We start from the raw sequence: 56,064 nt of genomic DNA, 5'->3' as shown, positions 1-56,064 counted from the left end.
CTGCTGGAACTGCCCGCCGCACACACTCCCCGTACGGACCCGGAGGCGGTCCGGGCGGTGGCCCAGGTGGTCCGGCGCCTGCTGGACCGCGAGGGCGTCACGCGCTCCGAGTCCGGCGAGGGCTCGCTGACGGCCGAGCGGATCTGCGTCGGCACCGCACACCGCGACCAGGCGGCGGCGGTACGGGCGGCGTTGGCGGACCTCGACGTCCACGACGTCACGGTCGACACGGCGAACCGGCTGCAGGGCCGGGAGTTCGACGTCACGGTCGTCCTGCACCCGCTGTCCGGACGGCCGGACGCGACGGCGTTCCACTTGGAGACGGGCCGCCTGTGCGTCCTGGCCTCGCGGCACCGGCACGCGTGCGTGGTGGTGTGCCGTGCGGGCGTCACGGACCTCCTGGACGAACACCCGTCGGCGGACCCGGTGCAGCTCGGGGTGACGGTGAAGTTCCCGGACGGCTGGGAGGCGAACCATTCGGTACTGGCCCGCCTGTCGGAGCACCGAGTCCAACATCCCAGCCCCTCCGGCGATTGAGGAGCGGGACCCGGGGCAGAGCCCCGATCTTTTGAACCCGGCCCCGGGCGGAGCCCCCCGCCCTCTTGCGGCCCGACGGACAATAGAAGGTGGTCCCGGCACCGGCCGCCGGGCCCACGCCGGACCACGCCGAACAAAGGAGCCCGCACCATGGCGGAGCCCGACCGTACCCACCAGCCCCGGCTGCGACCCGCCCCGCTGATCTTCGAACCCGCGGAGGCGGCCGCGGACCCGGAGCACTTCTTCGACCTGGAGTCCATCGAGGACCCCCGCGACCTGCTCACCCGTGCCACGGAGCTGACGCACGCGTTCCGCTCGGCGGCGGACCGGTCGATGGAGTTCCAGGCCGTCGCCGCGGCCCAGCTCGCCGACCCGCGCCGCTTCGACCGGCTCACCACGGCGGACATCGCGGAGCGCGCGGACTGGACCGAGGACTACGCGAAGAAGATGGTCGAGTTCGGCCGCGATCTGCTGCGCGGGACCAAGGAACGGACGACCTGACGGGCGGGGCCGTAATGATCGTTTGGCATATGCCAGGGGGGCAAGATACTCCACCCCGCCCCCTCCTGTCCCGATTTTCCGCAACCCTTGGGAATCGACCCCTCACCCCCTGTAGATGTATGAGACATGAGCACCGCGACGCCTCCGTACTCCCCCCACGCCCCCTCGGCCACGGCCCCCGGCGCGCGTGACCACTTCGACATCTGCGACGTCACCCCCGATGGCACGGCCTGGCTCGCCTCGGCCGGGGCGTACCCGCGTTCCACGCTCGCCCACTGGGAGTCCCGCCCCACGGCCCCCGTCGTCCTCCCCTGCGGTTCCGTCTTCGACGTGGTGAACGTCCCCGCGATCTTCGGCCGGCGGATGTTAGACCGGCTCTGGTCCGAGGGCCCCGGCTCCGGACCCGTCGCCACGCACCGGGGCCGCATGCTCCTGTTCACCGCCCCGGGCACGGCCCAGCGCCTGCCGTCCCTCCTGCGCTGGGAGGAGTGGGGCCCCTCGGTGCCGCCGCTGCTCTTCCACGGCGCCGGCGACGCGGTCACCGGTCCCGCCCCCACGACGCGCGCCGCCCTCCGCCCCGACCAGCGCCAGGAGTCCCGGTGGGTGGTCGCCCCCGACACCCGGCACCCCTGGCTGCCGGGACCCGAGGTCATGCGCTGGGCCTGCGTCCGGGCGGCCCGCGCGAGTGCGCAGGCCGCGGTGCGGATTTCGATTTTTCCTGCCACGGATCCTGGTGCTAATGTCTACGACGTCAACCGGCGCCATTAGCTCAGTTGGTTAGAGCAGCGGACTCTTAATCCGCGTGTCCGGGGTTCGAGTCCCTGATGGCGCACAGAAACGAAGGCCCCCGCTACGGCGGGGGCCTTCGTCGTGCATCGAACCCGGGTGGGCAGATTAAGCCCCTGCAGGGGGCACCTCCCAGCGGTAGCTGGGGGAGATTGAGCAGCGGGGGCCGGGGCAGAGCCCCGCGGCCGCAACACCGTCGCCGGTGTGGGATCAACCGGCCGTCGTAATCTTCACCGTCCACGCCCCCGACCCGGTCCGCCCCTCCGTCTCCACGCGGATGTCGTCCCCCGGCACCGTGAAGGTCTCGCCCACTCCCACCGGCGCGTCGGCCAGCGGCGGGTAGACGGATTCGCCGTAGCAGGCCTCCGTACGGGGGTGGGCGTCGAGGACCTCCATGGGGCCGCCGCCGGACGAGAAGTCGCTGCGCACGCGGTACACCAGGACACCCCGGCTGCACGTCGCCGCGTCGTTGCCGGAGCCTCCCCGGGCCTCCAGTGCGATGGCGCTGTCCACACCGGTGCGGATGACAGCGAGCTTGGTGCCGTCCCCGGTGCCGAACGGCGCGCCCGCTCCCCGCGGCGCCGTGCTCAGCGGCTCAAGGGTCAGCCGGGTCTCGCCGCTCCGCTTCACGCACGCCACCTGCCGCCGGTCCAGCCACCCCAGCTTCCACTTGTGCCAGCCGAACAGATCCGGCGAGAGCCCGAACTGGCTGCCCATGACGTCCCAGTCACCGACGTACGTGTCCCAGTCGCCCTTGCCGTCCGTGGGCCGGTGGTAGAGGTCCGGCAGGTCGAAGACGTGACCGGTCTCGTGCGCGAGCACATTGCGGTCCGGCGGGTGGCGCTCGAAAACCGTGACGATGCGGCGGATGTCCGTGCCGTCCGCATGCATCGGCCGGTCGAAGTTCACGACCTTCGTCGCGTCGGAGTCGACGCCGGGCGCGTCCGGGTCGGCGACGAAGTAGACGACGTCGTACTTGCTGAAGTCCGTGTGCGGGTCCGCCGCCGCCAGGGCGTCCTGCAGATACGCGCTGCGGTGCGCGGAGTCCCAGTCGCGCTCTATGGCGTACGCGGTCGAGGGGTGCGGCATCCGGGTCCACCGCCGTTGCGGATGCGGGACCAGGGAGAACTTCCCGTACGAGGCCCGGTCGAAGAAGCGGCTGGTGGACGGGAAGTAGTCGGAGGCCAGCTCGTCGGGCGTGGCCAGGGGCCGCGAGTCGGGGAACGAGAGGAAGACCATCACGGCGTTGAGGGTCTTCCTGGGCTTCGGGTACGCCGAGTTCCAGGTGTCCAGGCCCTCGGAGTGGTGCGCCGAGGTGCGCTCCAGGGCGCAGGGCCCCGCGAACGGAGCGGCCGCGGCCGGCCCCGCGACGAGCCCCATGGCGGCCACGGCGGCGAAGGCGGTGAGCGCCGCCGCGAGTGCGCGGGGGCGCGGCTTGGCCACTCCCCCGAGTGGCTGCGGACGCGGCAAGTCGACCTCCGGGACGGGAATGCGGGGCACCCAACCCAGAGTGTTGGTGTTTATATAGATTTGCCCTGTTTATCTGGCCCGGATGAGTGACTGGACGACACTCCGGCCGATCACGGAACGTCACAGCCGATCGGCGGCGATCGGGCCACGACAGAACCTGTGGCAGCGGCGAGCAGAAACGATCTACTGGGACGGGGTCCCGAGGTCCGGAACCCGTGTAGACCGCATTCCAGGCTGGATAGGCCGTCCGACCTGCCTCTATGATCGGCACACTTTCCAGCCGGGACCCGGCCGTAGCAGACCACGCAACCATCCGACGCACCACGGGAGCGAGCGGTGAGCGCACAGCCCGAAGGGCCAACGACCGCGCGCTGGGTGGCCCCGCCCGGCCGACGCCACGATCCCCTCGCGGGGATCCCTGGACTCACGGAGACCTCGGACGTCACGGAGAGTGAGGGCGTGCGGTCGGCTTCGCGGCACCCGTCCACCCAGGCCCTCTACCGCCCGGCGTTCGCGACGTCGCCGCTGGCCATGGCGGTCGTCGACCGCGAAGGCGTGATCGTCGGCGCCAACGACGCGGCGCGCACGCTGCTGTGCGGCGAGGACACCGGTGAGGGAGCCGGCACGGAGGCCGGCGAAGGGGCTGGAGAGGGCCCGGGTCACCTGCTCGGACGCACCGTCGACGAATTGCTCGACCTGCACTCGGACCCGCGCACCGCGGACGCCTACCGGGAGATCCTGCGCGGGCGCCAGGCCCGGCTCAGCCGCACCCGCCGCCTCAAGCACCCCTCGGGCCACTCGGTCTGGCTGCGCGTCACGGTGTCACCGCTCCCGGACGCCGAGGCCGTGCTGCTCTCGCTCGGCGACATCACCGCGCACCGCGGCCTCCAGGACCGGCTGCACCATCTGGAGCTGCACGATCCGCTGACCCGGCTGCCCAATCGCGCGCTGTTCTTCGAGCGCGTCTCCGCGGCCCTGGAGGCGGGGGCGTACGAGAGCGCGGACGCGACCGGGCGCGTGGGGCTCTGTCTGCTCGACCTCGACGGATTCAAGGCGGTCAACGACGCGCTCGGGCACCCCGTCGGCGACCGGCTGCTCGTCGCCGTCGCCGAGCGGCTCACGCACTGCGCGGACCGCGCGCAGAGCGCCGCGGGCGCCCCGCTGGTGGCCCGGCTCGGCGGCGACGAGTTCGCGCTGCTCGTCGAGGACTCCACCGGTACGGAGCAGCTGGCCGAGCTCGCCCGGTCGGTACTCGACGCGCTGCGGGAGCCCTTCGACCTGGCCGGTCAGGAGGTGTCGGTCTCCGCCTCGATCGGCGTGGTCGAGCGGCAGGTCACGGGCACCAGCACGACGGCCCTGATGCAGGCGGCCGACACCACGCTGTACTGGGCGAAGGCGGACGGGAAGGCCCGCTGGACCTTCTTCGACCCGGAGCGCAACGCCCACCGGATGACCCGCCAGGCGCTGTCGTCGAGCCTGCGACCCGCGGTCGACCGGGGTGAATTCGCCCTGGAGTACCAGCCGTTGGTGGAGATGGCGGGCGGCGGGCTGAGCGGGGTCGAGGCGCTGGTGCGCTGGCGGCACCCGCAGTTCGGCCTGTTGACGCCGAATCGGTTCATCGGACTGGCCGAGGAGGACGGCTCCATCGTGGAGCTGGGGCGGTGGGTGCTGCGGACGGCGTGCGCGCAGGCGCGGCGCTGGCAGATGGAGCACCGCGAGGCGCCGCCGGTGTTCGTGAGCGTGAATGTGGCGGTGCGCCAGATGTGGGACTCGGACCTGGTGGCGGACGTCGCGCAGATCCTCGCCGAGACCGGACTGCCGCCGGAACTCCTCCAGTTGGAGCTGATCGAGTCGGCGGTGATGGGGCCGACGGGGCGGCCGATGCAGGCCCTGCGGGCGCTGAGCGACATGGGTGTGCGCATCGCCATCGACGATTTCGGCACCGGGTACTCCAACCTCGCGTACCTCAGCCGGCTTCCGGTGTCGGTGCTCAAGCTCGACGGGGCGTTCGTGCGGGGGTTCCGGGAGGACGGGGCCGCGCCCACGGAGCCGGCCGACACGATGATCGTCGAGGCGCTCGTGCAGTTGGCACACCGGCTCGGGCTCACCGTGACCGCCGAGTGCGTGGAGACGGCGGAGCAGGCAGAGCGGCTGCGCCGACTCGGCTGCGACACCGGGCAGGGGTGGCTCTACTCGCGGCCGGTGGCGGCGGATCGTATCTCTGGGCTCCTCGCGGAGCGCCGGTGATCCGCCGCCGACACGCGGCCATGAACCGTCAGGGGCGCGGCAACCCGTAGGCGTCGGCGATGAGTTCGTAGGAACGAAGTCGTACGTCGCCGCCGTGCGCGTTGGCCGTGAGCATCAACTCGTCGGCGCCCGTGCGCTTTTGCAGTTCGTCGAGGCCGGAGCGGACCTCGTCGGGGGTGCCGTGGATGACGTTGGAGTTCCAGGACTGGACGAAGTCCCGCTCCATCTCGTTGAACTGGTACGCCTCCGCCTCCTCGGGCGTCGGCACGAGGCCGGGGCGGCCGGTGCGCAGCCGGACCATGTTGAGGGCGGCGGCGAGGACCTGGCGACGGGCCTCCGTGCCGTCGTCGTCCGTCGCGAGGGCGGAGACGCCGATGAGGGCGTACGGCTCGGACAGCAGCTCGGACGGGCGGAAGTTCTCGCGGTACAGGTCGAGCGCCGGGAGGGTGTTCTGCGCCGAGAAGTGGTGCGCAAAGGCGAACGGGAGGCCGAGGGTCGCGGCCAGCCGGGCGCTGAAGCCGGAGGACCCGAGGAGCCAGATCGGCGGGCGGTTCGGGTCCTGTACGCCGTCGGGGGAGGTGGCCTGGACCGGGCCCGGGACGGCGTGGATGCGGGAGTACGGGTGGCCGTCGGGGAAGTCGTCGTCGAGGAAGCGGGTGAGCTCGACGAGCTGCTGCGGGAAGTCGTCGGCGCCCTCGTTGAGGCGGTCCGTGCGGCGCAGCGCGGCGGCGGTCGCGCCGTCGGTGCCGGGGGCGCGGCCGAGGCCGAGGTCGACGCGGCCCGGGGCCATCGCCTCCAGCGTGCCGAACTGCTCCGCGATGACCAGTGGGGCGTGGTTGGGGAGCATGACGCCGCCGGAGCCGAGGCGGATGCGGTCGGTGTGGGCCGCGAGGTGGGCGAGGATCACGGCGGGGCTGCTGGAGGCGACGCCGGGCATCGAGTGGTGCTCGGCGACCCAGTACCGGTGGTAGCCCCGGTTTTCCGCAAGGCGGGCGATGTCGACGCTGGTGCGGAGCGCCTGGGTGGCCGTACGGCCGGCGCCCACGGTGACCAGGTCCAGGACGGAGAGCGGGGTGGGTGCGGTCCCGAGGGCTGCGCCGCGGATCACGGGTCCTCCTGCGAATACGTACGTACGGTTGCTGACTGGACCCCGACGTAACGGAGGCCCACTCCGCTTTATTCCCGCACCGTGGCGGGGGCCGTATCGACGCTTGCGCGGCACCGGGGGCCGCCCTGCCCACCCTGCCGCCCAAGGCGGCAGATTGCCCAAGGCGGGACGGCACCTTCAAGCCCCGCCGGCGATTGAGGCGCGGGGTCCGGGGCGGAGCCCCGAGGCTGGAGGACGGGTGGGCGCGGCCCGTCAGACCTGGACCACCGGCTCCTTCGTGAAGAGGGCGCCGAGGGCCGGCGCGTTGACCCGACGGTCGACCAGGCGCAATGCCTCCCAGACCGTGACCTGGTTCGCCGTGAGGACGGGTTTGCCGAGCTCGGCCTCCAGGTCACGGACGTACGCCGCCGTGTGCAGCGCCGTGTCCGGCAGGAGCACCGCGTCCGCGTCGGGGTGGTCACCCGCGCGGGCCATGGCGCGCACCTCGTCCCAGCCCCACGTACCCACCTCGGCCGCCGTGATGATCCCGCTGCCTCGGACCGACAGCACCTCCGCCCCGGCCGCCTTGAGGAACGCGGCGAAATGGTCCGCCACGTCCTCCGGATAGGTCGCGGCGACCGCCACCCGCCGCGCCCGCACCTCCCGCAGCGCGTGCGCGAAGGCGAAGGACGTACTCGACGCGGGCAGCCCCGCCGCCATCGCGAGCCCGCGGACCTGTTCGTGCGCACCGTCCCAGCCGAAGACGAAGCTCCCGGACGTGCACGCCCAGACCACCGCCTCCGCGCCGGACAGCCGCAGCTCCTCGACGCCCGCGGCGAGCCGGTCGGGCGCGCCCATCTTCAGGAGCGCGTCGACCCGGTGCGCGTCCTCACCGATGTCGGTGTGGACGACGGGCAGCCGCACATCGCTGTCGATCAGCATCTCGATGCGCGGGTAGTCGTCCTCCGCGGAGTGTCCGGGGTACAGAAATCCCAGCGAGGTCATGCGCTATGCCCACCCTTCCTGTTCCTTCGACCGTTCCCTCGGCAGCTCCTCCGGAGGCAGCGCCCCCGGCAGCTCCGACGGGGGCCACACCCGCGCCGCCGGATCGAGCAGCGCCTGGTACGGCCCCACCGCACGCGTACCCAGTCGGGCGAGGGCTGCCCACATCGTGACTTGATTGGCCGAGATCACCGGCACCCGCAGCTCCGCCTCCAGCTGCGGGATGACGTCGTACGTCGGGAGGTTGGTGCAGCTGATGAAGAGCACCTCGGCCCCGGAACCGGCCGCTTCCCTGGCCATCGCCGCCACGTCCCGGTAGGGCACCTTCCAGATGTGCCGGGTCAGCCCGAGGAAGGCCCGCCCGGTGACCGTGATCCCCGCCTCCGCCAGATACTCCTCCAGGGATTCGGTGACCGACTTCGTATAGGGCGTGACGAGGGCGATGCGCCGCGCGCCCAGTTCGGACAGGGCCTCGAGCAGGGCCCCCGACGTGGTCACGGCGGGCAGCTCGCCGGCCCGCCGCATCGCCGCGCACAGCGCCCGCTCCCCCGCGAGCCCGCCGACGAAGCTGCCGGAGGCGCAGGCGTACGCGAGGACCTCCGGCCCGGTGGCGCCGAGCGCGCGCACCGCCTCGCCGAGCGTCTCGTGCTCGCTGACCAGACGGGCCAGGTCGAGTCCTACCTCGACGGGCACGAACGGAGTACGGGTGAGGTGGAGAGAGACATGGTCGGGCACCCAGCGCCACAGCTCGCGGTCGAGAGCGAAGTCGAACGGTGCGACGACACCCACACCGCGCTGCGGTTTCGGTCCCCCCAGGAATGAGACGTCCATGAGCAGGCCCCATGTTCAGCTGACTGATCAATGCCGGTGTGGTGCTTGAGCCGGCGAACCGCCGGGACGTCGGGACAGCGACACAGCGCGAAACAAGGTGCAGGAACCCTAGTGGAGTACCTCTGTTGTCGACGGTAGGTTCCGGTGCCTGCGGGGTCAATCCGCACATGTCGGCAGGCGTGTTCGATCTTTACGGTCTTCGTGAAATGGGCCGCTGTTCCCGACTTCTCGCGTCCAGGAAAGCGGATCTTCATTGCCTGCCGGTTTCCCCGCGATGTCCGTGCCTGACGAGGTGATCCTGGGTAGGTCCCCGGCAACGTATCGCGAGCGCTGGTGCTGGAGGGCGGATGACGAGCGAGCTCATCGGACTGACCGCGCAGGACCTCATCGAGGGATATCGCAAGGGAGAGTTCAGCCCGGTCGACGCGACCCGCGCCGTGCTCGCCAGGATCGAGGAGACCGAACCGGCGCTGAACGCGTTCGTGCGGGTCGACACGGCCGGTGCGCTCGCCCGGGCGGAGGAGAGCGCGCGGCGGTGGCGCGAGGGCGAAGCGACGGGCCTGCTCGACGGGGTGCCGGTGTCCGTGAAGGACATCCTGTTGCAGAAGGGCGCGCCCACGCTGCGCGGTTCGCTGACGGTCTCCGAGCAGGGCGGCTGGGACGAGGACTCGCCTTCGGTGGCCCGGCTGCGCGAGCACGGCGCGGTCCTCGTCGGCAAGACGACGACGCCCGAGTTCGGCTGGAAGGGCGTGACCGACTCGCCGCTGTCGGGCGCGACCCGCAATCCGTGCGACCCCTCGCGCACGGCGGGCGGCTCCAGCGGCGGCAGCGCGGCGGCGGTCGCGGTGGGCGCGGGTCCGCTGTCGCTCGGCACGGACGGCGGGGGTTCGGTGCGGATCCCGGCCTCGTTCTGCGGGATCTTCGGCCTCAAGCCGACGTACGGGCGGGTGCCGCTGTATCCGGCGTCGGCGTTCGGCACGCTGTCGCACGTGGGGCCGCTGGCCCGCACGGCGGCCGACTCGGCGCTGATGATGGACGTGATCTCGGGCCCCGACCCGCGGGACTGGTCGGCCTCGGGCCCGCCGGCCGGCGGCTTCCGGGACGCGCTGCACGGCGGGGTGCGGGGGCTGCGGGTCGCGTACTCGCCGACGCTGGGCGGGCAGGTGGCGGTGCGGCCCGACGTCGCCGCGGTGGTGCGCGCGGCGGTGACGCGGCTCGCCGGACTCGGCGCGTACGTCGAGGAGGTGGATCCGGACTTCACGGATCCGGTCGAGGCGTTCCACACGCTGTGGTTCAGCGGGGCCGCGCGCGTGGTGCAGCATCTCCCGGCGTCCAGGCGGCAGTTGCTCGATCCGGGGCTGCGCGAGATATGCACCCGGGGCGCCCGGTACAGCGCGCTCGACTACCTCGCGGCGGTCGACGCGCGAATGGCGCTCGGGCGGCGGATGGGCGTCTTCCACTCGACGTACGACCTGCTGGTGACGCCCACCGTGCCGATCACCGCGTTCGAGGCGGGAGTTGAGGTCCCGCACGGCTCCGGCCTGCGACGATGGACCGGGTGGACCCCGTTCACATACCCCTTCAACCTGACCCAACAGCCCGCCGCTTCCGTGCCCGTGGGGCTCGACGGGGACGGACTGCCGGTCGGTCTCCAGCTCGTGGCCGCGCGGCACAGGGACGATCTCGTGCTCCGCACCGCGCACGCGTTCTACGCGTCCGGGGTGGCAAGTCACACCGGCCCCAACACCGCTGGAATCGCGTGAAGTTAGGACATGGCCGTAATGCAGTGAATTCAGATCTCGGCTTTATCAAGGGCTGAAAACGATAGGCATACCTCCCGGGGCTTCGGGTAATGGCGCGCCATGGCTCCACCACTTGGTAACAATGAGGGATTCATCGCCAGACCCGTCCGCCGCCGCTCTCTGCTCTACGGTGCGGGGGCGGCGGCGCTGGGTGTGTTCGGTACCGCAGCCTGTAGCCGCGTGCCGGAGAGGGGGAAGGTCGAGGGCGGGGATCTGCTGGACCGGCTGCGCGACGCGGGCGAGGTCAAGATCGGCGTCGCGGGTGAGGTTCCGTTCGGATACATCGACGAGAACGGCGAGGTCACCGGGGAGGCGCCGGCAATCGCCAAGGTGATTTTCCCGCGCCTCGGGGTGCCCAAGGTGAAAGCGGTACCGACGCAGTTCAGCGCGCTGATTCCGGGGCTGACCCAGGCGCAGCAGTTCGACGTGGTGTCGGCGGGCATGTACATCAACCCGGATCGCTGCGAACAGGTACTGTTCTCCGATCCCGATTACCTGATGCCCGACTCGTTCATCGTGCGCAAGGGGAACCCGCACGGCATCAAGACGTACGAGGAAGTCGCGAAGAAGAAGCTGAAGTTCGCGACGGGTACAGCCTACGCGGAGATCGAGTACGCCAAGGCCTACGGCATCAAGGACATGCTGATCCTGCCCGACCAGGTGGCCGGCCTCGACGCCGTGCGCCAGGGCAGGGTCGACGCCTTCGCCGGTACGGCGGTCACGGTCCGCACCGTGATCAAGGGCAAGAGCGGGGTCGAGGCCATCCCGCCCTTCCAGCCCGTCGTCGACGGCAAGCCGGCCTACGGAGCGGGCGGATTCGCGTTCCGGAAGTCGGAGAAGAACCTGCGCGACGCGTTCAACAAGGAGCTGCACAAGCTCAAGGACAGCGGTGAACTCCTGCGCATCATGGCGCCCTTCGGCTTCACGAAGAAGGAGATGACCGACCTCACGGTCGAGAAACTCTGCCCCCCTGCCAAGGGAGCCGCCTCATGATGTCCGCGAAGTTCTTCGAGAACTGGTTCCTGCCGGGTATCTGGATCACGCTCGAGATCACGGTCCTCAGCGCGATCTTCGCCTTCGTCGTCGCGATCATCATCGGCATCCTGCGCACCTCCAACGTGTGGTTCGTGCGCTTCCTTTCCGGGGCGTACTTCGAGATCTTCCGCAGCACGTCGTCGCTGGTCTTCATGTTCTGGATCGCGTTCACCGTGCCGATGCTGTTCCACATCAACTTCGAGCCCATGTTCGCGGGCATCCTGGCGCTCAGCATCACCTACGGCGCCTACGGTTCGGAGATCGTGCGCGGCGCGCTCGCCGCGGTTCCGCCCGCCCAGCGCGAGGCCGGCATCGCCCTCAACTTCACGCGCGCCCAGCGCCTGCGCCGCATCGAGATCCCGCAGGCCTGGCCGGAGATGATCCCGCCGTTCAACAACCTGCTGATCGAGCTGCTCAAGGGAACCTCGCTGGTGTCCCTCATCGCAGTGGCCGACATGACGTTCGCGGGCAACCTCAAGCGGCTCGTCTCCGGCGACAGCGCGCCGATCTACACGCTGCTGCTCGTCCTGTACTTCGTGTTCGCGTTCATCTTCACGCGCCTCATGCGCCTGCTTGAGCGCCACGCCAAGAGCCGTGTCGGCCAGGCGCCCGAGCAGGGCGGTCTGCGCGTGCTCCTCGGCGGGATGCGCTCCAAGTCGACGATCGACGCCGTCACCGGTGCCGGAGGTGCCAAGTGAACTGGGACTGGTCCAACGTCGCGGACTTCATGCCGCAGTTCTGGGACGGCGTTGTCGTCACGCTTCAGGCCCTCGTCTGGGGTGCGATCATCGCCTTCGTCCTCGGCCTGGTGTGGGCGATCGCCCAGCGCTCGGAGCAGAAGTGGATCAGCTGGCCGGTGACGGTGATCACCGAGTTCATCCGGAACACCCCGCTCCTGGTGCAGCTGTTCTTCCTCTTCTACGTCGTTCCCTCCTGGGGCATCTCGATGTCCCCGCTGGTCACCGGGATCGTCGGGCTCGGCCTGCACTACTCGACGTACACGTCCGAGGTCTACCGGGCCGGCATCGACGGCGTGCCCGTCGGCCAGTGGGAGGCGGCGACGGCGCTCAGCCTGCCCAAGGGCCGCACCTGGCGCGCGGTGGTCCTGCCACAGGCCGTGCGCAGGGTGATCCCCGCGCTCGGCAACTACGTGATCGTCATGCTGAAGGAATCGCCGCAGATCATGGCGATCGGCGCCCTTGACATGCTGGGCGAGGCCCAGAGCTACAGCTCGACCACCTTCACCTACGAGGCCATCAGCGTCGTCGGTGTCGCCTTCATCGTCATCGCCTACCCGGCTTCCCTTCTTCTGCGAGTTCTGGAGCGTCGTCTTGTCCGCTGACAGCAGCACTTCCCAGGAAATCCCCAATCCTGCCGTCGACGGCAGCGAGCTCATCCGCTTCGACAAGGTCACCAAGCGGTTCGGCACCAACACCGTCCTGGACAACCTGGACTTCTCCGTCGACTCCGGCAAGCACGTCACGCTGATCGGCCCGTCCGGATCCGGCAAGACCACGATCCTGCGGCTCCTGATGACGCTGATGAAGCCCGACGAGGGCACCATCAGGGTCGGCGGCGAGTACCTCACGCACGAGCAGAAGGACGGCAAGCTCGTCCAGGCCGGCGAGAAGCACATCCGCGAGATCCGCAAGAACATCGGCATGGTGTTCCAGCAGTTCAACCTGTTCCCGAACATGAACGTGCTGCGCAACATCACCGAGGCGCCGGTCAACGTGCTCGGCCTGTCCAAGGACGAGGCGGAGCAGCGGGCCAAGGAGCTGCTCGACATGGTCGGCCTGGGCGACCGCTGCGAGGCGTACCCGTCCCAGCTCTCCGGCGGTCAGCAGCAGCGTGTGGCCATCGCCCGCGCGCTGGCGATGCGGCCGCAGGTGCTGCTCCTGGACGAGGTCACGTCGGCGCTCGACCCGGAGCTGGTGGCCGGCGTGCTCGACGTCCTGCGGGACATCGCGCACAGCACGGACATCACGATGCTGTGCGTGACGCACGAGATGAACTTCGCCCGCGACATCTCGGACCAGGTCCTGATGTTCGACTCGGGGCGCATCATCGAGTCCGGTTCGCCGGAGAAGATGTTCGGCGAGCCGGAGCACGAGCGCACCAGGGAGTTCCTGAGCGCGGTCCTGTGACCAGCCGCTCACCGAGTGGTGCATGACTTTGGCATATGCCACGGTGGCGCGTTCCTGCTGAGAGGCACGGAACGCGCCACCAATCTCTCCAACCGGCGCCCCCGAAAGGGGTGTTGGCGGCTATCGTGGACTTCAGCCCAGCTGTCCGGAACCGGTCCATGCAGGGGGAAGAACCGTGGCGCTGAAGCACGAGCAGGGTGCGTCCCCGCACCAGCCGCACGAGGCGGTGCAGCACGCGTTGCGCGTGCTGGAGATCGTCGCGCACCGAGGCGTGGGCGTGACCGACACGGAGCTGGCGCGGGTCACCGCGCTGCCCGCCGACCAGCTGACGATCCTGCTGCGCATGCTGCGCCGCGAGGGGTACGTGCAGCAGACCGCCGACGGGGCGTACATCACCGGCGAGACCCTGACCAGGCTCAGCGCCGCGGACGGCCATGCGGCCGCGCTCACCGCGAAGCTCCAGCGCACGCTCGACCGGCTGCGCGACGACGTGGGCGCGGCGGTCTACATGAGCCGTTACGTCGACGGGGAGATCCGGGTCACGCAGATGGCGACGGGGCCGGGGACGCCCGCGGTCAACGAGTGGGTGGACTTCCGCGTCTCGGCGCACGCGAGCGCCATCGGCAAGAGCCTCCTCGGTCAGCTGGACATGAACGGGCGGCGGGATCATCTGTCCCGGCACAAGATGGCCCGACTCACCTCGCGCACGATCACCAACGAGAAGGTGCTGCTGTCCCGGCTGGCCTCGCAGCCGGCGACGGTTCCGGTGCTGGATCTTCAGGAGTACGCGGTGGGCACGGTGTGCGCCGCCGTTCCCATCACGGCGGGGGCGTCGGTGGGGTGTCTGGCGCTTTCCCTGCCGGTTGAGCATGCGCACCGTTTGCACGATGCGGCGGAGCAGCTCAACAAGGAAGCGGCGCCGGTTCTTCTTTCCCTGGCGATCTGACCGTTCACCCGGCGACGGCGTTGCGGCCGCGGGGCTCTGCCCCGGACCCCGCTGCTCAACCGCCGCAGGGGCTTGAACTGCCCACCCGGGCTCGATCGACAGCCGTCTTGATGCACGACGAAGGCCCCCCGCACTGCGGGGGGCCTTGCATCTTGTGCGCCATCAGGGACTCGAACCCCGGACACGCGGATTAAGAGTCCGCTGCTCTAACCAACTGAGCTAATGGCGCCGGTTGACGAGGTAAATACTACCTGGCCCCAGGGGGTGCTTTTGACCACCGGGGGCTCAGGGGTCACGACGGGGTGAGCAGGTGGTCGCGGGCGTGGTCGCGGTAGGCCGTCGTCAGGGTCGTGCGGTCCTCGGGGGTCAGGGGGCGGTAGGCGGGGGCGGACGGTGGGCGCCACCACAGGGTGCCGCCGCTCCAGAAGCCCTCGCGGCGCAGCTCCCCGCGGCGCACCTTGTTCGTCGCGGTGACCGGCATCCGTTCCACCACCCGTACGAACCGGGGCGTCATCTTCGTGCCCAGGTCCGGCTGGGCGCGGAGGAAGGTATCGAGGCGCGCCGGGTCGAAGGCGAGGCCCTCGTGGAGCGCCACCGTCGCCATCACCTGGTCCCCCGCCACCGGGTCCGGCACCCCGTAGACCGCGACGGCCGCCGCGTCGTCCCAGCGGGCGAGGATGTTCTCGATCATGGCGGGGGCGAGGTTCTCGCTGTCGACGCGGATCTTGTCGTCGCCGCGCCCGGCGAAGTAGAGGAACCCCTCGGCGTCCCGGTAGAAGTGGTCGCCGGTCCAGTACCAGCCGTGTTCGCGGACGCGCTCCGCGTACGCGGCGTCGTTGCGCCAGTAGCCCTCGAAGGGCGAGCGGCCGCGGTTGACCAGCTCGCCTATCGCGTCCGCGCCGTTGAGGAGCCGCCCGCCCTCGTCGAAGCGGGCCGGCGGGCACTCCGCCCGCGTCTCCGGGTCGAGCACCGCGAGGTCGCTGCCGGGCGCCGCCAGGCCGATCGCGCCCGCCGGGGTGCCGGACGTCCGCTGCACCGCGGCGCCGCCCTCCGACGACCCGTACCCCTCGACGAGCCGCACCCCGAACCGCTCCTCGAACCGCGCCGCGTCCACGGCCCCTGCCTCCGTGCCGAACCCGACCCGGAGGGGGTTGTCGCGGTCGTCCGGGCGCTCGTCGGTGGCGAGGATGTACTGGACGGCCCGGCCCACGTAGGTGAAGTACGTGGCACCGAATCGGCGTACGTCGTCCAGGAACCCGGACGCCGAGAAGCGGCGGCGCAGCGCGACCCCCGCCCCCGCCGCGACGGCCGGCGCCCAGTCCGCGATGACCGCGTTGCCGTGGAAGAGGGGCATGCAGATGTAATGGACGTCGTCCGCGCGCACCCTGAAGTTCGTGACCAGGGACTGGCCTGCCGCAGCGAGCCGGCCCTGCGTGCACAGCGCCGCCTTCGGGGCGCCGGTCGAGCCGGACGTGAAGTAGAGCAGCATGCGGGTGCCGGGTCCGACCCGGTCGTCGACGTCCGGTTTCGCGCCGTCGTAGGGCGTGAGCAGCTCCTCGTACGCGTCGGTGTCGGTCACCAGGATCCGGATGCCCGGCAGGTCGAGGCCGTCGAGCAGCGGGAGGTGGGCCCGCTCGGTGACCAGGACCCGGCATTCGGTGTGCGTGATGTCGCGGGCGAGCTCGGCGCCGCGCCGGGTCGGGTTGAGGCCGGCGACGGCGGCGCCGGAGAGCGCGGCCGCGCCCAGCCACTGGGGGAACTCGGGGGTGTTGTCGAGGAGCAGGCCGATGTGGGGCTCGGACGCCCGTGGCAGCAGCTCACCGAGGAGCGCCGCGCGGGCGGCCGCCCCGGCCGCGACCTGGTGGTGGCTGAGCACCTGGTCCTCGTACGCGAGCCCGGGCCTGTGGTCGCCCCAGCGCGCCTGGATCAGCTCCGCGAAGGTGAGCTTCGTCATGGATCCCATGGCGGTGCACCATAATTGACACCCCGTCAGATGTGGAGGTGCAAGCGCCCTTCACATGAGCCCCTCCCGGCGACCTTCAAGTCCTTCCCGGCGGCCTTCAAGCCCCGCCCGGCGACCCTCAAGCCCCGCCGGCGATTGAGGCGCGGGGTCCGGGGCGGAGCCCCGAGGCGTGCACCGCTGGTGCCGCGAACCCCGGTACACCGTGGGGCGGCGCACCGGGGAGGCACACGTCAGAACGTGACGTCCGAGCACGCGTAGAACGCGTTCGCCGTGTCCGCCACGGTCCACACCGCCAGAATCACGTGATGCCCGGTCTTCCCGGAGGGCAGCGTGCCGGAGTGCGAGAGCGTCGCCGGCGGCTGGCCGCTGAACGGGACCGTGAGGAACGGGGCAGTCTGCAGCGCCGACCGGGTCAGCGGCTTGCTCTGGTCCCAGCCGTCCTTGGTGATGTAGTAGCGGAAGTCCGTGGTGGAGTGCCGCGCGGTGAACTGCCAGCGGAAGGTCTGGCTCTGACCGCCCGTCACCTTCGTGGTCGGCCAGGCGTTCCCGTTCGGCTGCTTCGGGGCGTCGAGCGCGCTGAAGTTGCCGTGCCCGGCCGAACAGATCTTGCCGTCGGCGGGGCCCGCCGCCGGGAAGCCCTTGAGGCCCTCGACGCTCTGCGGCTCCCACTGGATGTCGCCGCAGCCACTGACACCGCCGTTGGCGCAGAGCTTCTGCCTGCTGACGGGCAGATCGGTGTAGCCGTGGCCGCTGGCACCGCCAGCGGAGAGCGCGAACGCCCCCGCGGTCGTCAGGCCGAGCAGGGCCGCGTACGCCTTCGTACGCTTCGAGGTCTTTCGCATGCTGCCGCTCCTGGGGGGTGTTGGGAGTGCCGGAAGCCGTGCGCACAGCGATGGTTCGACTGGTTCAGGTCTAGACCAACGCACAATGTAGGACCGTGAGTTGAGCATGTCCAGACCAATCGCAATTCCCGGCACGAGCCCTTCCGCTCACCCCCGGAGCGTCACTCCCCCCGGCCCGTGTAGAACGCCACCGTCAGGTCCTTCACGAGCAACTTGCGCTCGTAGTCGTCGAGATCGACGAGACCGCGCGCGGTCAGCCGCGTCACGGTGTCCTCCACCGAGTCCACGACCGTGGTCAGGACGCTGTCCCGACGGCGCGCGTCGAGGGTCGCGATCCGGCGTTGCCGCATCGCCGCGGCCACCTCCGGCTCGTACTCGATCCGCGTGGGCTGCGCCGAGAACACCTCGATGCCGACCGGGGCCGCGTCCTCGGCGAGGCGCCGGGTGAGCAGGTCGCCGAGGGCCTCGGCGTTGCGCAGCACGGGCGCGTCCCGGTCGCCGACCACGGCGGGCAGCCTCGACAGCACCCGCGCGAGCCCCGCCTCCACGCACTCGCGCAGATACGTCTCGTGGTCCTCGGTGCCGAGCGTCGCCCGCGCCGTGTCCTTGATCCGCCAGGCGACGAGCACGACGACGCGCAGCGCCTCGCCATTGGTGTCGACCGCCGGCATCGGCTCGCTGCGCCAGTGCCGAAGGCGCAGGTCGACCCGGCGGCGCACGAGCAGCGGGTTCAGCCACAGCAGCCCCGCCCTGCGCACGCTCCCCCGGTACCGGCCGAAGCGCGTGAGCACCCAGGCCCCGCCGGTGCGCCCGCGCGCGAGGCCGCCGACGCCGAACAGGGCAAGCGCCCCGGACCCGGCGAGCGCCGCCCACTGCGCGGGCCCGAACCCGGCGCCCGCGTATCCGTCGAGGCCCGCGAGATCGGTCATGATCCGGGGCAGCGCCCCGGCCCAGCCGAGCGAGGCCGCGGCACCGGCCGCGCCCGCCGCCCCGCCGAACACCCCGAAGGCGCCGGGCAGCGCCCGTGCGGGCCGCTCCTCCAGGCCGGGGTCAACGGAGGGCGTGGGGCGGGCCGGTGCGGGCCGGGACGCGCGCCCGTTCGTCGGAGTCGCGCGCTCGACCTGGGCCTTGGTGACGACCGCGGGCCGCAGCGGCACGGCCACCGGGTCCGGGTCGTCGCGGAAGAGGAGGTGGACCGGGATCTCGGTGGTGGACTCGTTGCGGATGAGCCGCGCGGCGCGCGCCCCTCCGTCGGTTTCGCTCATGGAACCCTCCGCGTTGCGCGTCATGAGAACAGCCGGCGCCAGGTCTCGGGGCCGGGGTAGCCGTCGGCCGCCTTGCCCCGCCAGCCCTGGGCCCGCTGGAAAGCCTCGACATTGCGCCGGTCCGCCTCGCTCCAGCGCGGTCCGGGGCCCTTGGTGTAGAACCTGCCGAATCCTTTCTTCACGAGCTGCTTGCCGAGGCGCGTCACGTCGGAGTTCTCCGCGCCGGGCCGGAACTTAGCCGTGCCGGGGAAGGCCGAAGGACCGGACCGCTCGGCGCCGCCACTGCCCCCCGACGGGATGCTCCGCCCCTGCCCGGTCGCCAGATACGCCCAGGTCGTGGGCCCCGGGATGCCGTCCGCCGCCGAGCCGCGCCAGCCCTGCGCACGCTGGAACGCGCGCGTGGCGTTGCGGTCGGCCTCGCTCCACTTCGGGCCGGGCCCGACCTTGTAGAACCGCTTGCCGCCCCGCTCGACGAGCATCTTGCCGAGCCGCGTCACGTACGCGTTGTTCTTGCCGGGGCCGAAGTACTTGACGCCGGGGAACTTCGTCGACGCGCTCGCCCCGGAACTGCCGCCCGAGACCGCCCTGTACCGGTACGCGACGTAGCTGCTCGAATGGTTCCAGTACGCGTACGGGGTGGCCTGCACCCGGGTGCCGGGCTTGGTCTGCTCGTACGCGATGTACCGGGTGCGGGACGCGTCCGTCCAGCCGCCGAAGATCGTGACGTGCGAGCCCTTTTCCGGGTCGGCCGGGTTGTGGAAGAGCAGTATGTCGCCGGGTTGCAGCTGCGCCTTGGTGATCCGGGTGCCGTACTGGGCGAGGCTCCCGGTCCACTCGTTGCCCGGGAGCCCCCAGGCCATCGACACGAAGCCCGAGCAGTCCTGGCGGTAGCCGTCCTTCCAGAACTTGTTCATGTTGTACGGGACCTTAGCCTCGACCCACGTCCTGGCGCGGTCGAGGATCGCGGCGCGGGAGGTCTTGCGCAGCGTCGTGGACTGGACCAGCGACACCGAACCGGCTGCCGGGGCCGGCGCGCCGTGCAGCGGTCCCGTCCCGCCCTGCGGCGTCGTGCCGCCCGCGTCGACCGGGGGCGGGGTCAGTGGTCTGGCCTCGTGGTGTTCGGCCGCGGTGGCCGGGGTGGTCTGGAGGCCGCCGACGACGGTGCCCGCGGTGGCGGCGAGGATCAGCGCGTGGCGGGCGGCCACCTTGGTGCGCACCGGTTGCGGCACGGCGCGCCGCCACTCGGCGCAGCCCGCGCAGTCGCAGCCCTCGGCCGGGTCGACGTCCTCGAAGACCGGGGCGCCCATCGGCTCCGCCGTGTCCCCTCGCTCCATCCGCTCCATGCGATTCCCCTCACACTCCGGTGCCGGACTTTGGAATAACGAGCCTCGATTCCGCACGCAGGAAGCGTCTCAACTGTCCAGACAAATCGCATGTTGACGGTCCGAATGATTGAAACCGCCAGAATTCACCCACATCCCCGGCGTGTCGAGTGGTCAGAAGCACCCAGGAGGGTCGGGTAAAGTTATGCAGGTCGACCGGCGCCATTAGCTCAGTTGGTTAGAGCAGCGGACTCTTAATCCGCGTGTCCGGGGTTCGAGTCCCTGATGGCGCACAGAAACGAAGGCCCCCCGCAGCAGCGGGGGGCCTTCGTCGTTGCTTCACTCACGGAGTGACGCAACCCGCATCAAGGCCGGTAAACACCATGTATCGGCCTTGCGATCATGAACCGGGGCACAGCACTCTGTCATGGAGCCATTGGCTCCCAAGATGCTTACGGTACAAGGCAGTTGAAATGGGCACCGTGTCATGCCGGGCCCGAGCCGGTTGCCGAGCGCGCGGGGAGGGGGCCCCGCCCATGAACCGATGTCGAGGGGGGCATCATGCAACCGGAAGGCCGCCGTACCAGTCTTACGTATGTAGGTAAGGGTGGGACGGTGGCCCGCCAGTGATACGTCCGGGGGCACGGTCAGGGGGCCCGTTCCCGGGCGCAGGACCGACGACCACGCGGTGACGCGTGCGGGGGGATGACTCATGACGTCGACGCCGACGGGCGCCCGGCCGGAATTCGACCCGTCCGAGACGACCCAGCTGCGAGTGCCACCGCACCGCACTGGCGGTTTCCGGCGCATCAGGAAATCGTTGCCGCGCTACGACTACGAGCACTACAGCAGGCTCGCCGGGCCACTGACCCAGCCCGATCCGAACCAGCCGTACAAGGTGCGCTACCGATCGCTGCTCTCACAGGAGCCGCACAGGATCCGGGCCGCGCTGATGCTGGGCGCAGCCCCGCTGCTCTCTCTCGTCCTGCTGTTCTGGCTGCTGCAGCCCGCGCACTGGACCGAACGGGACTATCCCGCCTACGACTTCCTGCCCGCGCTCGACATCGTGATGCTGGTGGCGATCGGGCTCATCGAGTTCTTCCGCTGCATGAACGTGCTGTCGAACGCGCACGCGACGCTGGTCGCCCGCGACCCGATCCCGGTGGTCCCGGAGACCGGCACCCGCGTCGCGTTCCTCACCTCGTTCGTGCCCGGCAAGGAACCGCTGGAGATGGTGACGAAGACCCTGGAGGCGGCGGTCAAGCTGCGCCACCGGGGTCTGCTGCACGTCTGGCTGCTCGACGAGGGCGACGACCCCGCGGTCAAGGAGGTCTGCGAGCGGCTCGGCGTGCACCACTTCTCCCGCAAGGGCGTCGCGAAGTGGAACCAGCCGAAGGGCCCGCACCGCGCCAAGACCAAGCACGGCAACTACAACGCCTGGCTGGACGCGCACGGCGACGAGTACGACTTCTTCGCCTCCGTCGACACCGACCACGTGCCGCTGCCCAATTATCTGGAGCGGATGCTCGGCTTCTTCCGCGACCCCGACGTCGGCTTCGTCATCGGCCCGCAGGTGTACGGCAACTACGACAACTTCATCACCAAGGCCGCCGAGTCCCAGCAGTTCCTCTTCCACGCGCTGATCCAGCGCGCGGGCAACCGCTACGGCGCGCCCATGTTCGTCGGCACGTCCAACGCCGTGCGCATCAAGGCGCTCAAGCAGATCGGCGGCCTGTACGACTCCATCACGGAGGACATGGCCACCGGCTTCGAGATCCACCGGCACCGCAACCCGTTCACCGGCAAGAAGTGGCGTTCCGTATACACGCCGGACGTGCTCGCCGTCGGCGAGGGACCCAGCGCCTGGACCGACTTCTTCACCCAGCAGATGCGCTGGTCGCGCGGCACGTACGAGACGATCCTCAAGCAGTACTGGAAGGGCTTCTTCACGCTCCCGCCGAGCAAGCTCTTCAACTACACGATGATGATCATCTTCTACCCGATGGCGGCGATGAACTGGATCCTGGCAGCGCTGAGTTGTGCGCTGTTCCTGGGTCTCGGCGCCTCGGGCGTGAACATCGACCCGACGGTCTGGCTGATGCTCTACGGCAACGCGTCGGCGCTGCAGATCGGCCTCTACATCTGGAACCGCCGGCACAACGTCTCGCCGCACGAGCCGGAGGGCTCCGGCGGTGTGGCCGGCATGGTGATGTCCGCGCTGTCGGCGCCGCTGTACGCCAAGGCGCTCTTCGACGCCCTGCTGCGCCGCAAGAGCAAGTTCGTGGTGACCCCCAAGGGCGATTCGGCAAGCCCCGACCGCTGGTTCGGGACATTCCGCTACCACTGGTACTTCATCCTCATCTTCGGCAGCTCGATCGGCGCGGGCTTCTACTTCGGCCACTCCCACCCGGCGATGATCACCTGGGCCTCCTTCGCGCTGCTGATCACCGCGGCGCCGATGTTCGCGTGGCGCCACATGCTCCGCCAGGAGAAGAAGAAGCCGAAGCAGCAGCCCGCCGAGACCCCGCAGCCGGAGCCCGCCGAGCGGCCCGCGCGGGCGCACGCCGCGCCGCAGCAGAAACCGAGTTGGGCCGCCCAGCAGCATGACGGTGGCACGCGGGTGGACTGGGGCAACGATCAGACCAAGCAGATTTCCCTGGGGGGACGTAACAAGTGAAAGACGGTGCGAGCCGCCGCCGTGCCCGGCGCATAGTCATCGGCACGGTGGTGGTCCTGGCGCTGGCCGGGATGAACGGGCCCTGGCTGTATCGCTTCGGATCGGCCAAGTATCACGAGTACAAGATCAACAAGCCGGAGTACAAGGCCGAGAACGGGCACTGGGACGTCATCGACTTCCCCCAGGACATGCGCCAGAACACGATTCACGCGGCGCTGTTGCACACCGGGAAGATCCTGCTCGTCGCCGGGTCGGGGAACAACCAGAAGAACTTCGACGCGAAGAAGTTCGACACCCGGCTCTACGACCCGGTGAAGAAGACCATCAAGAAGATTCCCACGCCAAGTGACCTGTTCTGCACGGGACATACGCAGCTGGCGAACGGGAATCTGCTGATCGCGGGCGGCACCAAGCGCTACGAGAAGCTCAAGGGCGACGTCACCAAGGCCGGCGGCCTGATGATCGTGCACAACGAGGACCCGGACGCGCCCAAGACCATCAAGGCGGGCACGGTCTTCACCGGCAAGGAGAACGGCAAGTCGTTCGTCGCCAAGGACAACATCACGGTCGAGCGCGCCAAGAAGGTCTTCGACAAGGCGACCGGCAAGTTCCTGCGCAACGAGCCGGGCCTCGGCCGGGTGTACGTCGAGGCGCAGCGCTCGGGCTCCAAGTACGAGACCGGCACCCAGGACAACTACCGGGTGCAGGGCCTGACCGGCTCCGAGGCGCGCAATGTGTACGGCATCGCGCAGAAGCTCGCCCTGGACAAGAAGGACTTCCAGGGGATCAGGGACAGCTTCGAGTTCGACCCGGTCGCCGAGAGGTACATCAAGGTCGACCCGATGAACGAGGCGCGCTGGTACCCGACGCTGACCACGCTCTCCGACGGCAAGGTCCTCTCGGTGTCCGGGCTCGACGAGATCGGGCAGCTGGTCCCGGGCAAGAACGAGGTCTACGACCCGAAGACGAAGAAGTGGACGTATCTGAAGGACGTCCGCCAGTTCCCGACGTATCCCGCGCTGTTCCAGATGGAGAACGGGAAGATCTTCTACTCGGGCGCGAATGCCGGTTACGGACCGGACAACGTCGGTCGCAAGCCCGGTATTTGGGATCTGACCACCAATAAGTTCCAGAAGATTCCCGGGCTTTCGGACCCGAACATGCTGGAGACGGCCAATACCGTCGAACTGCCGCCCGCGCAGGACCAGAAGTACATGGTGGTCGGCGGCGGTGGCGTCGGCGAGTCCAAGCTGTCCAGCGAGAAGACCCGGATCGTCGATCTGAAGGACAGGAGCCCGAGGTTCGTCGACGGGCCGACGCTGGACAAGGGCACGCGTTATCCGCAGGCCTCGATCCTCCCCGACGACTCGATCCTCGTCTCGGGCGGCTCCGAGGACTACCGCGGGCGCAGTGACACCAACATCCTCGAGGCCCGGCTCTACGACACGAAGAAGAACGCGTTCAAGCGGGTCGCCGACCCGCATGTGGGGCGCAACTACCACTCCGGCTCGCTGCTCCTGCCCGACGGGCGCGTGCTGTTCTTCGGCTCGGACTCGCTCTACGCCGACAAGGCCAACACCAAGCCCGGCACGTTCGAGCAGCGCATCGAGATGTACACGCCGCCGTATCTGTACCGGGACTCGCGGCCGACGCTGGAGGGCGGCGAGCGGACGATCCGGCGCGGCGGCACGGCGACGTACAAGACGGAGCACGCGTCGTCCATCAAGACGGCGCGGCTGATCCGGCCGAGCGCCTCCACGCACGTGACGGACGTGGATCAGACGTCGATCGCCCTCGGTCTCAAGAAGTCGGCGGACTCGGTGACGGTGTCCGTGCCGAGGAATCGGTCGCTGGTGGAGTCGGGCTGGTACATGCTGTTCGTGACGGACGATCAGGGGACGCCGAGCAAGGCGCAGTGGGTGCGGGTGCCTTAGCGGCGGCAGCGGGGTCCGGGGAGCTGGTCGTTGCACACGACTCGGGGCTCCGCCCCGGACCCTGCTGCTCAATCGCCGCAGGGGCTTGAGTCACCCACCTGCAAGCTTCAGGGCGTACTCGCCCCACCACTCGCCCGCCTTCGGGCCGCCCTTGCACGTGCCGTCGGACTCGCCGGGGCGCTTGACCCACAGGTAGGCCTTCACCTGCGGGTCGCCGGTCTTGGTGGTCGGCTTCTCGCCGAGGGCCCGGCCGGGCGGGTTGCACCAGCGCTCGTCGGCGGCGCCGCCCGTGTACGGCCCGTTGCCGTTGCGGCTCGTGTCGACCACGAACGGCTTGTTGCCGACCTTCGCCGAGAGTTCCTTGCCGTACTTGACCGACTCGTCGGTCGTGTAGAAGTTCGACACGTTGACCGAGAAGCCGTCGGCCTGGTCGATACCGGACCACTTCAGCGGCTCGAAGATCTGGTCCGGCTTGCCCCAGCCCGCGTTGCCCGCGTCGAGGTAGACCTTCGTGTCCTTCAGGGACTTGAACTTCGCGATGGCGCCCTTGAGCAGGTCGTAGCGCTCCTCGTGGAACTGCTCCGGCGTGCAGTTGTCCACCATGTGCTGCACGGCGTCGGGCTCCAGGATCACCGTCGCCGGGCGGTCCCCGATGCCCGAGGCGACCTGGTCGATGAACTCCCGGTACGCGTTTCCGTCCGCCGCGCCGCCGCCCGAGTACTGGCCGCAGTCGCGGTGCGGGATGTTGTAGACGACGAGCAGAGCGTCCCGGTTCGCCTTCTGGGCGGCCTCGGTGAAGCCACGCGCCTGGTCCGCCGCGTTCTCCGGCAACAGCCATTCACCGCTGGGCTGTTCGGCGATCCTGCGGACCTTCGCGGCCTCGTCGTCCTTGCCGTCCTTCGCGAGCGCCGACGCTGCCTTCGCGGCCTTGCTGTCGGGATTGACCCAGAACGGGTCGGCGCCCTTGGGCTGTTGCTTCACGGGGTCCGTCGCCCCGTCCCCCTCGTTGTCCCCGCCTCCGGAGGAGCACGACGAACAAGCCGCCGCGAGCAGCGCCGCCCCCACGACGACCGCTCCAGCCCTCAGTTTCCGGTACATCCACTCCCCCTTGGGTGCACTGTCTGGCTCTCAATCGTGGCATACGCCGCTGCCGTGCCACGAGCGCGTACGCCGCTTGTCAAGGACCTGTTACAGCGTGCGCAGGCCGACTCGGCGCGAACCCGCGGTCCTGCTCTGGGCGGATCCGCCCTTCCGCTCCAAAGTCGAGACGAGCGGCCCCAGTCCTCGGCCGGTCCGATCCGACGGACCATCACAGCCTCCCGTGTCGAGGCCGGGCCATCCCGCAGCCCGCCGCCCGCACGGTCGAGGACCTGTCCGGTCGGCGGCCCCGGGGGAGCGGGCTGCCGACCGGACCGGTGGGCCGCACACTCTCAACTCGCCCTGTGCGGCGCGCTGTCCACGTCCGACAGGTAGGCGGACACGACCACGTTCGCGGTGTACGTTCCCGAGGCCTTGTCGAAGGTGCCGCCGCAGGTGATCAGGCGGAGTTCGGCGCGCTCCGAGCGGTGCGGCCCGTACGCCTTGGCCGGGTCGAAGTTCTCGCGGGAGAACACCCGGACGTCGTCGACGGTGAATCCGGCGACGGAGCCGTCGGCCCGCGTCACCCGCACCGTGTCGCCGGGCTCGGCCTCGCTGAGTTGGTAGAAGACGGCGGGCCTGCTCTCGGTGTCGACGTGCCCGACGAACAGGGCGGTGCCGCGCTCCCCCGGTTCGACTCCGTCGCCGTACCAGCCGACGACTCCGGCCCGCGCGTACGGCGGCGGGTCGACGGCGCCGCCCCCGTCGAGGCCGCGGGCCACGACGGGTGCCTGGACGCGCAGTGCCGGGATGTCCACGCGCCGCGGTGCCGCGCCCCCGACCGGCCGGTGGGCGGGCGGCAGGTCGACGTCGGCGGGCCGGCCGACGGCGGCCGCGTCCCCGGTCGTCGGCGAGGACAGGTTCAGGTCGGTGGCGCCGCGGCCCCACAGCCACAGGCCGAGCAGCAGCACGGCCCAGGCCACTCCGGTGAGGAGTCGCCCGACCCCCTGCGACCGGTCGCTCATGGCGGACTCAGCGCCTCGGCTGCGAGCCGGACGACCTGCGGCGGCGCGTGCTGCGGACGGCGACGGCCACGGCGGCGACCGCCGTGAGACCCAGGCCGATGAGGGCGTGCCGGGTGCCGGGGCCCTCGCTGGGCGCGGCCGAGGGGGCCCGGTGGACGGCGAGCGCCTGCCGCCCGGCGGTGCCGCCGCCGCCCGCGTGCACGAGGGCGGTCGGGGACGGGACGGGCGAGGCGCCGGCGGCGGATTCGTCGACGACCCGGAGGGTGCCCTTGACCTTGCCCTCGACGCCGTCGCAGGTCACCGAGACCGAGTAGGCGCGGGGCGCGGCGGAGGATTTCACGCGGGCCTCGGCGAACAGGGTGGGTTCGTCGGCGGAGGGCGCGAGCCGGGCCGGGCCCACGAAGGCGGCGGAGCTGGCGCTGCCCGCGGCGCCCTCGCAGCCGGTCACCCGCAGGTCGACGTCGGTGCCTGCGGGGGCGGCGCGCGGGGTGACGGTGATCGTTCCCCCGCCGTCGGCCGCCTGGGCCGCGGTGGCCGGTGCGGTCACCAGGACGGCCGCCCCCGCGACACCGACAGCAAGCAGTCCTGCACGCATCGTGAACCTCCTCAAGACAGCCTCACGCTCCTGGCCGCGTTCCGCATCCCGAGAGGCTCCAGTGGCACCTGGCACCTGGCGGGCGGGTGCATACGATGGCAGTCAGTCGATCGATCGCCGAGGAGTCCGCACACATGGCAGAGCCCAAGCCCATCGAATCGTGGCTGACCGACATGGACGGGGTCCTCATGCACGAGGGGGTGCCGATCCCGGGCGCGGACGCGTTCATCAAGAAGCTGCGGGACTCCGGCAAGCCGTTCCTCGTCCTGACGAACAATTCCATGTACACGGCCCGTGACCTGCACGCCCGGCTGAACCGCATCGGCCTGGAGGTCCCGGTCGAGAACATCTGGACGTCCGCCCTCGCGACCGCCCGGTTCGTGCGCGGCCAGCGGCCGAACGGCACGGCGTACGTGATCGGCGAGGCGGGTCTGACGACGGCGCTGCACGAGGAGGGCTACATCCTCAGCGACTCGGACCCCGACTTCGTGATCCTCGGCGAGACCCGTACGTATTCGTTCGAGTCGCTCACGAAGGCGATCCGGCTGATCAACGGCGGGGCCCGGTTCATCGCCACCAACCCCGACAACACCGGCCCCTCCACGGAGGGCGTGCTGCCCGCGACGGGCTCGGTGGCGGCGCTGATCACCAAGGCGACCGGCAAGGACCCGTACTTCGTGGGCAAGCCCAATCCGCTGATGATGCGGACGGGGCTCAACGCCATCGGGGCGCACTCCGAGTCCAGCGCCATGATCGGCGACCGGATGGACACGGACGTGCTCGCGGGCCTGGAGGCCGGGATGACCACGTATCTCGTGCTGACCGGGCTCACCGGCCAGTCGGACATAGACCGTTTCCCGTTCCGGCCGACCGAGGTGGTCGACTCGATCGCGGACCTCGTCGACCGGGTCTGAGGAATGTACGGCGGCGGCCGGGGCTCTCAGCTGCCGGTCGCCGTCTTCCAGTCGTCCACGTACGTCTGGAGGTTCTCGGCGACGTCGTTCCAGTCCGGCTCGAAGATCTGCACACCGTCCATGATCTTGGCGAGGGCGACGGCGTTGTCGTCGGTGGCCTTCACGTCGGCGCGCGGTGAGAAGCCGCCGCCGACCGAGCTGACCTGTTTCTGCTGCTTCGCGTCGAGCATGAAGTCCAGGAGCTTCTTGCCGTTCGCGGTGTGCGGGGCGTTCTTCACGAGGCCGCCCGCGTAGGGCAGGGCGAAGGAGGTCGGCTTGCCGGAGCCCTTCTTCGGGAACCAGAGGCCGATGTTCGGCATGTCCTTGGACTGGGCGTAGTTCATCTGCACGTCCCCGTTGGCGACGAGGAGTTCGCCCTTGTCGACCTTGGGCGCCAGCTTGCCGGTGGAGGCGGACGGGCCGACGTTGTTGGCCTGGAGCTTCTTCAGGTAGGCCATGGCCTGCTCCTTGCCGCCGAAGTCGTGCATGGCCTTGACGAGCAGGGCGGTGCCGTCGCCCGCGACGCCGGGCGTGGAGTACTGGAGCTTGTTCTTGTACTTCGCGTCGAGGAGCTGCTCCCAGGTGGTGGGCGGCGTCCTCAGCTCCTTCGTGTTGTGGACGAAGCCGAAGTAGTTGTTCACGACGGACGTCCAGGTGCCGTTCGCCGCCTTGTCGGCGCCGTCGACCTGGTCGGAGCCCTTGGGCGCGTACTTCGCGAGCAGGCCCTTCTCGTCGGCCTGTTGGATGAACGGCGGCAGCGTGACGAGGACGTCGGCCTGGGTGTTGACCTTCTCGCGGACGGCGCGCTGCACCATCTCGCCGGAGCCGCCCTCCACGTAGTCGACCTTGATGCCGGTCTGCTTGGTGAAGTCCTTGAAGACCTTGTCGTACCAGCCGTCGCCGTTCTCGCCCTTGAGGCCGTCGGCGCTGTAGACGGTGACGGTCCTGGCGTCGGATGCGGCGGAGTTGCCGCCGCAGCCCGTCAGGGTCGCGGCGAGGGCGAGGCAGCCGGTGGCCGCGGCGACGGTGGTGAGCGTGTTCCTGCGCATGGCGTGGTGAACTCCCGTGTCGGATGGGCTTGTTAGCGGTACGAGGCCTTGGTGCGGATCCGCGAGAAGGCCAGCAGGACGAGCAGCGTGGCGGCCATCAGGACCACCGCGATGGCGGAGCCGGTGAACAGGGAGCCGCGGTCGGTGGTCGCGTAGATCTGCACCGGGAGCGGCATCCAGTCCGGCGGGTAGAGCATCATCGTGGCGCTCAACTCGCCCATGGACAGGGCGAAGCAGAGGCCCGCGGCGGCGTTCAGGGAGGGCAGCAGCAGCGGCAGCTTCACCTTCCACAGGACGTACGCGGGCCGGGCGCCCAGGGAGGCCGCGGCCTGTTCGTACGCCGGGTCGAGGCGCTGGAGGGCGGCGGAGACCGACTGGTAGGCGAACGCCGTGACCAGGATCGTGTGCGCGATGATCACGATCCAGCGGGTGCCGTTGAGCAGCATCGGCGGCCGGCTGAACGCCACGAGGACGGCGAGGCCGACGACCACGGACGGCACGGCGACCGGCAGCATGAACAGGGCGTCGAGGACGAGGCGTCCGCGCTTCCTCAGCGCGGCGGCGGAGAGCGCGGCCCAGCCGCCGACGACCAGCGCGAGCACGCTCGCGACGACGGCCGTGACCAGGCTGGTCGTCAGGGCGGTGAGGGAGTCTCCGCTGGTGGCGGCCTCGTAGTGGCCGCCGGTGAACCCGGAGGGCAGGGCGCCCGACCAGTTCGTGGCGAAGGACGCCGCGAGCACGACGAGCAGCGGCAGCGCGAAGAGCGGCAGGAACAGGACGAAGAAGACGACCCAGGCGGCCCACCGGCCGGCCTTGCTATGAACCAACACGGCGGCTCACCACCCGGTACAGGCCGTAGAGGCCCACGGAGACGAGGACGTTGACGACGGCGACCACGCAGGCGCCCGGGTAGTCGGACTCCAGGATCGCCTTGCTGTAGACGAGCGTCGGGAGCGTCGTGACGCCCTTGGCGCCGGTGAACAGGACGATGCCGAACTCGTTGAGGCACAGGACGAGGACCAGCGAACCGCCGGCGGCAAGCGCGGGCAGCGCCTCCGGCAGGATCACCTGCCGCACGGTCCGGGCGGGCCGCGCCCCGAGCGACGCGGCGACCTCCAGCTGCCCCGTCTCCACCTGCGAGAACGCCGCGAGCAGCGGGCGCATCACGAAGGGCGTGAAGTAGGTGATCTCGGCGAGCAGCACACCCCACGGCGTGGCCAGGAACTGGAAGGGCCCGGTGGCGGCGCCGGTGGCGTCCGTCCACAGCCCGTTGGCCATGCCCACCTGCCCGTACACGAACAGCAGGGCGAGCGTGATCAGGAAGGAGGGGAAGGACAGGAACACGTCGATGAAGCGGGCGACCGCCTTCGCGCCGGGGAACGGCACGAACGCGACGATCAGCGCGAGCGCGAAGCCGAGGACGAGACAGCCGGCGGTGGACCCGACGGCCAGCCACACCGTGGTGCCGAGCGCATCGCGGAACGCGGAGGACGCGAAGACGTCGGCGTACGGCTTCAGCGAGGTGCCGCCGGTGTCGGGCGTGAGGGACTGCTGGACGACGAGGAAGAGCGGGTAGAGGAAGACGACGGCGAGAGCGGCGACGGGCGGCAGCGCCCATATCCATGTGCTCTTCCCGGTACGGGACCTGGTGGTGCCCTGGCGGGGCGCGGCGAGCGTGGCGCTAGCCATTCCTGGCCACCTCCGACGCGACCCCGGCGCCGAGCAGCACCGCGTCCTCGGGCGCGAAGTGCACCGTGATCCGCTCCCCCAGCACCGGCGGCTCGCGCAGTTCGCGCAGATCGGCCTTGACGCGGTGGCCGTCGACGTCGACGTAGAGGCGGTGCGTGGAGCCCCGCCACTGGACCTCGGCGACCTTGCCCGTAAGGGAGTTGGGGCCCTCGCCGAGGCCGACGAGGTGCGGGCGGACGCAGAGGGTGGCGGTGGATCCGGTCGCCGCGTCGCGCTGTGCCGGGACCTTCAGTTCGGTGGAGCCGAAGGAGACGGTGCCCTGTTCGGCCGCGCCGACGGTCACCGGCAGAAGGTTGGCGTTGCCGACGAAGGAGGCGGTGAACTCGGTGCACGGCCTGCGGTACAGGTCCTGCGGCGTGCCGACGTCCTGGAGGCGGGCCTTGTCCATCACGGCTATGCGGTCGGCGAGGGTGAGCGCCTCGACCTGGTCGTGGGTGACGTACAGGATCGAGACGTCGGGCAACTCGCGGTGCAGGCGGGCCAGTTCGGCGAGCATCCCGGAGCGGAGCGTCGCGTCGAGCGCGGACAGCGGCTCGTCGAGCAGCAGCACGCCGGGCCGGACGGCGAGGGCGCGCGCGATGGCGACGCGCTGCTGCTGGCCGCCGGAGAGCTCGCGCGGGTGGCGCTTGACGTAGGAGGCCATGCCGGTCAGTTCGAGGGCCTCGGCGACGCGGGCGGGGATCTCGCCCTTGGGCACCTTCTGCGCCCGCATCCCGAAGGCGACGTTGTCCTCGACGCGCAGGTGCGGGAAGAGCGCGTAACTCTGCACGACCATGCCGATGCCGCGCCGGTGCGGCGGCAGGTCGGTGACGTCGCGTCCGCCGAGGAACACGCGGCCGGACGCGGGCCGCACGAACCCGGCGACGGCGCGCAGCGCGGTGGTCTTCCCCGAGCCCGAGGGGCCGAGGAGGGCCATCACCTCGCCGGGCTCGACGGTCAGGTCGAGGGAGTCGAGAACGGTCGTACCGCCGTACGCGACCGACACCCGGTCGAACCGGATGCCGCTCAGCTTCTGGTCGTTGTCTCTCACGGCGGCCACGCTCCTGGCGGCGGGTGTCCCACGCGAAGCGGCACGGCAACGGGACGGTGAACGGGCACCCAAGCTTGGCCCAGACCCGTTACCTTTCTGTTATTGGGGGCGGGCGCGCCGACTCAACCCCCGACCAGAGACCGGTGGTTACCAGCCGTCCGCACCCAAACGCGCGGTGAACGAGAACCGGTCCCCGCGGTAAAGCGTCCGCACCCGCTCCGTGGCACGGCCCCCCGTGTCGTACGAGATCCGGTGGATGAGCAGCATCGGCAGCGCGGGCGGCGTGCCGATGAGCAGGGCCTCGCGCGGGGTCGCGAGCACCGTCTCGATCCGCTCGTCGGCCGAGCCGAACTCGATGCCGAGGCGGTCGTGGACGTAGGAGTAGAACGACGAGTCGGGGTCGAACTCGGCGTCGAGGCTCGGCACCCGGGACACCGGGACGTAGGTCGACTCCAGGCCGACGCGCTCGTCGTCGGCGAGCAGCACGCGCTCCATGTGCCAGACGGGCTCGCCGCGCTCCAGGCCGATCTCGGCGGCGAGCGCGGGCGGGCACGGGAAGCGTTCGAGGCCGATGAGGGTACGGCCGGGGCGCCGCCCCTGCCTGCGCACGCCTTCCGTGTACGAGGCGAGGGACAGCGGCTGGGCGAGCTTCGGTCCCGCGACGACGGTGCCCCGGCCTTGCCGCCGCAGCCGCCCTTCGAGCAGCAGCTCGCGCAGCGCCTGCCGCACGGTCTCGCGCGCCACCTCGTAGCGCAGGGCGAGTTCCCGCTCGGCGGGAAGGGGCTCGCCCTCGCTCAACTCGCTGACGAGCGCGGCGATTTGGGCCTTCACGGCGTAGTACTTCGGGATGCGCCCGTGTTCGGGGATGCCGTCGCGCACGGGGGCGCCGGGGGCCTGGTCGTTCGGGTAGTCCACGCGGGGATGGTCGCAGACGTGGGTGAACGGCCGGCGGTCAGCGTCCGCCGACGCGCAGCCGCCGGGCTCCCACCACGAGGGCCGCGCCGGCCAGGAAGAAGGCGCCGGCCGCGGCGCCGAGGCCGAGCAGGGCGCGCGGGCCCGTGCGGGCGAGCTCGCCCGCTTCGTCCGCGAGGGTCGGGCCCTGGTCGGCCTCCTCGACGGTGAACGGGTAGTCGTCGGATTCGCCCACCCATTCGCCGTCGTCGTCCTTGCGGCGGACGAGCGCGGCGTTGGCGACGACCCGGTCGGACGGGGTGCCGTCGGCGAACGCGAGGCGGACGTCGACGGTGACCGTGTCGCCCGCGCCGACCGAGAACCCGGGGAAGTCGTCGAACACGCCGATGTTCTCGTCCCGGTCGGTCCGCTCGACGGTCACCGGCCGCCAGCGGCCCGCGTCCCGGAACTCCAGCCTGATGCGCTTCGGCGTCAGCTTCCGGGTCCGGTCGACGAGTACGAGGACGGGGTGGAGGTCGGCGCAGCGGGCGTCGGTGGTGTTGGTCAGATCGAGCGAGAAGCGCCGGGGGGCGGCGCCGGGGTGGTAGGTGGTGGGGCCGTCGTCGATCCGGGTCTCGATGGGGAAGTCGCCGCGGTTGGCTGCCGCGCAGGCTTGGGTGCCGGTGTCCGCGGTGGCCTCCGGCGTGGGGCCGGCGAGGGTGGTTGCGGTGAGGGTGGTGGCGGCGAGGGCGAGCGGGCGGCGCAGTCGCATGAAGGCCCTTCACTGGTCGCGGAGTTCCCGACAGTCGTGGGCCAGAACCTTTCCATCGCGGGGCGGCCTGGTGGGGTTCGTGCGCCGCGCCGCGCGCAGCGGTTCCCTCGATCGGCTCAGCGAACGCACACCGGCGCCGGCGTTGCGCTCCCGGGGCTCCGCCCCGGACCCCGCTCCTCAATCGCCGGAGGGGCTTGATCTGGCGGCCCCCGGTGCCGCGCACCCCGGACGACGGCCCCGGCCACGGGGCCGTTACGACGGGGCCGCCCGGCCGAACAAGGGGGCCAGGATCATGTGGGCCGCGCCCAGCACCGCCTGGGTGTCGCCGCCGGGTGCCGCCCGCACGGGGATCGCGGGGCCGCCCCCCTCACGACGCACCCGGGCCACGACGACCCGTTCCACCCCCCGTACGAACCGCTCCTCGTGCGCCGCCACCGTGCGCCCACCCAGCAACACCGCATCGATGTCGAGCAGGCTCACAAGATTCGCCGCCCCCTCCCCCAGCACCCGCGCCGCCTCATCCAGCCCCCGGTCCGTGCCGGAGGCCACCGCCGCGAGGCAGATCGCCTCGATGCACCCCCGATTGCCACAATCGCACCGCGGCCCGTCCAACTGGATCACCTGATGGCCGAACTCCCCCGCCCCCGTACGCGCCCCCCGGTAGAGCGCACCGTCGAGGACGAGACCCGCACCCAGCCCCGTACCGAGGTGGAGATAGGCGAAGGAGGGCTCGCCCTCGCCTTCGAGCGCGAGGCCGAGGGCCGCCGCGTTCGTGTCCTTGTCCACGACGACCGGCAGACCGAGCCGCTCGGCGAGCGCGTCCCGCAGCGGAAAGCCGTCCCACTGCGGGAACCCGGTGACCCGGTGCAGCACCCCGTCCGCGTGATCGAGCGGCCCCGGCACGGCGACGCCGACGCCGAGGACCTGTTCCCCGCCCACCAGCTGATCCACTTCACACGCGGCCGCCGCGAGCACCGCATCGGCCCCCGCCCCGAGGTCGAGCGGCGCCCGCCGTGCCGCGACGACAGCCCCGGACAGATCGGTCAGCACGGTGTGCAGCTCGTCGCGGTCCAGATGCAGGCCGACCGCGTGCGCGGCGCCCGCGACCAGCCGCAGGACCGTGCGCGGCTTGCCCCCGGTGGAGGCCCGGCGGCCCGCCTCGACGGCGAGACCGTCCTCCCTGAGCCGCCCCGTGATCTTGCTGACCGCCTGCGGGGTGAGCCCGGTGCGCTCGGCGAGCTCAAGACGGCTTATCCCCGGCTCGCCCGCCGTGCGCAGCAGGTCAAGGACGAGCGCAGCATTGTGCCCGCGCAGGGCGCTCAGGTTGGCGCCCACGGTCGCGGCCATGGTCCTCCTCACATGTGCAGTCACCAGCCCATTGTCTCTCGCGCTTGCACTTTGGCAACACCGTTGCTTAAGTGGGGGCATGACTGGTACGAGTGCTGCCCTCCGCGTGGGCCTGGTCGGCTACGGCCTGGCCGGCTCCGTCTTCCACGCCCCGCTGATCGCCGCGACCGAGGGCCTGACCCTGGACACGGTCGTCACCTCGAACCCCGAGCGCCAGACCCAGGCCCGCGCCGAGCACGGCGAGGACCTGCGCTTCGTCGCGTCCCCCGACGAGCTGTGGGAGCACGCGGACGAGCTGGACCTGATCGTCATCGCGTCGCCGAACAAGACGCACGTACCGCTCGCGAAGGCCGCCATCGCCGCGGGCCTCCCGGTCGTCGTCGACAAGCCGGTCGCGGGCACCGCGGCCGAGGCCCGCGAGCTCGCCGAGCTGGCCGAGAAGCAGGGCGTCCTGCTGTCGGTCTTCCAGAACCGCCGTTGGGACAACGACTTCCTGACCCTCCAAAAGCTGCTCGCGGACGGCGAGTTGGGCGACGTCTGGCGCTTCGAGTCCCGCTTCGAGCGCTGGCGTCCGCAGCCCAAGGGCGGCTGGCGCGAGTCGGGCGACCCGGAGGAGATCGGCGGACTGCTGTACGACCTCGGCAGCCACGTCGTCGACCAGGCCCTGGTCCTGTTCGGCCCGGCCGTCTCCGTCTACGCCGAGTCGGACGTGCGCCGCCCCGGCGCCGAGGCCGACGACGACACGTTCATCGCGATCACCCACGCGAACGGGGTGCGCTCGCACCTGTACGTCTCCGCCACCACGGCCCAGCTCGGCCCGCGCTTCCGCGTGCTGGGCTCGCAGGCCGGCTACGTGAAGTACGGGCTCGACCCGCAGGAGGCCGCGCTGCGCGACGGCAAGCGTCCGACGGCCGGTGAGCCCTGGGGCGTCGAGGGCGAGTCGATGTGGGGCCGGGTCGGCTCCGGCGAGTCCCCGCAGACGGGCGGCGGCCGGCCGTTCGCGACGGTCGACGGCGACTACCCCGCGTATTACGCCGCCGTCGCCGCGGCGCTGCGCGACGGCACCGCGGGCCCGGTGCCCGCCACGCAGGCCGCCGACGCGCTCGACGTCCTGGAGGCGGCCCGCGTCTCGGCCCGCGACGCCAAGGTGGTGACCCTGTGACGAACCCCGAAGGCGCCCCGCAGATCCCCGAGTTGGAGGACCAGGAACGCCGCCTCGTCCTGAACTCCTTCACGTACGACGACGCCTGGACCCTCGGCAACCTCCTGGTCGACCTCGCCCGCGAACGCGAGGCGCCGGTCGCGGTCGACATCACGCGCGGCGGCCAACAGCTCTTCCACTCCGCCCTGCCGGGCTCGACCCCGGACAACGACGCCTGGATCGCCCGCAAGCGCCGCGTCGTCGAGCGCTACCACGCCTCGTCCTACCTGGTCGGCAGCCGCTTCCGGGCCAAGGGCACGACGTTCGAGGACGCCTCCCGCCTCGACCCGGACACGTACGCGGCGCACGGCGGCGCGTTCCCGATCTCCGTACGGGGAACGGGAGTCGTCGGCGCCGTGGTGGTCTCGGGCCTCCCGCAGATCGAGGACCACCGCCTGGTGGTGGCGGCCCTGGAGCGCTTCCTCGCGAAGCCGTAGGCCGTCGGCGCAGCGCGAGCCGCAGTCGTCACGAGCGGCAGCGTGCGCGCCTGCGGCTCAGGAAGACGAACGTCGCGCCCGTCGCCGTGGTGGCCGCCGCGATCGAGCCGAGCACCGCGGCGCCCAGGGACGGTGTGCCGGTGTCGGCGAGGTGGCCCCCGCCCCCGCCTGCGCCTCCGGTGGTTCCGCCGCCGGACGTGCCACCGCTGTCACCGCCGTCGGGCGGGGGTGCCGGGGTGGTGTCGCTCGGGGTGGGAGTGGGGGTGGTCTCGCTGGGGGTGGGTGTGGGTGTGCTGTCGGTGGGCGTCGGAGTGGGGGTGTCCGTCGGGGTGGGCGTCACGTCGGTCGGAGTCGGCGTGGGCGTGGGTGTGTACGGGGAGGCGCACGACGGCAGGTCGCCGTTGAACGGGTAGGCGTGGAACTCCTCGCCGCCGCTGCCCTCCGGGCCGCCGTGGGTGAGTGAACCGGCCGTGTACATACGGCCGTTGGTGCCCGACATGGTCATCGTCGTCGTGCTCGACGGGTTGCCGACGAGGACGCTCCCGGAGAACTGGGTGCCGCCCGCGAGCCGCACGTCCGAGGCGTCGGGGAAGTTCCACAGCAACCGGTCGCGCAGCTCGGCCGGGAGCAGGCTCTCGTACGTGTTGATCTTCCGCGCGTCGCCGTAGACGTTGACGAGGACGGTGGCCCCCGAGGGGATGCCGTTGAACTGGAACCCGCCCATGCCGCCGGTCGCCGACTGCATGTCGAAGTCGACGTCGAAGATCTGGATCGGGGAGCGGCCGTCGCCGGTGAACACCGTCGTGCCGCCGGTGTTCACGGCGGTGCCGGTGGGGGCGCGGCGGGCGCCGTCCTCGTACGCGTAGCAGTGGCTCGCCTCGGTGAGGTCCTGCCGGATGGCCCGGTAGGGCGCGGCGGCGTCGGCGTCGTGGACGGACTTCGTCTCCACGGCGCCGTCGAGGGCGCCCGCGTACCGCAGCGTGCCGTGCGCCACCGCGTCCTCGACGGCGACCCGCTCCCCCGCCGCGACGCTCACGTCCCCACCGACGGTGAGAAAGTCGGTCCCGTCGCCCGGCGGCACACGCGACCCCACCCCCGCGACGCCCACGTTGTAGATCGCCGAGGTACCGGGGTCCTTGTCCTGGTCGTAGTCGCCGAGCGTGACGACCTTGCCCTCCGCCTCGGCGGCACCCTCGCGGACCAGGTAGTTCCCGCCCGCGAAGACGTTGATGTTGTTGTCGCGGCCGGCGAGCGAGCCATTGTTCGGATCCGGGTACGAGTCCGGGCAGTTGCTCCCCAGGCAGGGCCCGAGCCCGTCGGGCAGCGGGTCGGCGGAGGCGGGCCCGGCGGCGGCCCCCACGACGAGGATCGCGGACGCGAGGGCCCCGGCGGGCAATCGTGACTTTGAGATGACGGTACGAAGAGTTCCCATGGCCGAACTATGGGAACGGCCCGCCCGTCCTCCCGGGAGACACGCGCCCAGCCGGGCCGAGGGCGCCCCGAACGGGGGTGCCCTCCCACCGCCGAGCCAGGCGGAGCGCCTACGCCGGCTTGAGCTCCTGCCGCTGTCGGCCCAGCCCGTCGATCTCCAGCTCCACCACGTCACCCGCCCGCAGATACGGCTTCGGCTCGGGCTGGCCCATGGCGACGCCCGCCGGCGTACCGGTGTTGATGACGTCGCCGGGGTACAGCGTCATGAACTGGCTGACGTACCGCACCACTTCGGCGACCGGGAAGATCTGGTCGGCGGTCGTGCCGTCCTGCTTCAGCTCGCCGTTCACCCACAGCCGCAGGCCCAGCGCCTGCGGGTCCGGCACCTCGTCGGCGGTCACCAGCCACGGACCGAGCGGGTTGAACGTCTCGCAGTTCTTGCCCTTGTCCCAGGTCCCGCCGCGCTCGATCTGGAACTCGCGCTCGGACACGTCGTGCGCCACCGCGTACCCGGCGACGCACGCGAGCGCCGCCTCGTGGGACTCGACGTAGCGGGCCGTGTGCCCGATGACGATGGCGAGCTCCACCTCCCAGTCGGTCTTCACGGAGCCGCGCGGCACGAGGACCGTGTCGTCGGGCCCGACGACCGTGTCGGCCGCCTTGAAGAACACGACCGGCTCGGCGGGCGGCTCGGCGCCGGTCTCCGCCGCGTGGTCGTGGTAGTTCAGCCCGATGCACACGACCTTGCCGATACGGGCCACCGGAGGGCCGATCCGCAGCCCCGACGCGTCGAGGACGGGCAGTTCCCCGGCCGCGGCAGCGGCCCGTACGCGCTCGATCACGACGTCGTCGGCGAGCAGCGCCCCGTCGACGTCCGTGACGAGTTCCGACAGGTCGCGCAGGGTTCCCTCGGCGTCGAGCAGCGCGGGGCGCTCGGCTCCGGCGGGACCGACTCGCAGCAGCTTCATGGTGTAACTCCCTCTGCAGTAGGAGGAGCCTCCACGGCCCGGTGCGGCGTGCAGCCATCGGAGGACTGGTCGATCCTCCAAGGAGAACGTCCAGTCCGCAATACCCCGTTCACGGACTGGACCCGGACCGCCACTCAGAGCGCGGGCGCGGCCGCCGCCCCGGCCCCGTACGGCATGTCCCGGTAGAGGACCGCCCGCTCGATCGAGCTCCACGTCGTCGACGTGACGACGTACAGCGCGGCGGCGAGCGGCACGAAGGCCACCGTGAAGAGGGTGAAGAAGGACATCAGCGGCATGAACCTGCCCATCGCCGCCATGCCGGGCACCGGCTGATCACCCTGCGGCCGCGGCGCCTGCGCCATCTGCCGCTTGGTGCGCCGGTAATTGAAGGTGGCGACGACGGCGACGAGCGCGAACAGCGCCACGTAGACGATGCCCTGCTCCCCGAAGAGCCCGCCGTGCGCGAGCGCGTCGTGGAAACGGCCGCCGAGCGGCGCCGCGCCGAGGGTGTGGCCGAGCAGCGCGTTGGGCTCGCCGCCGATGCTCCGGTTGGAGAACAGGTGGTACAGCAGGAAGAACGCCGGCATCTGGAAGAGCATCGGCAGGCAGCCGGTCAGCGGGGAGACCTTCTCCTCGCGGTGCAGCTCCATGATCGCCTTCTGCATCGCCTCGGGGCTGTTCTTGTGCTTCTTGCGCAGTTCGGCGATGCGCGGCTGGAGCTTGGCCCGCTCGCGCTGCCCGCGCGCCGCGGCCCGGGACAGGGGGTGGACGAGGAGGCGTACGAACGCGGTGAACAGGATGATCGCCGCGGCGGTCGCGGAGGCGTGCAGCAGCGGCTGGAGCAGGTCGGCGAGGTGTACGACCAGGCCGGCGAATACGGACATGAACGACGACATGGGTGAGCCCTCCGGGGGTCTCGTCGTGCCGGAATCAAGAAGAACCGAGTCGGCGTGACGGACTGCGGACCCGAAGGGTTCAGCAGGCCGTCGGGACGAGACGTCCGGGTGCTCGGGGCCTGGGGCGCCCTGAGGCGTCGGGATCGCGCTGCGGCAGGAACGCGGTGCGCCGCTCGCGGTCGCGGATGGCGGTGCGCACGCGGGTGCGCGCCACGGCGGGCGCGGAGCGCGCGGCAAGGACGGCGCAGGCGGCGAGCGCGGAGCCCGCGGCGGCGGTCGCGGCGAGCGCGACGGCACCGACGAGGCTGCCGGTGTCGACGAGCGCCGAACCGAGGAGGACGAAGAGCAGCAGGGCGAGGGGCCGCAACGTCGCGGAGCCTCCGCTCGTACGTGCCATGCGCCTGCCTCCTTCCGCCCTCGTGCGGTCCGGTTCGTCCCGCCAGTTATACAGGCTCGGTCACGACCGGCTGAAGGAGGCGTCGCGGTTCGAGCAGCGCCCGGCTGACCGGATCGGCGGGGTCGGGGTCGAGCCCGCCGCCCGGCAGCATCTCCACGTCCTCCACTGCGACGGGCGCGCCCCCGCACTTCGGGCACTCGCCGACGACACCGAGCGGCGTGCCGCACTCGGCGTGCCGGAACTCGCGCATCGGCAGGGTCCCCGGGATCTCCCGGCCCCACGCGCCGAGCGCCCGCACGGCGGGCCACAGTCCGCGCCCGCGTTCGGTCACGACGTACTCGTGGCGCGGCGGCGACTCCTGGTACTGCCGCTTCTCCAGGACGCCCGCGGTGGTGAGCGCCTGGAGCCGGGTCGCGAGGACGGCGCGCGGGATGCCCAGGTGGACGAGGAAGTCGTTGTAGCGCCGCACGCCGTAGAGCGCGTCGCGCACGACGAGCAGCGTCCAGCGCTCGCCGACGATCTCCAGTGCGCGGGCGAGCGAGCACTCCTGCGACGCGTAGTCCTTGCCGAGAGCCATGGCCCCACTGTAGCCACTTTCCGGCTATTAGGTTCAGTGACCGAACCTACCGTGCTACGTTCATCGAACCCGGTAAGTTCATTCACTGAACCCAAGTCTGGATGGGCCCACCCATGCCACAGCCCGTACGCACGCAGGCGCCGCCCGCCACCGCCTCACCGGCGCCGCCGCGCCCCACCGCCACCCTCGCCGTCACGAGCGCGGCGACGGCCGTGGCCCTGATGACGTACACCGCGCCGATGATCACGCTCGCCGACACGGCCGCGTCCCTGCACACGGGACTCTCCGCCCAGGCCTGGCTCCTGAACGGCACCCCGCTCGGCCTCGCCGCGCTGCTCCTGGTCGGGGGCAGCCTCGCCGACGACTACGGGCGGCGGCGCGCGTTCGTCCTCGGCACCGCGCTGCTCGCCGTCACGACCGCGCTCGGCGCGCTCGCCACGAACACCCTCCTGTTCACGCTCGCCCGGATCGCGCAGGGCGCGGCGTCGGCGGCGATCCTCGCCGCGAGCCTGGGCCTGCTCGTGCACGCGTTCCCGACGCCTGCGGGCCGGGTACGGGCCACCGGTGTGTGGGGCGCGTTCGTCAGCGGCGGCATCGCGCTCGGCCCGGTCCTCGCGGGCGCCGTCACCGACCTCGCCGACTGGCGCTGGGCGTACGGGGCCCTGGCCCTGGCCACGGCCGTCGTGGCGGTCCTGGCACCCCGCGCGCTCACCGAGTCCCGGTCCCCGCGCGGCGGGCGCCCCGACCTGCCCGGCGCGGTGTCCCTCGGCCTCGCCCTCGTCGCGCTCCTCGCGGCGCTCACGCTCGGCCGCGACGGCTGGCTGCGCGCACCCGTCGCCGCCCTGCTCGCGGCGGCAGCCGTGCTCCTCGCGGCGTTCGCGGCCATCGAGCTCCGCACCCGGGCGCCCATGATCGACCTGTCCTTGCTGCGCCGCCCGCTCTTCCTGGCGTCTACGGCGGGCGCGTTCTTCACCGGTCTCGCCGTCGTGGCGCTTTTCAGCTACGTCCCCACGCTCGTGCAGCACACGATGGGCGTGACGGCGATGGGCACGGCGGGCCTGTTCGTGCTCTGGTCCGGGACGTCGTTCGGGGTGGCGCTCCAGGCGCGGCGGCTCGCGGGCCGGGTCTCGCCGCGCCACCAACTTGCCGTGGGCTTCGCGCTGCACGCGGTGGCCGTGGCGACGATGCTGGGCGCGGCCGGCTCGGGCGACTGGACGCGCCTGCTGCCGGGGCTCGTCGTCTCCGGGATCGGCAGCGGCCTGCTGAACGCCGCGCTGCCGCTGCTCGCGGTCGACTCGGTGCCGGCCGACCGCGCGGCGATGGGCTCGGGCGCCAACAACACGTCCCGCTACATCGGTTCGGCGGCGGGCGTGGCCCTGATGATCGCGGTCGCCACGTCGACCGGCACCACGCGACACGCCCTGGACCAGGGCACGAACGCGGTGTTGGGGGTCTCGGCGGTGCTGGCACTCGTGGCGGCGGTCCTGCTGCTCGCGCTGCGGGAACGGAAGCCGGTGCCCGAGCGGCCCTGAACCCGCTGTCCGAGCGGCCCTGCCCTGCTCTCATCAGCGGCCCTGAACCCGCCACCGTTCCGAGGGCCCGGGGGTTCTCCCCACCCCGTACACGGGCGCCACTCCCATGGGCGCGCACGACCTTCGTCCCTAGCGTGATCGGTGGGATCAGGCGGAGGGGACGAGGGACATGTGGAAGCTGGCCAGGCGCACCATCCGGTACCGGGGGAAGAGCCTGACGGCCACCTTCCTCGCGCTCTTCCTCGGCACGGTCACCGTGATGACCTGTGGTGGGCTGCTGGAGACCGGCGTACGCAACAACGCGCCCGCGCAGCGGCTCGCGCGGGCCGACCTCGTGGTGACGGGCGACCGATCGGTGACCCCGCCCGCCAAGGGTGACGACACCGAGGATCCGGCGATCATGCCCGAGCGGGTCCCCGTGCCCGCCGCGGCACTCGACCGGGTGCGGGGCGTCGAGGGCGTCCGCGAGGCCGTCGCCGAGCGAACCTTCGACGCGGCGCTCGTACGGGACGCACGGGACGGGGCGGGCCCGGTGAAGGCGCAGGCGCAGGCACAAGCGCACGGCTGGGCCTCGGCCGCCTTCGCGCCCTACGGAATCGTCGAGGGCAGGGCGCCGGCGCGGGACGGCGAGGTGGCGCTGGACACCGGGACGGCTCGGGCCGCGGGCGTCGGCCCCGGTGACGAGGTCCGGATCGCGGCCGGGGGCGGTACGCGGAAGTACACCGTGAGCGCGGTGGTGAACACCGCCCGGACGATGGACCGGGCGGCGTTGTTCCTCTCCGACGACGCGGCGCGGGCCCTCGCCCCGGCGGTCGCGGACATCGCCGTGACGACGGACTCCGGCACGGACCTCGGTGCCGTACGCGACCGGGTCGCCACGGCGCTCGACGGGCAGCCGCTCAAGGTCGTGTCCGGCGACGGCCGGGGCACCGTGGAGTTCCCCGAGGTGCTGACCGGCGGCAGCGACCTGGTGGCGCTGGCGGGGGCGTTCGGCGGCATGACCACCATCGTCGCGATCATGGTGGTGTCCGGGACGGTCGCCCTTTCGGTGGGCCAACGGCGCCGGGAGTTCGGGCTGCTGCGGTCCATCGGCTCGACGCAGCGCCAGCTGCGCCGGATGCTGCTGACCGAGACGCTGATGGTCGCCGTGGCCGCGGCGGGCGCGGGCTGGTTCGCGGGACCGCCGGTCGGCCGATGGCTGTTCGGCGAGTTCCAGGACACGGGCTTCGTCTCCGACTCCGTGACGTACGCGCAGGGCTGGATCCCGGCCGCGGCCGCGGGTGGCGCGCTGCTGATCACCGCGCTCCTCGGCGGCTGGATCGGCGCCCGGCGCGGGGTGAACGTCAGGCCGGTGGAGGCGCTGCGGGAGGCCGAGGTGCAGCTGCGCTGGGCGCACCCGCTGCGGATCGTCCTGGCGGTCCTGTTCCTGTCCGGGGCCGCCGCGCTGGCGATCCTCACCGTCCTGCTCTTCGACGGCCCGATCGCGGGCAGCACCGCGGGACCGACGGTGCTGTGCGCCGTCATCGGGTTCGCGCTGCTCGGTCCGGGGCTCACCAAGCTGCTGGCGTGGCTGATCGGCGGCCCGGTGCGTTGGTTCACCGGCTCCAGCGGGAAGCTGGCCGTCTCGCACGCCCGGGTCCGCGCCGTCCGCATGGCCGCCGCCGTGACACCGCTGATGCTGGCGACGGGCGTGGCGACCGGCAATCTCTATCTCCAGACCACGCAGATCGACGCCACGAACTCGGCGTACGCGGCCAACCTCCGGGCGGACGCGGTGCTTTCACCGGCGGCGGGCGGGGTCTCCGACGCACTCCTGGCCGAGGTCCGCCGCACCGAGGGCGTCGAGGCGGCGAGCGCCTACGCCACGAGCACCGGCTTCATCGACGGCGCGACCGACGAGGACGGCATCCCATTGCAGGGCGTCAGCGCGCGGCAGGCCTCCCTCACGACGGCCGTCTCGCCGGTCGCGGGCAGCCTCGAAGAACTCGACGGGACCACCGTGGCGCTGACCACCGAGCGGGCGCACGCACTGGACAAGGCGGTCGGCGACAGCTTCACGCTCCGCCTCGGCGACCGCGCCGAGGTCGACGTCCGCATCGTCGCGCTGTTCGAGGGCCGCCCCGGCTACGAGACGGCCTTCCTGCCCGCCGAGCTGCTCGCGTCCCACACCGACCTGGGCCGGCCCTCGCAGATCCTGGTCCGCGCCTCGCCCGCGGCCGTCGCCGATCTCGCGGACCTCGCGCCGGGTCTGGACGTCACCGACCGCGAGACGCTGATCGAGGCCAATGCCGATGACGCGCAGACCCAGGCTTGGATCAACTACCTGCTGATCGCGATGATCGTGGCCTACACGGTGCTCGCGGTGGTGAACACCCTGGTCCTCTCCGTCGGCGGCCGCCGCCGGGAGTTCGCGCTCCAGCGGCTGGTCGGTGCCACGAAGGGCCAGGTCATGAAGGCGCTGACCATCGAGTCCCTGATCGTCGCCGCGATCGGACTGCTGCTCGGCACGGCGGCCGCGAGCACCTCGCTGATTCCGTTCGCCCATGCGGCGGCGAACACCTGGATGCCGTCCGGGCCTTGGGAGATCTACGGGGCGATCGTGGCCGGCGCCGTCACGCTGTCACTGGCCGCGACGCTGCTGCCGGCCTGGTCGGCGCTGCGCACCCGTCCGGTGGAGGCGGCCGAGGCGCAGGAGTAGCCACCGGGCATGAGCTACCCCGCGGCGCCGACCGGGTCCCGGGCCAGCACGTCCTCGTCCGGCCGCTCGTCACGATCGGCCGGACGCACGTACGTCACCACCAGCGTCACGGCGAGATTGGCAGCGAGGGCGACGATCCCGGCGTTCATCCCGAACACCGGGTCGTGCTCGCTGAACACGAGCCCGCACACGACCACGACCCCGACGACGAGCCCGCTGAGCGCCCCCACCAGACTCAACCGCCGCCACAACAGCCCCACCAGGAGCATCGGCACGAGCTGCGCCATCCCCTCGTACGAGATGAGGGAAAGCCGTACGAGGGTGTTGGGCGCGGCATACGTGAGCACCAGCGCGAGCGCCCCGGCCACCACGACGACGACCTGCGCCCCGGCCTTCTGCGCCCGGGAGGCCCCCCGCCACCGCGGTACGAGGGAAAAGACGCTGCTCCCCCACATCGTCCCGATGACCAGCATGAAGACGGCCATCGGCACGATCGACGAGAGCGCGGCGGCGACCCCGACGATCCCCACGACCCACGCGGGCAGCGAATCGACGACGAGCTTGAACAGCGCGAGATTCGACTCGGCCCCGGTGAGCCCGGGCACGACGAACAACGCCGCCATCCCCAGCAGCATCGGCACGAACAGCAGCACGTTGTACGCGGGCAGCCACATGGCATTGCGCCGCAGCGCGTCCGCGCTCCGCGCGCCCAGGTACCCGGCGACGGTGGTCGGGAAGATGACGACGGTGAGGGCGTTGAGGAAGGTCGTGGTGGCGAACCACCCTTCCCCGTAAGGCGATCCACCGCTCCCCGGCAGCGTCAGCCAGGCACTCTTCTCCTCGACGAGCCGGTCGAGGAACGCCCCGTAGCCGTCGAAGTAGTGCAGCGGCACATAGAAGGCGAGGAAGGCGAGGGTGACGATGACGAGGAGATCCTTGAGGACGGAGACCCACGCACTCCCGCGCAGCCCGCTGACCACCACGAACAACGTGGTGACGGCGAACCCGATGAAATAGGCCCAGTTGAGGCTGACGGCACCGTACGAGATCGTCGAGACGACGACGCCCATCCCCGTGATCTGCAACTGGATGTACGGGAGCAGGAACACGGTGACGAGGACGGCGACGGCGGCGCCGAGCCAGGGCCTGCGGTACCGGTGGGCGACCATGTCGGTGATGCTCACGAGCCCGTGCTGCCGCGCGTAGGACCACAGCAACGGCCCGACGACGTACCCGATGGCGTACCCGCAGGACATATAGGCGACGACATACAGCACAGGGGCGCCATAGTTGTACCCCCAGCCGGCAGCGCCCAGGTAGCTGAAGCTGGTGTACCCCTCCCCCGCCATCAGCACCCACACGAACACGGCGCCCAGCGATCGCCCGCCCACGGACCACTCGGTGAGCCCGCCCCCGCTGCCCTTGCCGCGCACGGCGAGCAGCCCGAGGGCGACGGTGGCGACCATGAAGACGCCGAACAGGGTGGTGGCGACGGCGGCGTCGCTCATCACCGGCCCCGCTCGATCGACCGGCCCTGCTCGATCGACCGGTCCCGCTTGAGCCGCTGGTCGCCTCGCCAGGTCAGCCAGGCGGCGACGGGCGTGAGCAGCGTGGCGGCGAGCAGCCACACGAACAGGAACGGCAGCCCGAACACGACGGGTTCGACGCGGTTCACGAAGGGCAGCGCGCCGATGTAGAGCACGAAGGGGACGAGGAGCCAGAGCAGATGAGGCCGTTTGTTCACGAAACGGCAGCTTAATGGGGGTGCCCGGGACTGCTGGGGACGCGGGGCGGGGCCCTACCGGGGGCGCATGGACGCGAGCTTCCCCCACACCACGAGCCGGTACTTGGAGGTGAACTCGGGCGTACAGGTGGTGAGGGTGATGTAGTACCCGGGGTTCCGGTACCCGGCGCCGGTCACCACCCCGCTGCGCGGCACGGGCGCGATGACACCCCCGTCGCCGGCCGAGGTCTGCGCGAGCGTCTTGTCGACGACGTACGTGTACGAGGCGGACTTCGTCTCGACCGTAAGCGTGTCCCCCTGCCGCAGCCGGTTGATGTACCGGAACGGTTCGCCGTGCGTGTTCCGGTGCCCGGCGAGCGCGAAGTTCCCGGCGCCGCCGGGCTGCGCGGTGTCCGGGTAGTGGCCGACGTAGCCCTGGTTGAGGACGGCGGACTTGCTGATCCCCTGGGCGACGGGGGCGCGCAGGCCGAGCCGGGGGATGCCGAGGATGGCGTAGGCCTGGTCCCAGTTGGGCCGGGGGGCGGGTTTGGCGGGGGTGGTGTCGCGGGTGACGGAGGGGTCGTCGCTCGGGGCACTCGGGGCGCCGGTGGGATCGGCGGTACCGGCGGCGGGTCCGGTGCGGTCGTCGGGTTTGCCGGACCCGACCGATGACCCGTCCCCCCACTGCTGCTCAAGGGACTGCACCTGCCGATCGGCGCCGGCCCGGGCCTGCCGATTGGTCCACCACAGCTGATGCACCACGAGCAGCAGCACGACGAGGCCGAGGGTGACGGCGACCTCGGCGCCGTTCCACAGCAGACGACGGGCGGTGGACCTGCGGTCCCGCCCTTGGCCTCCTTGGACGATGACGGCGGGCCGGTCGGTACGCGTACGTTGCGGACGTTGCATACGTTGCAGCAGCACGCGCGCAAGATAGATCGCGGGGCGCGAAGTCACCAGGGGCAGGGCGTGGGGAGTACGCGGGAGTGCACGGGAGCCGTGACGGTGGCGGCCGGGAGCCGTGACGGTGATGGCCGGGCGTCCGCGACCCGATCGGGCGGGTCCCAGCGAAAGCTTCCGGCAGTACGGTGTCCCCCATGCGCCCCGACACCCCTGCAACGCCCGCCGAGACCGACCGTGCGAACCATGTCGCGGAAGCCGAGCGCCTGGAGCGCACGGCGGCGATGTACCCGGAGGACGCCGAGCACCTGCTCCTCCAGGCCGCGGCCCACTACGAACTCGCCGAGGCCCGCGACCGCGCGACGACCCTCTACGACAACCTGCTGGCCGCCGAGTCCCCGCAGTCGCCCGCGCTGATCCGCGCGCTCAAGGCGGCGAACCTGTGGGAGTACGGCCACGAGGCGGAGGCCCGGGCGATCATCGCGGGTGTCCGCACGGCGGCGCCGCGCGACCCCGCGCCCTGGGTGATCGTGGCGGAGTCCCTGGAGGCCCACGACGAGCTGGAACAGGCCCACGACACGTTCACGGAGGCGCTGAACCTCCTGGTCCCGCAGTCGGAGCGGGAGGCAGGGGTCCCACTGGCGAAGCACGCCCTGCTCCTCGGCCGCCACCGCGTGCGCCGCATGCTCGGCTCGGACCACGACGCGTGGGACGCCCTCGCCGACCAGGCCAACCGCACGCCTGTCTCCCTCGACGAACTCCACGACCCGAAGCGCACGTGGGCCCTCGGCTCGGAGAACCCGGCGGAACTCCAGGCGGAAATCTCCCGGATCCGCGCGGAGTTGGGCACGTACCGGGAGGCGTTGTCCCGCCCCTTCCCCGTGGCGGTTCTCCACTGGCCGTCGCAGGAATACACGGAACTCCTGTCGGCGTACCCGTCCCTGACCTCGGAATACCCCTCGTACGAGGCCCACTCGACGTCGATCGAGACGTCCCTGCGCGAACTGACCACATCCGGCACGGCCAACGTCGGCATCGTGACGGGCACGGTCCCCTCCTACGAGGCCTTCGCGGCATCGGAGGGCTCGTCCCCGGAGGACGTGTCGCTGCTCCCGCAGTACGCGACGACGCTGGCGGCGCGGGGGCGTGCGGTTGCTTGGCCTCCGGCGGCGGGGGCGGAGTGTTGGTGTGGGTCGGGGGTGGCGTATTCGGGGTGCCACGGAGTACCGGCCTGACGCTGTACCGGCTAACCCCGTAACTCCAGAGTTCGCACAGCACGACCAGTTGGCTGCACGGTCCGCCCCGTAGATGTCGGTGACCCCTGTTAGAACTGAGCCAGATCATCTCGAACATCGAGGGGGAACTGATGACGGACTCTCGCGGGCTAGAGCAGCCTGCAGCTGGCGTGTACGAGAAGCTCATGACCAACGGTCTTCGGGACGGTATGAGCCACCTCGAAGCTGCCGGCTGGAAGGCTATCGACGCCGAGGTCAGCGCCGAGTCCACACCCCACGTCTTGGCTCGCCACCTCAGCGATGCCATCGATCGACGCCTCCGGCTGCTCCCACATGACAAGCAGGTCGCGGCGGCGAACGAGCTCATCGCCTCACTGGAATCGCTAGCGCCGGACAACGACAGCGTGCCAGGTGCAGCCCAAATCCTCGATGGCCCCCGCCAGCTCATGGCGCTCGTTCAGCCGGAAGCGCCGGGGGTCTACGGGGTTCGTCCACTCACGCCGCTCTCTGAAACGGCTCTGATCACCAACGCACATGACGACCTCAGTCTGGGTGCGGAACTTCGAGCTGAGTTGGCGACTGCTGACCGCATCGACCTTCTCTGCGCCTTCGTGAAGTGGTACGGAATTCGCACCTTGGAAGCCCCTCTCGGCGAGGCCGCCGAGAGGGGCGTACCCATCCGCGTCATCACCACCACATACATCGGCGCTACTGATCGGCATGCTCTGGACCGGATGGTCCGTGACTTCGGCACCGAGGTGAAAGTCAACTACGAGACGCGGTCCACGCGCCTACATGCCAAGGCCTGGCTATTTCGCCGAAACAGCGGCTTCGACACTGCGTACGTCGGCAGCTCCAACCTCTCAAAGGCGGCACTCCTCGATGGTCTGGAGTGGAACGTCCGCCTGTCCTCAGTTGCAACTCCTGCCGTGCTGGACAAGTTTGAGGCGAGCTTCGACTCATACTGGAACGACATCGCCTTCGAGACATACGACCCGGATCGCGACGCAGCCAAACTGGACGAAGCCCTGGGCGTCGCCGGTGGTTCCTCGGGAACCGACGAACTCAAGATCAACCTCTCAGGCCTTGAGGTCCGCCCGTATCCACACCAGTCAGACATGCTGGAACGGTTGCATGTCGAACGCGAAGTGCGCAGCCACGAGCGGAATTTGCTAGTTGCAGCGACGGGCACGGGCAAAACCGTCATGGCCGCACTCGACTACCGCAACCTGCACCATCAGATGGGCGGCCGCGAATACCCCCGGCTGCTCTTCGTAGCCCATCGCAAGGAGATCTTGAAGCAGTCCCTGCGAAAGTACCGTGAGGTACTCGACGATGCCTCCTTCGGTGAGCTGTTGCATACCGGCGAGCTCCCCCGCGATTGGATGCACGTGTTCGCGAGCGTCCAGTCACTCACCGACCAACGGCTGGAACAGTTCGACCCCGCACACTTCGACATCATCGTCGTGGACGAGTTCCACCACGCCTCAACGACCACCTACCGCCGCTTCCTCAAGCACTTCAAGCCCAAGCAACTGCTCGGCCTGACCGCTACCCCGGAGCGGGCCGACGGGCTTAATGTGCAGGACGAGTTCTTCGAAGGCCGCATCGCTGCTGAGATGCGCCTATGGGAAGCACTTGATAACGACCTGCTCTGCCCATTCCACTACTTCGGTGTCCCCGACGGAACCGATTTGACCCGTCTCAACTGGCGTTCTGGAACATACGATCAGAGCGAACTCGGCGACTTGCTGACGGCTGACCATGCGCGCGTACGCATCGTTATCAAGCAGCTTCAGGACAAGGTCTCCGACCCAGCAAAAATGCGGGCACTAGGGTTCTGTGTGAACAGGAAGCACGCTCACTTCATGGCCCAGTGCTTCCGCGACGCGGGGTTCAAGGCTGAGGCCCTGGATAGCCAGTCGAAGCCAGAAGTCCGCGAGGCAGTCCTGGCCAAACTCAAGTCAGGCCAGATCCAAGTCATCTTCTCCGTAGACCTGTTCAACGAGGGTCTTGACATTCCCGACGTCGATACCTTGCTCCTTCTTCGACCGACGGGCAGCGCTACGATCTTCCTCCAGCAACTCGGCCGCGGCCTGCGCCGCACTCCGAACAAGCCAGTACTGACCGTGCTCGACTTCATCGGCCAGCACCGAGCCGAGTTCCGATTCGAAGAGCAGTTCCGCGCGATGACTAACTTGTCACGTAACCGGCTCCTTGAGCATGCCGAGCGAGACTTTCCGCAACTTCCATCTGGCTGCCAAATCATCTTGGAGGGTAAATCCAAGGACCTAGTCCTGGACAACATCCGCACCCAGATCAAAGCGACAGCACAGACACTCGCAAAAGAGGTTAAGGCTTACGGCACGACGCAGCTTGCCACCTACCTCAAGGAGAGCTGCCGTGACATCAAGGAGCTCTACAAGTCCAGCAACTCCTGGACAACTGTGCTGCGCCGCGCAGGAATCCACGAATTTCCTCAACAGGCCGGCGAAGAAGACCTATTGAGGCGAGTTCATTCCTTCTTGCACGTCGACGATCCCGAGCGTGCGGCGGCATATAAGCGCCTGCTATCCGATGATGCTCCAAGCTATGAATCCCTAGACCTGCGCGACCAGACGTACGCGCGGATGCTCTTTTTTAATCTCTGGGACAAGGCAGGCGGGTTCACCTCGTACGAGGCGGGGCTCGAATCGCTTCGCGCGCAACGATCCCTCCGTAGCGAATTGGTGCAGGCCCTCGACTACGTGATGGATAAATCCGTCCACTTCCCCATTCCGCTGGAAAGCCCGCACGCCCACATACCTCTAAAGGTCCACAGCGCCTACAACCGGTCGGAAATCCTGGCCGCGTTCGGCGTCGCTCGATTCGGCGGACAGATGCCCGGTTCATTCGCCCAGGGCGTCCTGTGGGACGAGCCAAACCAGACTGACGCGCTGTTGATCACTCTAGAGAAGAACGAAAAGGACTTCTCTCCCACCATCCGCTACAAGGACTACGCGCTGAGCCCGGAGCTGTTCCACTGGGAGTCACAGAACGCGACAGCCGACACCTCCCCTACCGGTCTGCGCTACCAGCAGCATGCCGAGCGCGGCAGCCACGTCCTCCTGTTCATGCGCCGCTATAAGGACACCGACATCGGCAAGGCCCAGCCATGGATCCTGCTCGGGCCGGCGACGTACGTGACCCACAAGGGAAGTAAGCCCATGGCCATCACGTGGCGCCTACGCCATGAGCTGCCTGCAGACGTGTGGTCCTACTCTGCGGTTGCTGCAGGATAGGCAAATAGGCACGCTGGGGCCCGCAGTTCGATGCACTCGGGCCCCCAGTACAGCGATCGTTCACCTGACCTCAGCGAGCTCAGCCTCGAAATGGGTCTGCGCCTGGTCAAGTACGTGGTCGGGGTCGTAGCCGTTCGCACGCAGCCAGTGCAGCATGTCGGCCATGACGCGAACGGCCACCTCCTCAGTTGCCGCCAAGCTCAAAGGCGAGCCCTGCCGTGCCAGCCCTCTGTGGTGCGGTAACCGCCAAGCTCCGTAGAGGTCGAGGATTGCCTCAGCTCGCTTGACACGGAGGCCAGTTGGACTGCTCCGCCCTACGGGAGATCCCGTGGCAAGCTCGCACCACACCACCTTGGAATCACCCCTCAGAATCACCCCCCATCGATGCTCGGTCACAGCGTCAACGAGGGCCACACCCCGCCCGGACTCCGCGATGCCACACGCTTCGAGCAAGGTCGGCAGCGACCGCGCGTCAGGGTCCTCCACTTCGATGCGGAGATGAGCTCCCTCGATGGCCAGTCGCAAGATCACGGGCGTCCCGGTACCAACGTGCTGAATGACGTTGGCCACTAGTTCAGACAGGCAGATCTCTGCCGCGTCGATCTGCTCCCACAACCCCCACAAGGTGAGCCGCAGCCGCAACGTCCGTCTCAGGTCGGCAACTTCGTTAGCCGAAGCGCAGAACCGATGAACCCAAGGCTCTCTCCCCATACAGCCCCCGGCATAGATCATCTTCGACCGCCTTTCATGCGACCGTCACCCAGTGAGGTGGGCGCAATGACTCTCGGTGACAGATTCGCAGCGGGCGGCCCTAAGTGCAACGTGCATATCGGGAATCCCCCTTTAGAGTGATTGGCCTTTCAGGTCTCTTCCGGTGAGATTGAACTTCCGCTAACCCACCAGGAGTTGTGATGACCGGATCCCCCACGGCTCGCCGACGTCGACTCGCGATCGAGCTGAAGCGGCTACGTGAAGAGAGCCGCCTGACCTGCAGCCAAGTAGGGGCCGAACTGGACTGGAGCAGCTCCAAGGTCAGCCGCATGGAGACCGGGCGGGTCCGTGTCCAACCCTCTGATGTGGATGCCCTATGCCGCTTCTACGAGACCTCTGACGACCTGCGCGCCCTTCTGAAGTCGCTCGCGAAAGAGTCCAAGGCAAAGGGGTGGTGGCACGCACACGGCGATGCGATCCCCACGTGGTTCTCCGTATACGTCGGCCTCGAGCAGGCGGCCGCCAACCTGCGCAGTTACCAGGCCGAGTACATTCCCGGCCTGCTCCAGACCGATGAGTACGCGGCGGAGCAGTGCCGCGCCTGGGTCGACCACACTCCCGACGATGTTCAGCGCATGGTGACCGTGCGGATGCGGCGCCAAGAACTACTCACTGAGGAGGCTGCGCCAGACCTTTGGGCCGTCGTACATGAGGGCGCGCTTCGGCATGTGGTGGGTAACCGGGCGGTCATGACCCGTCAGCTCGAACGTATGCTGGAACTTGGGAAGTTGAAGAACGTGACCGTACAGGTACTGCCATTCGACGCTGGCGCTTACCCCACCACAGGGTCGTACACGCTCCTCGGCTTCCCGGAGCAGGAGGACCTCGACATGGTCTATCGGGAAGGACTCACGGACTCCGTCTACCTCGAGGACTCCAAGGACGTAGCCCTCTACACGAAGGCGTTCGACCACCTGAGGGCCTTGGCGTCGAGCCCTCAACGCTCGGCCCTGCTAATGACAAGACTCTTGGAGGAGTACTCCCTATGATGCCGTCGTCGAGCACGCAGTGGCACAGGAGTAGCTACAGCAACGGCATGGGGGGTGAGTGCGTTGAGGTGGCAACAATGGCCGGCCAGATCGCTGTACGAGACTCCAAATCCACCTCACGGCAGCACCTGATACTGAGCCCTAGTGCATGGCAGAACTTCACCATGGCCCTAGCGCAGCGCAGCACATCATCCGCTAGTTCTAGCTGACTGGTTGCTGCGGATCACGGATGACCTCTCCGGCCCTCTGGAGGAAGGTTACGTAGGCCCGGTTCATCTCGGCTTTGGCTGCAAAGAAGCGTGACCATGCAGGCCCCGGGCCCGTTTCCCCCTCCCTCGACGCATGAAGCAAGGCGTTCAACGTCTCCTTGGACCCGTCGAAGAGCTTGTGTGCCAATACGTACGCGTCGTTCGGCTTCCATAGAGCCAACTGGCTTGTCTTGTCCTGAAGTTCAAGCAGTCGCGCACGGAGCTCGTCTCCCGCCGCCGCGTCGAGCGCCGTTCCGCCACGCACCTCAAGCGCGGTGCTGCCTACCACCTCGTCCAGTGCGCTGTAGGCAGCCAGCAAACCCACGTATGCCGCATGCCGCTGAGTACGTACCCATTGCCAATGCTCGGCTGCCGCTGCACCCTGCACTTGCGCTAACGCCGCTTCAACCGCCTTACGCCCACCCGCTTCAGCCCCACGCTTGGCGTACACACCGGCTACTACGGCCACAATCACCGCAGATACCAAGCTGACGACGCTCGCGACGACCGTCCCCGTTGCATCACTCATCGAGTCATCTTCGCTCCCCCTCGCCACCACCACAAGATCAGCAGGCTCAACTTTCCTTACTCCAGGCGCCACTTGAGCACTGCAACGACTAACCTCGCACCATGACATCCCCCACCACCGGATTCCAACCCGGCGAGATACTCACACGCAAAGAAATCCACCCAGTGCTCGGTGGATCCGGGTACGCCGGAATCTGCCCTGCCGTCGAGAAGAGGAACGTCCTACTCTTCTCTGACGAAGCGGTCGGGAGGCGCTATGGATACCGCGACGGATGGCTTGCCGAAGACGACGAGATAGGTCCAATTTTCACATACACCGGAACCGGCAAGCGTGGCCACCAAACCCTTGATGGCGGAAATGCTGCGATCCTGAACCACGCAAAGAAGAATCGCACCCTGCACTTATTTTCCGCCGAGGGGAAAATCGAAGGGACGGACACAAAAAAGCACAGGTATCTAGGTGCATTCAAGCTTGACGAGCACAAACCGTATGACATGGGCCAGGCCAAAGACGAAGACGGCCAGGACCGCTTCGTCATTGTCTTTCGGCTTCGCCCTATAGGCCTTTATATTCGCAGAGCTTCCGACACCCTCCGCCCAGCAACTGTCACCAGAGCTAGGTTTCAGCGAGCCGCAGGCAAACTTGCGCGAGCGTACCGCCGTAAGCGCCGACTAGAGCAACCACAGACCGAAATATCCCGGGTAGAAGAGATACGCGACAACCTGGCGGACAGCTTCGAGGAGCGCGAGACTGCAGCCGGAATGGACATCGGACAACTAGAGTTGTCGATGCGAGATTCGACGGAGCGACTCACACTTGAGATCTTCAACTCGACTACCCAGACGGGCTATCTCACTACGGGAAGCTCAGCGAGCGGTTCAATCACTGACGCCCTAGCCCAACTCCTTTACGCGCGAAGCCATCTGAGAAGCCTGACCGACAAGCAGCCGCTCCAGTTAATGATATTGGTTCCAGAACTACCTCGCGAGGATATTCGCAACCTGCTCGCCGAGCACGAAATTGGCATCGTGTACCGCAATGGCAGTGGTGATTTCACGGAGTTCGCAGTGAGCGACACCACACGCGGTATTCGCTGCGCTGGCTGCCCTGCATTAGCCTGACGAGAATTGGGAACGCCGCCCGGCTCTGGGCCCGCTTCCTGCTCTCCCTTCGGTCCGACGGCCCCCATGCCCGCTCCCCGGGTCGCCGCCCGTAGAATTCCCGCCCCTGCGCGGCGGATTGACCAGGAGGCGGGGGGGGGGGGGGGGGCGCGGGCGCCCCCCCCCCCCCCCCCCCCCCACCCCCCCCCCCCCCCCCCCCCCCCCCCCCGCGCCGCCCGCGCGCCCCCCCCCCCCCCCCCCCGCGCGCC

General features: G+C 70.0%; 50 protein-coding genes and 3 tRNA genes (1 of these 53 only partly in view). 24 read left to right on the top strand and 29 right to left on the bottom strand.

Going from position 1 to position 56,064, the window contains the following annotated elements:
- The 4 genes from ACIA8D_RS19130 to ACIA8D_RS19115 form a co-directional block, all read left to right on the top strand.
- Positions 1-537: the final stretch of an AAA domain-containing protein gene (locus ACIA8D_RS19130; RefSeq protein ID WP_399233557.1), read on the top strand. Its footprint begins 813 nt before the window's first position; the window shows 537 of its 1,350 coding nt (coding positions 814-1,350); its start codon lies off the left edge, out of view; it ends in the stop codon at positions 535-537.
- A 150-nt stretch (positions 538-687) separates the two neighbouring features.
- On the top strand, positions 688-1,038 hold the full coding sequence (locus tag ACIA8D_RS19125; RefSeq protein ID WP_399233554.1) for a hypothetical protein: 351 nt from the start codon (positions 688-690) through the stop codon (positions 1,036-1,038).
- A gap of 126 nt (positions 1,039-1,164) precedes the next feature.
- Positions 1,165-1,806 carry a bifunctional DNA primase/polymerase gene (locus tag ACIA8D_RS19120; RefSeq protein WP_399233552.1) on the top strand — a complete coding sequence of 214 codons (642 nt, stop codon included), beginning with the start codon at positions 1,165-1,167 and terminating at the stop codon, positions 1,804-1,806.
- Positions 1,797-1,870, top strand: a tRNA-Lys gene (locus ACIA8D_RS19115). Before ACIA8D_RS19120 ends, ACIA8D_RS19115 begins: the two co-directional genes overlap by 10 nt.
- A 164-nt stretch (positions 1,871-2,034) precedes the next feature.
- On the opposite strand, the gene ACIA8D_RS19110 is transcribed toward ACIA8D_RS19115, so the two are convergent.
- Positions 2,035-3,324 carry a M6 family metalloprotease domain-containing protein gene (locus ACIA8D_RS19110; RefSeq protein WP_399233550.1) on the bottom strand — a complete coding sequence of 430 codons (1,290 nt, stop codon included), beginning with the start codon at positions 3,322-3,324 and terminating at the stop codon, positions 2,035-2,037.
- Positions 3,325-3,630: 306 nt separating this feature from the next.
- Between ACIA8D_RS19110 and ACIA8D_RS19105 the strand changes: the two genes are divergently transcribed.
- Complete coding sequence (locus ACIA8D_RS19105) at positions 3,631-5,541, top strand: putative bifunctional diguanylate cyclase/phosphodiesterase (RefSeq protein WP_399233548.1); 1,911 nt, start codon at positions 3,631-3,633, stop codon at positions 5,539-5,541.
- Positions 5,542-5,569: 28 nt separating this feature from the next.
- Here ACIA8D_RS19105 and ACIA8D_RS19100 read toward each other — a convergent pair whose 3' ends face one another.
- The 3 genes from ACIA8D_RS19100 to ACIA8D_RS19090 form a co-directional block, all read right to left on the bottom strand.
- Positions 5,570-6,649 carry an LLM class flavin-dependent oxidoreductase gene (locus ACIA8D_RS19100; protein ID WP_399233546.1) on the bottom strand — a complete coding sequence of 360 codons (1,080 nt, stop codon included), beginning with the start codon at positions 6,647-6,649 and terminating at the stop codon, positions 5,570-5,572.
- A gap of 252 nt (positions 6,650-6,901) precedes the next feature.
- A complete protein-coding gene (locus ACIA8D_RS19095; protein ID WP_399233544.1) occupies positions 6,902-7,633 on the bottom strand; it encodes a decarboxylase in 732 nt (243 codons plus the stop codon).
- 3 nt (positions 7,634-7,636) lie between these two features.
- Entirely contained in the window at positions 7,637-8,461 is an 825-nt protein-coding gene (locus tag ACIA8D_RS19090) for an aspartate/glutamate racemase family protein (RefSeq protein WP_399233542.1), read from the bottom strand.
- Between the two features lie 347 nt (positions 8,462-8,808).
- Between ACIA8D_RS19090 and ACIA8D_RS19085 the strand changes: the two genes are divergently transcribed.
- The 6 genes from ACIA8D_RS19085 to ACIA8D_RS19060 all read left to right on the top strand — a co-directional run bounded on the left by ACIA8D_RS19085 (position 8,809) and on the right by ACIA8D_RS19060 (position 14,391).
- Positions 8,809-10,224 (top strand): amidase, encoded by a 1,416-nt coding sequence (locus ACIA8D_RS19085; RefSeq protein WP_399233540.1) that lies wholly within the window; start codon positions 8,809-8,811, stop codon positions 10,222-10,224.
- 99 nt (positions 10,225-10,323) lie between these two features.
- Positions 10,324-11,256, top strand: coding sequence for an ectoine/hydroxyectoine ABC transporter substrate-binding protein EhuB (gene ehuB / locus ACIA8D_RS19080; RefSeq protein WP_399233539.1), 933 nt, complete (start codon positions 10,324-10,326; stop codon positions 11,254-11,256).
- The gene (gene ehuC, locus ACIA8D_RS19075; protein WP_399233536.1) at positions 11,253-11,996 is read left to right on the top strand and encodes an ectoine/hydroxyectoine ABC transporter permease subunit EhuC; all 744 of its coding nucleotides are present in this window, start codon (positions 11,253-11,255) and stop codon (positions 11,994-11,996) included. Before ehuB ends, ehuC begins: the two co-directional genes overlap by 4 nt.
- Positions 11,993-12,640, top strand: coding sequence for an ectoine/hydroxyectoine ABC transporter permease subunit EhuD (gene ehuD / locus ACIA8D_RS19070; protein ID WP_399233533.1), 648 nt, complete (start codon positions 11,993-11,995; stop codon positions 12,638-12,640). The genes ehuC and ehuD overlap by 4 nt, the downstream gene beginning before the upstream one ends.
- Positions 12,630-13,445 carry an ectoine/hydroxyectoine ABC transporter ATP-binding protein EhuA gene (ehuA, locus tag ACIA8D_RS19065; protein ID WP_399233531.1) on the top strand — a complete coding sequence of 272 codons (816 nt, stop codon included), beginning with the start codon at positions 12,630-12,632 and terminating at the stop codon, positions 13,443-13,445. The genes ehuD and ehuA overlap by 11 nt, the downstream gene beginning before the upstream one ends.
- A 175-nt stretch (positions 13,446-13,620) precedes the next feature.
- Complete coding sequence (locus tag ACIA8D_RS19060; RefSeq protein WP_399233529.1) at positions 13,621-14,391, top strand: IclR family transcriptional regulator; 771 nt, start codon at positions 13,621-13,623, stop codon at positions 14,389-14,391.
- A gap of 155 nt (positions 14,392-14,546) precedes the next feature.
- Here the strand turns inward: ACIA8D_RS19060 and ACIA8D_RS19055 are convergent.
- The 5 genes from ACIA8D_RS19055 to ACIA8D_RS19035 form a co-directional block, all read right to left on the bottom strand.
- Positions 14,547-14,620, bottom strand: a tRNA-Lys gene (locus tag ACIA8D_RS19055).
- Between the two features lie 63 nt (positions 14,621-14,683).
- Positions 14,684-16,354, bottom strand: a complete 1,671-nt coding sequence (locus ACIA8D_RS19050; protein WP_399233526.1) for an AMP-binding protein — start codon at positions 16,352-16,354, stop codon at positions 14,684-14,686.
- A 230-nt stretch (positions 16,355-16,584) separates the two neighbouring features.
- Positions 16,585-17,196 (bottom strand): lytic polysaccharide monooxygenase, encoded by a 612-nt coding sequence (locus ACIA8D_RS19045; RefSeq protein ID WP_399233524.1) that lies wholly within the window; start codon positions 17,194-17,196, stop codon positions 16,585-16,587.
- 161 nt (positions 17,197-17,357) lie between these two features.
- Positions 17,358-18,461 carry an SPFH domain-containing protein gene (locus tag ACIA8D_RS19040; protein WP_399233522.1) on the bottom strand — a complete coding sequence of 368 codons (1,104 nt, stop codon included), beginning with the start codon at positions 18,459-18,461 and terminating at the stop codon, positions 17,358-17,360.
- Between the two features lie 20 nt (positions 18,462-18,481).
- Positions 18,482-19,768, bottom strand: a complete 1,287-nt coding sequence (locus ACIA8D_RS19035; RefSeq protein WP_399233582.1) for a peptidoglycan-binding protein — start codon at positions 19,766-19,768, stop codon at positions 18,482-18,484.
- A 234-nt stretch (positions 19,769-20,002) separates the two neighbouring features.
- Here ACIA8D_RS19035 and ACIA8D_RS19030 point away from each other — a divergent pair.
- The 3 genes from ACIA8D_RS19030 to ACIA8D_RS19020 all read left to right on the top strand — a co-directional run bounded on the left by ACIA8D_RS19030 (position 20,003) and on the right by ACIA8D_RS19020 (position 24,394).
- Positions 20,003-20,076 (top strand) — tRNA-Lys (locus ACIA8D_RS19030).
- A 419-nt stretch (positions 20,077-20,495) separates the two neighbouring features.
- The gene (locus ACIA8D_RS19025; protein ID WP_399233520.1) at positions 20,496-22,460 is read left to right on the top strand and encodes a glycosyltransferase family 2 protein; all 1,965 of its coding nucleotides are present in this window, start codon (positions 20,496-20,498) and stop codon (positions 22,458-22,460) included.
- The gene (locus tag ACIA8D_RS19020; RefSeq protein ID WP_399233518.1) at positions 22,457-24,394 is read left to right on the top strand and encodes a galactose oxidase-like domain-containing protein; all 1,938 of its coding nucleotides are present in this window, start codon (positions 22,457-22,459) and stop codon (positions 24,392-24,394) included. The genes ACIA8D_RS19025 and ACIA8D_RS19020 overlap by 4 nt, the downstream gene beginning before the upstream one ends.
- Before the next feature lie 90 nt (positions 24,395-24,484).
- On the opposite strand, the gene ACIA8D_RS19015 is transcribed toward ACIA8D_RS19020, so the two are convergent.
- The 3 genes from ACIA8D_RS19015 to ACIA8D_RS19005 form a co-directional block, all read right to left on the bottom strand.
- Positions 24,485-25,492, bottom strand: coding sequence for a glycoside hydrolase family 6 protein (locus ACIA8D_RS19015; protein ID WP_399233516.1), 1,008 nt, complete (start codon positions 25,490-25,492; stop codon positions 24,485-24,487).
- Positions 25,493-25,824: 332 nt separating this feature from the next.
- Complete coding sequence (locus ACIA8D_RS19010; protein ID WP_399233514.1) at positions 25,825-26,496, bottom strand: class F sortase; 672 nt, start codon at positions 26,494-26,496, stop codon at positions 25,825-25,827.
- A gap of 7 nt (positions 26,497-26,503) precedes the next feature.
- Entirely contained in the window at positions 26,504-27,091 is a 588-nt protein-coding gene (locus ACIA8D_RS19005) for a hypothetical protein (protein ID WP_399233512.1), read from the bottom strand.
- Positions 27,092-27,225: 134 nt separating this feature from the next.
- On the opposite strand from ACIA8D_RS19005, the gene ACIA8D_RS19000 reads away from it, so the two are divergent.
- On the top strand, positions 27,226-28,005 hold the full coding sequence (locus ACIA8D_RS19000; protein WP_385760173.1) for an HAD-IIA family hydrolase: 780 nt from the start codon (positions 27,226-27,228) through the stop codon (positions 28,003-28,005).
- A gap of 26 nt (positions 28,006-28,031) precedes the next feature.
- Here ACIA8D_RS19000 and ACIA8D_RS18995 read toward each other — a convergent pair whose 3' ends face one another.
- From ACIA8D_RS18995 to ACIA8D_RS18965, 7 genes are all read right to left on the bottom strand, one after another.
- On the bottom strand, positions 28,032-29,093 hold the full coding sequence (locus ACIA8D_RS18995; RefSeq protein WP_399233510.1) for a 2-aminoethylphosphonate ABC transporter substrate-binding protein: 1,062 nt from the start codon (positions 29,091-29,093) through the stop codon (positions 28,032-28,034).
- Positions 29,094-29,125: 32 nt separating this feature from the next.
- The gene (locus ACIA8D_RS18990; protein ID WP_399233508.1) at positions 29,126-29,923 is read right to left on the bottom strand and encodes an ABC transporter permease; all 798 of its coding nucleotides are present in this window, start codon (positions 29,921-29,923) and stop codon (positions 29,126-29,128) included.
- Positions 29,910-30,782, bottom strand: coding sequence for a 2-aminoethylphosphonate ABC transporter permease subunit (locus tag ACIA8D_RS18985; RefSeq protein ID WP_399233506.1), 873 nt, complete (start codon positions 30,780-30,782; stop codon positions 29,910-29,912). The genes ACIA8D_RS18990 and ACIA8D_RS18985 overlap by 14 nt, the downstream gene beginning before the upstream one ends.
- Positions 30,775-31,872 (bottom strand): ABC transporter ATP-binding protein, encoded by a 1,098-nt coding sequence (locus ACIA8D_RS18980; RefSeq protein ID WP_399233505.1) that lies wholly within the window; start codon positions 31,870-31,872, stop codon positions 30,775-30,777. Before ACIA8D_RS18980 ends, ACIA8D_RS18985 begins: the two co-directional genes overlap by 8 nt.
- Positions 31,873-32,019: 147 nt before the next feature.
- Positions 32,020-32,787: a GntR family transcriptional regulator gene (locus tag ACIA8D_RS18975; RefSeq protein ID WP_399233503.1), complete on the bottom strand. Its 768-nt coding sequence runs from the start codon at positions 32,785-32,787 to the stop codon at positions 32,020-32,022.
- Between the two features lie 37 nt (positions 32,788-32,824).
- Positions 32,825-33,535 (bottom strand): hypothetical protein, encoded by a 711-nt coding sequence (locus ACIA8D_RS18970; protein ID WP_399233502.1) that lies wholly within the window; start codon positions 33,533-33,535, stop codon positions 32,825-32,827.
- 252 nt (positions 33,536-33,787) lie between these two features.
- Positions 33,788-34,882 (bottom strand): ROK family protein, encoded by a 1,095-nt coding sequence (locus tag ACIA8D_RS18965; protein WP_399233500.1) that lies wholly within the window; start codon positions 34,880-34,882, stop codon positions 33,788-33,790.
- 79 nt (positions 34,883-34,961) lie between these two features.
- Here ACIA8D_RS18965 and ACIA8D_RS18960 point away from each other — a divergent pair, with 79 nt between their 5' ends.
- On the top strand, positions 34,962-36,044 hold the full coding sequence (locus tag ACIA8D_RS18960; RefSeq protein WP_399233498.1) for a Gfo/Idh/MocA family oxidoreductase: 1,083 nt from the start codon (positions 34,962-34,964) through the stop codon (positions 36,042-36,044).
- Positions 36,041-36,520, top strand: coding sequence for a heme-degrading domain-containing protein (locus tag ACIA8D_RS18955; RefSeq protein WP_399233496.1), 480 nt, complete (start codon positions 36,041-36,043; stop codon positions 36,518-36,520). Before ACIA8D_RS18960 ends, ACIA8D_RS18955 begins: the two co-directional genes overlap by 4 nt.
- A 28-nt stretch (positions 36,521-36,548) precedes the next feature.
- On the opposite strand, the gene ACIA8D_RS18950 is transcribed toward ACIA8D_RS18955, so the two are convergent.
- The 5 genes from ACIA8D_RS18950 to ACIA8D_RS18930 all read right to left on the bottom strand — a co-directional run bounded on the left by ACIA8D_RS18950 (position 36,549) and on the right by ACIA8D_RS18930 (position 40,789).
- Positions 36,549-37,952, bottom strand: a complete 1,404-nt coding sequence (locus tag ACIA8D_RS18950) for a choice-of-anchor A family protein (protein WP_399233495.1) — start codon at positions 37,950-37,952, stop codon at positions 36,549-36,551.
- A gap of 109 nt (positions 37,953-38,061) precedes the next feature.
- Positions 38,062-38,919 carry a fumarylacetoacetate hydrolase family protein gene (locus ACIA8D_RS18945; RefSeq protein ID WP_399233493.1) on the bottom strand — a complete coding sequence of 286 codons (858 nt, stop codon included), beginning with the start codon at positions 38,917-38,919 and terminating at the stop codon, positions 38,062-38,064.
- A gap of 134 nt (positions 38,920-39,053) precedes the next feature.
- The gene (locus ACIA8D_RS18940; RefSeq protein ID WP_399233491.1) at positions 39,054-39,815 is read right to left on the bottom strand and encodes a YidC/Oxa1 family membrane protein insertase; all 762 of its coding nucleotides are present in this window, start codon (positions 39,813-39,815) and stop codon (positions 39,054-39,056) included.
- Positions 39,816-39,894: 79 nt separating this feature from the next.
- A complete protein-coding gene (locus ACIA8D_RS18935) occupies positions 39,895-40,212 on the bottom strand; it encodes a DUF6412 domain-containing protein (protein ID WP_399233489.1) in 318 nt (105 codons plus the stop codon).
- 46 nt (positions 40,213-40,258) lie between these two features.
- On the bottom strand, positions 40,259-40,789 hold the full coding sequence (locus ACIA8D_RS18930) for a winged helix-turn-helix transcriptional regulator (protein WP_399233487.1): 531 nt from the start codon (positions 40,787-40,789) through the stop codon (positions 40,259-40,261).
- A 113-nt stretch (positions 40,790-40,902) separates the two neighbouring features.
- Here ACIA8D_RS18930 and ACIA8D_RS18925 point away from each other — a divergent pair, with 113 nt between their 5' ends.
- Both ACIA8D_RS18925 and ACIA8D_RS18920 read left to right on the top strand, forming a co-directional pair.
- Positions 40,903-42,321: an MFS transporter gene (locus ACIA8D_RS18925; RefSeq protein WP_399233486.1), complete on the top strand. Its 1,419-nt coding sequence runs from the start codon at positions 40,903-40,905 to the stop codon at positions 42,319-42,321.
- 169 nt (positions 42,322-42,490) lie between these two features.
- Complete coding sequence (locus ACIA8D_RS18920) at positions 42,491-45,019, top strand: FtsX-like permease family protein (RefSeq protein ID WP_399233484.1); 2,529 nt, start codon at positions 42,491-42,493, stop codon at positions 45,017-45,019.
- Positions 45,020-45,033: 14 nt separating this feature from the next.
- On the opposite strand, the gene ACIA8D_RS18915 is transcribed toward ACIA8D_RS18920, so the two are convergent.
- The 3 genes from ACIA8D_RS18915 to ACIA8D_RS18905 are packed head-to-tail and all read right to left on the bottom strand — an operon-like array spanning position 45,034 to position 47,666.
- Positions 45,034-46,527 (bottom strand): sodium:solute symporter, encoded by a 1,494-nt coding sequence (locus ACIA8D_RS18915; RefSeq protein WP_399233482.1) that lies wholly within the window; start codon positions 46,525-46,527, stop codon positions 45,034-45,036.
- Entirely contained in the window at positions 46,527-46,763 is a 237-nt protein-coding gene (locus ACIA8D_RS18910) for a DUF3311 domain-containing protein (protein ID WP_399233480.1), read from the bottom strand. The genes ACIA8D_RS18915 and ACIA8D_RS18910 overlap by 1 nt, the downstream gene beginning before the upstream one ends.
- 54 nt (positions 46,764-46,817) lie before the next feature.
- Entirely contained in the window at positions 46,818-47,666 is an 849-nt protein-coding gene (locus ACIA8D_RS18905) for a class E sortase (protein ID WP_399233478.1), read from the bottom strand.
- A 173-nt stretch (positions 47,667-47,839) separates the two neighbouring features.
- Between ACIA8D_RS18905 and ACIA8D_RS18900 the strand changes: the two genes are divergently transcribed.
- Positions 47,840-48,877, top strand: coding sequence for a hypothetical protein (locus tag ACIA8D_RS18900; protein ID WP_399233476.1), 1,038 nt, complete (start codon positions 47,840-47,842; stop codon positions 48,875-48,877).
- A 131-nt stretch (positions 48,878-49,008) separates the two neighbouring features.
- On the top strand, positions 49,009-52,158 hold the full coding sequence (locus tag ACIA8D_RS18895; RefSeq protein WP_399233473.1) for a DUF3427 domain-containing protein: 3,150 nt from the start codon (positions 49,009-49,011) through the stop codon (positions 52,156-52,158).
- Between the two features lie 60 nt (positions 52,159-52,218).
- On the opposite strand, the gene ACIA8D_RS18890 is transcribed toward ACIA8D_RS18895, so the two are convergent.
- Entirely contained in the window at positions 52,219-52,773 is a 555-nt protein-coding gene (locus ACIA8D_RS18890; protein ID WP_399233472.1) for an ATP-binding protein, read from the bottom strand.
- A 296-nt stretch (positions 52,774-53,069) separates the two neighbouring features.
- On the opposite strand from ACIA8D_RS18890, the gene ACIA8D_RS18885 reads away from it, so the two are divergent.
- Complete coding sequence (locus tag ACIA8D_RS18885; protein ID WP_399233470.1) at positions 53,070-53,918, top strand: helix-turn-helix domain-containing protein; 849 nt, start codon at positions 53,070-53,072, stop codon at positions 53,916-53,918.
- The gene (locus tag ACIA8D_RS18880; RefSeq protein ID WP_399233467.1) at positions 53,915-54,127 is read left to right on the top strand and encodes a DUF397 domain-containing protein; all 213 of its coding nucleotides are present in this window, start codon (positions 53,915-53,917) and stop codon (positions 54,125-54,127) included. The genes ACIA8D_RS18885 and ACIA8D_RS18880 overlap by 4 nt, the downstream gene beginning before the upstream one ends.
- On the opposite strand, the gene ACIA8D_RS18875 is transcribed toward ACIA8D_RS18880, so the two are convergent.
- The gene (locus tag ACIA8D_RS18875) at positions 54,120-54,695 is read right to left on the bottom strand and encodes a hypothetical protein (RefSeq protein WP_399233465.1); all 576 of its coding nucleotides are present in this window, start codon (positions 54,693-54,695) and stop codon (positions 54,120-54,122) included. The two genes, ACIA8D_RS18880 and ACIA8D_RS18875, sit on opposite strands and share 8 nt — an antisense overlap.
- A gap of 101 nt (positions 54,696-54,796) precedes the next feature.
- Here ACIA8D_RS18875 and ACIA8D_RS18870 point away from each other — a divergent pair, with 101 nt between their 5' ends.
- Entirely contained in the window at positions 54,797-55,816 is a 1,020-nt protein-coding gene (locus ACIA8D_RS18870) for a hypothetical protein (RefSeq protein WP_399233464.1), read from the top strand.
- Positions 55,817-56,064 lie beyond the last annotated feature (248 nt).

The sequence above is a fragment of the Streptomyces sp. NPDC051684 genome (assembly GCF_044453445.1).
In the GTDB taxonomy this organism is placed as follows: domain Bacteria; phylum Actinomycetota; class Actinomycetes; order Streptomycetales; family Streptomycetaceae; genus Streptomyces.
Note: the sequence above shows the minus strand (reverse complement) of the source record. Positions and strands in the feature narration are given on the sequence as shown.

What these genes read in the sequence shown, in the direction of transcription:
- ACIA8D_RS19125 (WP_399233554.1), top strand. Translation starts at nt 688, where the DNA reads ATGGCGGAGCCCGACCGTACCCACCAGCCCCGGCTGCGACCCGCCCCG.
- ACIA8D_RS19120 (WP_399233552.1), top strand. Translation starts at nt 1,165, where the DNA reads ATGAGCACCGCGACGCCTCCGTACTCCCCCCACGCCCCCTCGGCCACG.
- ACIA8D_RS19095 (WP_399233544.1), bottom strand. Translation starts at nt 7,633, where the DNA reads ATGACCTCGCTGGGATTTCTGTACCCCGGACACTCCGCGGAGGACGAC.
- ACIA8D_RS19090 (WP_399233542.1), bottom strand. Translation starts at nt 8,461, where the DNA reads ATGGACGTCTCATTCCTGGGGGGACCGAAACCGCAGCGCGGTGTGGGT.
- ACIA8D_RS19085 (WP_399233540.1), top strand. Translation starts at nt 8,809, where the DNA reads ATGACGAGCGAGCTCATCGGACTGACCGCGCAGGACCTCATCGAGGGA.
- ehuB (WP_399233539.1), top strand. Translation starts at nt 10,324, where the DNA reads ATGGCTCCACCACTTGGTAACAATGAGGGATTCATCGCCAGACCCGTC.
- ehuC (WP_399233536.1), top strand. Translation starts at nt 11,253, where the DNA reads ATGATGTCCGCGAAGTTCTTCGAGAACTGGTTCCTGCCGGGTATCTGG.
- ACIA8D_RS19050 (WP_399233526.1), bottom strand. Translation starts at nt 16,354, where the DNA reads ATGGGATCCATGACGAAGCTCACCTTCGCGGAGCTGATCCAGGCGCGC.
- ACIA8D_RS19045 (WP_399233524.1), bottom strand. Translation starts at nt 17,196, where the DNA reads ATGCGAAAGACCTCGAAGCGTACGAAGGCGTACGCGGCCCTGCTCGGC.
- ACIA8D_RS19040 (WP_399233522.1), bottom strand. Translation starts at nt 18,461, where the DNA reads ATGAGCGAAACCGACGGAGGGGCGCGCGCCGCGCGGCTCATCCGCAAC.
- ACIA8D_RS19035 (WP_399233582.1), bottom strand. Translation starts at nt 19,768, where the DNA reads ATGGGCGCCCCGGTCTTCGAGGACGTCGACCCGGCCGAGGGCTGCGAC.
- ACIA8D_RS19025 (WP_399233520.1), top strand. Translation starts at nt 20,496, where the DNA reads ATGACGTCGACGCCGACGGGCGCCCGGCCGGAATTCGACCCGTCCGAG.
- ACIA8D_RS19015 (WP_399233516.1), bottom strand. Translation starts at nt 25,492, where the DNA reads ATGTACCGGAAACTGAGGGCTGGAGCGGTCGTCGTGGGGGCGGCGCTG.
- ACIA8D_RS19010 (WP_399233514.1), bottom strand. Translation starts at nt 26,496, where the DNA reads ATGAGCGACCGGTCGCAGGGGGTCGGGCGACTCCTCACCGGAGTGGCC.
- ACIA8D_RS19005 (WP_399233512.1), bottom strand. Translation starts at nt 27,091, where the DNA reads ATGCGTGCAGGACTGCTTGCTGTCGGTGTCGCGGGGGCGGCCGTCCTG.
- ACIA8D_RS19000 (WP_385760173.1), top strand. Translation starts at nt 27,226, where the DNA reads ATGGCAGAGCCCAAGCCCATCGAATCGTGGCTGACCGACATGGACGGG.
- ACIA8D_RS18995 (WP_399233510.1), bottom strand. Translation starts at nt 29,093, where the DNA reads ATGCGCAGGAACACGCTCACCACCGTCGCCGCGGCCACCGGCTGCCTC.
- ACIA8D_RS18985 (WP_399233506.1), bottom strand. Translation starts at nt 30,782, where the DNA reads ATGGCTAGCGCCACGCTCGCCGCGCCCCGCCAGGGCACCACCAGGTCC.
- ACIA8D_RS18970 (WP_399233502.1), bottom strand. Translation starts at nt 33,535, where the DNA reads ATGCGACTGCGCCGCCCGCTCGCCCTCGCCGCCACCACCCTCACCGCA.
- ACIA8D_RS18965 (WP_399233500.1), bottom strand. Translation starts at nt 34,882, where the DNA reads ATGGCCGCGACCGTGGGCGCCAACCTGAGCGCCCTGCGCGGGCACAAT.
- ACIA8D_RS18960 (WP_399233498.1), top strand. Translation starts at nt 34,962, where the DNA reads ATGACTGGTACGAGTGCTGCCCTCCGCGTGGGCCTGGTCGGCTACGGC.
- ACIA8D_RS18950 (WP_399233495.1), bottom strand. Translation starts at nt 37,952, where the DNA reads ATGGGAACTCTTCGTACCGTCATCTCAAAGTCACGATTGCCCGCCGGG.
- ACIA8D_RS18945 (WP_399233493.1), bottom strand. Translation starts at nt 38,919, where the DNA reads ATGAAGCTGCTGCGAGTCGGTCCCGCCGGAGCCGAGCGCCCCGCGCTG.
- ACIA8D_RS18940 (WP_399233491.1), bottom strand. Translation starts at nt 39,815, where the DNA reads ATGTCGTCGTTCATGTCCGTATTCGCCGGCCTGGTCGTACACCTCGCC.
- ACIA8D_RS18935 (WP_399233489.1), bottom strand. Translation starts at nt 40,212, where the DNA reads ATGGCACGTACGAGCGGAGGCTCCGCGACGTTGCGGCCCCTCGCCCTG.
- ACIA8D_RS18930 (WP_399233487.1), bottom strand. Translation starts at nt 40,789, where the DNA reads ATGGCTCTCGGCAAGGACTACGCGTCGCAGGAGTGCTCGCTCGCCCGC.
- ACIA8D_RS18925 (WP_399233486.1), top strand. Translation starts at nt 40,903, where the DNA reads ATGCCACAGCCCGTACGCACGCAGGCGCCGCCCGCCACCGCCTCACCG.
- ACIA8D_RS18920 (WP_399233484.1), top strand. Translation starts at nt 42,491, where the DNA reads ATGTGGAAGCTGGCCAGGCGCACCATCCGGTACCGGGGGAAGAGCCTG.
- ACIA8D_RS18915 (WP_399233482.1), bottom strand. Translation starts at nt 46,527, where the DNA reads ATGAGCGACGCCGCCGTCGCCACCACCCTGTTCGGCGTCTTCATGGTC.
- ACIA8D_RS18900 (WP_399233476.1), top strand. Translation starts at nt 47,840, where the DNA reads ATGCGCCCCGACACCCCTGCAACGCCCGCCGAGACCGACCGTGCGAAC.
- ACIA8D_RS18895 (WP_399233473.1), top strand. Translation starts at nt 49,009, where the DNA reads ATGACGGACTCTCGCGGGCTAGAGCAGCCTGCAGCTGGCGTGTACGAG.
- ACIA8D_RS18885 (WP_399233470.1), top strand. Translation starts at nt 53,070, where the DNA reads ATGACCGGATCCCCCACGGCTCGCCGACGTCGACTCGCGATCGAGCTG.
- ACIA8D_RS18880 (WP_399233467.1), top strand. Translation starts at nt 53,915, where the DNA reads ATGATGCCGTCGTCGAGCACGCAGTGGCACAGGAGTAGCTACAGCAAC.
- ACIA8D_RS18875 (WP_399233465.1), bottom strand. Translation starts at nt 54,695, where the DNA reads ATGAGTGATGCAACGGGGACGGTCGTCGCGAGCGTCGTCAGCTTGGTA.
- ACIA8D_RS18870 (WP_399233464.1), top strand. Translation starts at nt 54,797, where the DNA reads ATGACATCCCCCACCACCGGATTCCAACCCGGCGAGATACTCACACGC.